The organism is Lactobacillus sp. UBA5813 (assembly GCF_002417895.1).
GTDB lineage: Bacteria > Bacillota > Bacilli > Lactobacillales > Lactobacillaceae > Lactobacillus > Lactobacillus amylolyticus.
The window spans coordinates 1-57,671 of the sequence record NZ_DICZ01000014.1 but is presented as its reverse complement, the minus strand read 5'-3'; the positions used below and the strand labels follow the sequence as shown (position 1 = coordinate 57,671).

52 protein-coding genes, 2 tRNA genes and 2 riboswitches (1 of these 56 running past the window's edge) are annotated in these 57,671 nt (G+C 38.7%); of the genes, 44 read left to right on the top strand and 10 right to left on the bottom strand.

Annotated elements, in window-relative coordinates:
* The 6 genes from B2008_RS02665 to tyrS all read left to right on the top strand — a co-directional run.
* Window positions 1-87: the end of an aldose epimerase gene (locus B2008_RS02665; RefSeq protein WP_281828915.1), read on the top strand. 474 nt of this gene lie to the left of the window's left edge; 87 of the gene's 561 nt are visible here — the last part of the coding sequence; the start codon falls outside the window, past its left edge; it ends in the stop codon at window positions 85-87.
* Window positions 88-188: 101 nt separating this feature from the next.
* On the top strand, window positions 189-1,328 hold the full coding sequence (locus tag B2008_RS02660; protein ID WP_281828917.1) for an LCP family protein: 1,140 nt from the start codon (window positions 189-191) through the stop codon (window positions 1,326-1,328).
* Window positions 1,328-1,942 (top strand): glycerol-3-phosphate acyltransferase, encoded by a 615-nt coding sequence (locus B2008_RS02655; RefSeq protein ID WP_281828918.1) that lies wholly within the window; start codon window positions 1,328-1,330, stop codon window positions 1,940-1,942. The genes B2008_RS02660 and B2008_RS02655 overlap by 1 nt, the downstream gene beginning before the upstream one ends.
* Before the next feature lie 36 nt (window positions 1,943-1,978).
* On the top strand, window positions 1,979-4,960 hold the full coding sequence (locus tag B2008_RS02650) for an LTA synthase family protein (RefSeq protein ID WP_281828919.1): 2,982 nt from the start codon (window positions 1,979-1,981) through the stop codon (window positions 4,958-4,960).
* A 71-nt stretch (window positions 4,961-5,031) separates the two neighbouring features.
* Complete coding sequence (locus tag B2008_RS02645) at window positions 5,032-5,385, top strand: acyltransferase family protein (protein ID WP_281828921.1); 354 nt, start codon at window positions 5,032-5,034, stop codon at window positions 5,383-5,385.
* A gap of 255 nt (window positions 5,386-5,640) precedes the next feature.
* A complete protein-coding gene (gene tyrS, locus B2008_RS02640) occupies window positions 5,641-6,903 on the top strand; it encodes a tyrosine--tRNA ligase (RefSeq protein WP_281828923.1) in 1,263 nt (420 codons plus the stop codon).
* A gap of 55 nt (window positions 6,904-6,958) precedes the next feature.
* Here the strand turns inward: tyrS and B2008_RS02635 are convergent, their stop codons facing one another.
* Window positions 6,959-7,447 carry a prenyltransferase gene (locus B2008_RS02635; protein WP_281828924.1) on the bottom strand — a complete coding sequence of 163 codons (489 nt, stop codon included), beginning with the start codon at window positions 7,445-7,447 and terminating at the stop codon, window positions 6,959-6,961.
* A 130-nt stretch (window positions 7,448-7,577) separates the two neighbouring features.
* On the opposite strand from B2008_RS02635, the gene B2008_RS02630 reads away from it, so the two are divergent.
* From B2008_RS02630 to B2008_RS02585, 10 genes are all read left to right on the top strand, one after another.
* Window positions 7,578-7,650, top strand: a tRNA-Thr gene (locus B2008_RS02630).
* Between the two features lie 79 nt (window positions 7,651-7,729).
* Window positions 7,730-9,043: a C1 family peptidase gene (locus tag B2008_RS02625; protein WP_281828925.1), complete on the top strand. Its 1,314-nt coding sequence runs from the start codon at window positions 7,730-7,732 to the stop codon at window positions 9,041-9,043.
* A gap of 72 nt (window positions 9,044-9,115) precedes the next feature.
* On the top strand, window positions 9,116-9,769 hold the full coding sequence (locus B2008_RS02620) for an HD domain-containing protein (protein ID WP_281828926.1): 654 nt from the start codon (window positions 9,116-9,118) through the stop codon (window positions 9,767-9,769).
* 170 nt (window positions 9,770-9,939) lie between these two features.
* Window positions 9,940-11,571 carry a peptide ABC transporter substrate-binding protein gene (locus tag B2008_RS02615; protein ID WP_281828927.1) on the top strand — a complete coding sequence of 544 codons (1,632 nt, stop codon included), beginning with the start codon at window positions 9,940-9,942 and terminating at the stop codon, window positions 11,569-11,571.
* 76 nt (window positions 11,572-11,647) lie between these two features.
* Window positions 11,648-13,285: a peptide ABC transporter substrate-binding protein gene (locus tag B2008_RS02610; RefSeq protein WP_281828929.1), complete on the top strand. Its 1,638-nt coding sequence runs from the start codon at window positions 11,648-11,650 to the stop codon at window positions 13,283-13,285.
* A gap of 177 nt (window positions 13,286-13,462) precedes the next feature.
* Window positions 13,463-14,605, top strand: coding sequence for an IMP dehydrogenase (gene guaB, locus B2008_RS02605; protein ID WP_281828931.1), 1,143 nt, complete (start codon window positions 13,463-13,465; stop codon window positions 14,603-14,605).
* A gap of 179 nt (window positions 14,606-14,784) precedes the next feature.
* Window positions 14,785-15,714 (top strand): oligopeptide ABC transporter permease, encoded by a 930-nt coding sequence (opp3b, locus tag B2008_RS02600; protein ID WP_281828932.1) that lies wholly within the window; start codon window positions 14,785-14,787, stop codon window positions 15,712-15,714.
* 6 nt (window positions 15,715-15,720) lie between these two features.
* Window positions 15,721-16,752, top strand: a complete 1,032-nt coding sequence (locus tag B2008_RS02595) for an ABC transporter permease (protein WP_281828933.1) — start codon at window positions 15,721-15,723, stop codon at window positions 16,750-16,752.
* Window positions 16,753-16,767: 15 nt separating this feature from the next.
* Window positions 16,768-17,820, top strand: coding sequence for an ABC transporter ATP-binding protein (locus B2008_RS02590; RefSeq protein WP_281828934.1), 1,053 nt, complete (start codon window positions 16,768-16,770; stop codon window positions 17,818-17,820).
* 22 nt (window positions 17,821-17,842) lie between these two features.
* Window positions 17,843-18,784 carry an ABC transporter ATP-binding protein gene (locus B2008_RS02585; RefSeq protein WP_281828936.1) on the top strand — a complete coding sequence of 314 codons (942 nt, stop codon included), beginning with the start codon at window positions 17,843-17,845 and terminating at the stop codon, window positions 18,782-18,784.
* Window positions 18,785-18,949: 165 nt separating this feature from the next.
* Here B2008_RS02585 and B2008_RS02580 read toward each other — a convergent pair whose 3' ends face one another.
* Window positions 18,950-20,266: a C1 family peptidase gene (locus B2008_RS02580; protein WP_281828937.1), complete on the bottom strand. Its 1,317-nt coding sequence runs from the start codon at window positions 20,264-20,266 to the stop codon at window positions 18,950-18,952.
* Between the two features lie 158 nt (window positions 20,267-20,424).
* Window positions 20,425-20,850 carry an Hsp20/alpha crystallin family protein gene (locus B2008_RS02575; protein WP_281828939.1) on the bottom strand — a complete coding sequence of 142 codons (426 nt, stop codon included), beginning with the start codon at window positions 20,848-20,850 and terminating at the stop codon, window positions 20,425-20,427.
* A gap of 183 nt (window positions 20,851-21,033) precedes the next feature.
* Here B2008_RS02575 and greA point away from each other — a divergent pair, with 183 nt between their 5' ends.
* The 4 genes from greA (at window position 21,034) to B2008_RS02555 (ending at window position 24,028) form a co-directional block, all read left to right on the top strand.
* Complete coding sequence (greA, locus tag B2008_RS02570; protein WP_281828941.1) at window positions 21,034-21,495, top strand: transcription elongation factor GreA; 462 nt, start codon at window positions 21,034-21,036, stop codon at window positions 21,493-21,495.
* 84 nt (window positions 21,496-21,579) lie between these two features.
* Window positions 21,580-22,908, top strand: coding sequence for a Y-family DNA polymerase (locus tag B2008_RS02565; protein ID WP_281828943.1), 1,329 nt, complete (start codon window positions 21,580-21,582; stop codon window positions 22,906-22,908).
* Window positions 22,901-23,260 carry a hypothetical protein gene (locus B2008_RS02560; RefSeq protein ID WP_080881089.1) on the top strand — a complete coding sequence of 120 codons (360 nt, stop codon included), beginning with the start codon at window positions 22,901-22,903 and terminating at the stop codon, window positions 23,258-23,260. Before B2008_RS02565 ends, B2008_RS02560 begins: the two co-directional genes overlap by 8 nt.
* 105 nt (window positions 23,261-23,365) lie before the next feature.
* Window positions 23,366-24,028 carry a CPBP family intramembrane glutamic endopeptidase gene (locus B2008_RS02555; protein ID WP_281828945.1) on the top strand — a complete coding sequence of 221 codons (663 nt, stop codon included), beginning with the start codon at window positions 23,366-23,368 and terminating at the stop codon, window positions 24,026-24,028.
* A 48-nt stretch (window positions 24,029-24,076) separates the two neighbouring features.
* Here the strand turns inward: B2008_RS02555 and B2008_RS02550 are convergent.
* Window positions 24,077-24,147: transfer RNA gene (locus tag B2008_RS02550), tRNA-Gly, on the bottom strand.
* 41 nt (window positions 24,148-24,188) lie between these two features.
* Window positions 24,189-24,785, bottom strand: coding sequence for an SOS response-associated peptidase family protein (locus B2008_RS02545; RefSeq protein ID WP_281828946.1), 597 nt, complete (start codon window positions 24,783-24,785; stop codon window positions 24,189-24,191).
* Window positions 24,786-24,911: 126 nt separating this feature from the next.
* Between B2008_RS02545 and trpS the strand changes: the two genes are divergently transcribed.
* The 17 genes from trpS to B2008_RS02460 all read left to right on the top strand — a co-directional run bounded on the left by trpS (window position 24,912) and on the right by B2008_RS02460 (window position 40,872).
* Entirely contained in the window at window positions 24,912-25,940 is a 1,029-nt protein-coding gene (gene trpS, locus B2008_RS02540; RefSeq protein WP_281828948.1) for a tryptophan--tRNA ligase, read from the top strand.
* Window positions 25,941-25,952: 12 nt separating this feature from the next.
* Window positions 25,953-26,435, top strand: a complete 483-nt coding sequence (locus B2008_RS02535) for a deoxycytidylate deaminase (RefSeq protein WP_281828949.1) — start codon at window positions 25,953-25,955, stop codon at window positions 26,433-26,435.
* The gene (locus B2008_RS02530; protein WP_281828951.1) at window positions 26,413-27,030 is read left to right on the top strand and encodes a TPM domain-containing protein; all 618 of its coding nucleotides are present in this window, start codon (window positions 26,413-26,415) and stop codon (window positions 27,028-27,030) included. Before B2008_RS02535 ends, B2008_RS02530 begins: the two co-directional genes overlap by 23 nt.
* Before the next feature lie 60 nt (window positions 27,031-27,090).
* A riboswitch (M-box (ykoK) riboswitch) is annotated at window positions 27,091-27,254 on the top strand.
* 87 nt (window positions 27,255-27,341) lie between these two features.
* Window positions 27,342-27,494 (top strand): hypothetical protein, encoded by a 153-nt coding sequence (locus tag B2008_RS02525; RefSeq protein ID WP_155860186.1) that lies wholly within the window; start codon window positions 27,342-27,344, stop codon window positions 27,492-27,494.
* A 42-nt stretch (window positions 27,495-27,536) separates the two neighbouring features.
* Window positions 27,537-28,367, top strand: coding sequence for a hypothetical protein (locus tag B2008_RS02520; protein WP_281828954.1), 831 nt, complete (start codon window positions 27,537-27,539; stop codon window positions 28,365-28,367).
* Window positions 28,368-28,460: 93 nt separating this feature from the next.
* Window positions 28,461-30,437 carry a methionine--tRNA ligase gene (gene metG, locus B2008_RS02515; protein ID WP_281828956.1) on the top strand — a complete coding sequence of 659 codons (1,977 nt, stop codon included), beginning with the start codon at window positions 28,461-28,463 and terminating at the stop codon, window positions 30,435-30,437.
* A complete protein-coding gene (locus B2008_RS02510; protein WP_281828957.1) occupies window positions 30,437-31,204 on the top strand; it encodes a TatD family hydrolase in 768 nt (255 codons plus the stop codon). Before metG ends, B2008_RS02510 begins: the two co-directional genes overlap by 1 nt.
* On the top strand, window positions 31,191-31,757 hold the full coding sequence (gene rnmV / locus B2008_RS02505; RefSeq protein ID WP_281828958.1) for a ribonuclease M5: 567 nt from the start codon (window positions 31,191-31,193) through the stop codon (window positions 31,755-31,757). Before B2008_RS02510 ends, rnmV begins: the two co-directional genes overlap by 14 nt.
* Complete coding sequence (gene rsmA / locus B2008_RS02500; RefSeq protein WP_281828960.1) at window positions 31,750-32,628, top strand: 16S rRNA (adenine(1518)-N(6)/adenine(1519)-N(6))-dimethyltransferase RsmA; 879 nt, start codon at window positions 31,750-31,752, stop codon at window positions 32,626-32,628. Before rnmV ends, rsmA begins: the two co-directional genes overlap by 8 nt.
* A 79-nt stretch (window positions 32,629-32,707) precedes the next feature.
* The gene (locus B2008_RS02495; protein WP_281828962.1) at window positions 32,708-32,965 is read left to right on the top strand and encodes a Veg family protein; all 258 of its coding nucleotides are present in this window, start codon (window positions 32,708-32,710) and stop codon (window positions 32,963-32,965) included.
* A gap of 112 nt (window positions 32,966-33,077) precedes the next feature.
* A complete protein-coding gene (purR, locus tag B2008_RS02490) occupies window positions 33,078-33,908 on the top strand; it encodes a pur operon repressor (protein WP_281828963.1) in 831 nt (276 codons plus the stop codon).
* 51 nt (window positions 33,909-33,959) lie between these two features.
* Window positions 33,960-35,345, top strand: a complete 1,386-nt coding sequence (glmU, locus tag B2008_RS02485; protein WP_281828964.1) for a bifunctional UDP-N-acetylglucosamine diphosphorylase/glucosamine-1-phosphate N-acetyltransferase GlmU — start codon at window positions 33,960-33,962, stop codon at window positions 35,343-35,345.
* Between the two features lie 97 nt (window positions 35,346-35,442).
* Window positions 35,443-36,042, top strand: coding sequence for an SLAP domain-containing protein (locus B2008_RS02480; RefSeq protein ID WP_281828966.1), 600 nt, complete (start codon window positions 35,443-35,445; stop codon window positions 36,040-36,042).
* Between the two features lie 94 nt (window positions 36,043-36,136).
* Window positions 36,137-36,835: an SLAP domain-containing protein gene (locus B2008_RS02475; RefSeq protein ID WP_281828968.1), complete on the top strand. Its 699-nt coding sequence runs from the start codon at window positions 36,137-36,139 to the stop codon at window positions 36,833-36,835.
* Between the two features lie 128 nt (window positions 36,836-36,963).
* The gene (locus B2008_RS02470) at window positions 36,964-38,487 is read left to right on the top strand and encodes an SLAP domain-containing protein (RefSeq protein WP_281828970.1); all 1,524 of its coding nucleotides are present in this window, start codon (window positions 36,964-36,966) and stop codon (window positions 38,485-38,487) included.
* A gap of 164 nt (window positions 38,488-38,651) precedes the next feature.
* Window positions 38,652-39,704: a MupG family TIM beta-alpha barrel fold protein gene (locus B2008_RS02465; protein ID WP_281828972.1), complete on the top strand. Its 1,053-nt coding sequence runs from the start codon at window positions 38,652-38,654 to the stop codon at window positions 39,702-39,704.
* Window positions 39,705-39,891: 187 nt separating this feature from the next.
* Window positions 39,892-40,872, top strand: a complete 981-nt coding sequence (locus tag B2008_RS02460) for a ribose-phosphate diphosphokinase (protein WP_281828973.1) — start codon at window positions 39,892-39,894, stop codon at window positions 40,870-40,872.
* A gap of 67 nt (window positions 40,873-40,939) precedes the next feature.
* Here the strand turns inward: B2008_RS02460 and B2008_RS02455 are convergent, their stop codons facing one another.
* Complete coding sequence (locus B2008_RS02455) at window positions 40,940-42,304, bottom strand: HD domain-containing protein (RefSeq protein WP_281828975.1); 1,365 nt, start codon at window positions 42,302-42,304, stop codon at window positions 40,940-40,942.
* Between the two features lie 94 nt (window positions 42,305-42,398).
* Here B2008_RS02455 and B2008_RS02450 point away from each other — a divergent pair, with 94 nt between their 5' ends.
* The 4 genes from B2008_RS02450 (at window position 42,399) to B2008_RS02435 (ending at window position 46,575) form a co-directional block, all read left to right on the top strand.
* A complete protein-coding gene (locus B2008_RS02450) occupies window positions 42,399-42,800 on the top strand; it encodes a DUF1934 domain-containing protein (RefSeq protein WP_281828977.1) in 402 nt (133 codons plus the stop codon).
* Window positions 42,801-42,846: 46 nt separating this feature from the next.
* A complete protein-coding gene (gene rpoE, locus B2008_RS02445) occupies window positions 42,847-43,404 on the top strand; it encodes a DNA-directed RNA polymerase subunit delta (RefSeq protein ID WP_281828979.1) in 558 nt (185 codons plus the stop codon).
* A 126-nt stretch (window positions 43,405-43,530) separates the two neighbouring features.
* Window positions 43,531-45,150 carry a CTP synthase gene (locus B2008_RS02440; protein ID WP_281828980.1) on the top strand — a complete coding sequence of 540 codons (1,620 nt, stop codon included), beginning with the start codon at window positions 43,531-43,533 and terminating at the stop codon, window positions 45,148-45,150.
* A 123-nt stretch (window positions 45,151-45,273) separates the two neighbouring features.
* Window positions 45,274-46,575, top strand: coding sequence for a UDP-N-acetylglucosamine 1-carboxyvinyltransferase (locus B2008_RS02435; protein ID WP_281828982.1), 1,302 nt, complete (start codon window positions 45,274-45,276; stop codon window positions 46,573-46,575).
* 71 nt (window positions 46,576-46,646) lie between these two features.
* Here B2008_RS02435 and B2008_RS02430 read toward each other — a convergent pair whose 3' ends face one another.
* The 3 genes from B2008_RS02430 to B2008_RS02420 all read right to left on the bottom strand — a co-directional run bounded on the left by B2008_RS02430 (window position 46,647) and on the right by B2008_RS02420 (window position 50,089).
* Window positions 46,647-48,071 (bottom strand): C69 family dipeptidase, encoded by a 1,425-nt coding sequence (locus tag B2008_RS02430; RefSeq protein WP_281828984.1) that lies wholly within the window; start codon window positions 48,069-48,071, stop codon window positions 46,647-46,649.
* Window positions 48,072-48,231: 160 nt separating this feature from the next.
* A complete protein-coding gene (locus B2008_RS02425) occupies window positions 48,232-49,509 on the bottom strand; it encodes a nucleobase:cation symporter-2 family protein (RefSeq protein ID WP_281828986.1) in 1,278 nt (425 codons plus the stop codon).
* Between the two features lies 1 nt (window position 49,510).
* Window positions 49,511-50,089 (bottom strand): xanthine phosphoribosyltransferase, encoded by a 579-nt coding sequence (locus tag B2008_RS02420; RefSeq protein ID WP_281828988.1) that lies wholly within the window; start codon window positions 50,087-50,089, stop codon window positions 49,511-49,513.
* 73 nt (window positions 50,090-50,162) lie between these two features.
* Window positions 50,163-50,260, bottom strand: a riboswitch (purine riboswitch).
* 157 nt (window positions 50,261-50,417) lie between these two features.
* On the opposite strand from B2008_RS02420, the gene guaA reads away from it, so the two are divergent.
* From guaA to B2008_RS02405, 3 genes are all read left to right on the top strand, one after another.
* Window positions 50,418-51,971, top strand: coding sequence for a glutamine-hydrolyzing GMP synthase (gene guaA, locus B2008_RS02415; protein WP_281828990.1), 1,554 nt, complete (start codon window positions 50,418-50,420; stop codon window positions 51,969-51,971).
* A gap of 210 nt (window positions 51,972-52,181) precedes the next feature.
* A complete protein-coding gene (locus tag B2008_RS02410) occupies window positions 52,182-53,159 on the top strand; it encodes a hypothetical protein (RefSeq protein WP_281828992.1) in 978 nt (325 codons plus the stop codon).
* 95 nt (window positions 53,160-53,254) lie between these two features.
* On the top strand, window positions 53,255-56,848 hold the full coding sequence (locus B2008_RS02405) for a DUF7149 domain-containing protein (protein ID WP_281828994.1): 3,594 nt from the start codon (window positions 53,255-53,257) through the stop codon (window positions 56,846-56,848).
* Window positions 56,849-56,896: 48 nt separating this feature from the next.
* Here the strand turns inward: B2008_RS02405 and B2008_RS02400 are convergent, their stop codons facing one another.
* Window positions 56,897-57,355 (bottom strand): hypothetical protein, encoded by a 459-nt coding sequence (locus B2008_RS02400; protein WP_281828995.1) that lies wholly within the window; start codon window positions 57,353-57,355, stop codon window positions 56,897-56,899.
* Window positions 57,356-57,671: the final 316 nt, after the last annotated feature.

The window sequence follows — 57,671 nt, the reverse complement described above, 5'->3', positions numbered from 1 at the left end:
AACGACGATATGATTAATTGCAGCGTTAATAATGTAGAATTAGATGGCGAAACCGAGCAAATTTTCAAATTAGCGCTTACACTTTAGCGAAAATATAACGATTTTAATAAGATAGAAAAGCAGGTCGGCAGTTGCTTGCTTTTTTTGCTATAATAACGTCATTGAAAATTAATGATTAGGTATTTGAGATGAAAAGTAACAAAAAACCTGGAAATACTCGAGTTCAGAAATACTCGAACGATTATCATAAAAGGAATCATATTTTAGCTTGGATAATCAGTATTGTGGCTGTATTAGCAGTTGGTGCACTTGCTTATTTTGGCTACGTTTATTTCAAAACCAAGAATGCATTTGATCAAACTTACGATTCTAAGACCAAAGTTTCAATTAAAAAGGGTGAATTTAATGGTAAAAAGAAGTTCGCCGTCCTTTTAATGGGAACGGATACTGGTGCGCTTAACCGAACTGAAAAGCGCGGCCGGACCGATACGATTATCCTGGCAATTGTTAATCCGCAGAAAAAGCGCTACAGCTTGATTTCAATTCCGCGTGATACAATGGCACAGATGGTTAATCCTAGTTCAAGCAGCTCTTCATCATCTGATAGCAGTTCTAATAAGCTGACGGTTGAGAAGATCAATGCTGCCTATTCAATTGGTGGTGCCAAGATGGCGATGGCCACTGTTTCTAAGTTAATCAATGTGCCAGTGAAATATTATGCCGTTATCAACATGGGCGGAATTATGAAAATGATTAACTACGTTGGCGGGATTAATATTAGACCAAAATTAAGCTTCGAATACAGCGGCTATGTTTTCAAAAAGAATCAATTGACGCACATGGGTGGTGCCGGCGCGCTAGCATATTCACGGATGCGTTATGATGATCCGCAAGGTGACTATGGCCGGCAAGCTCGTCAACGGCAGGTAATTGTTGCTTTAATTAAGAAGGCAATCTCTGTTGGTTCGCTAACAAATCTGGATTCGATTTTGACATCGTTTTCTGGAAATGTTAAGACCAATTTAACCTTCTCGGCATTGCAATCGATTGCGCTGAATTACCGTGCTTGTGCTAAAATCGTTAAGAGCGACTACCTGCATGGGGTCGGCGTTTATATTGATGGTGCTTCCTATCAGGTTCCGCCAACTTATGAACTGCAGCGAATTTCTGACTACTGCCGTTCAGAATTGGGCTTAGCCAAAGAAACCATCAGCAACAATGAAACTTATCAAAATAAGAAAAACATCAAGAATGGTTTCAAGTTCAACAGTACCAAGACTCAGGACTATACCATTTACGATGATTACACCGAAGAAGGTGATAATTAATGGCGCAACTGTGGTCAACGCTAATTGGCTATGTTTTTGGCAATTTCCTGTTTGCGATGATCATTGGTCGTATTTTTCTAAAAATCGATCCTGCTAAGTACGGTTCCGGTAATCCTGGAACTGCCAATATGGGCGCGGTTTTTGGTAAAAAATGGGGCATCATGACCTGCATCGGCGATTTGCTGAAAACAGGAATAGCATTGTTAATTGTCCACTTTCTTTTCCCGGATAAGATTAATCTGGCTTTTACCGGATTAGGTCTTATTCTGGGGCACTGCTTTCCCTTTTGGAATAAATTCCATGGCGGCAAGGGAGTAGCGGTTGCAGCTTTGCTTTCAGTTGCGTATGATTGGAAGGCTGGGTTAATCACTTTGCTGATTGCCTTGTTTTTAACAGCTGTCATGCAAAACTTAACAATTCCGCCATTAGTATTTATGCTGCTGTTTAGTATTTACCAACTGCTGCATAACTTAGAGGCGGGAATCGTCTTTTTGCTAATTACATTAATTATGGCGTTTAAGTTTAGGAAAGATATCGTTGATTTCTTTGCTGGTCGCGGCAAAAAAGTTGATATTTTGCGGACACTTAAGCGAAAATTAGGTATTAAGGCGTAGCAAGATTTTATATTAGTAAGGACTAGAACTAGAAAGATGAATGAAAGAAAAAAGAATTCGTTAACAGTTTGGCAAGCAATTTGTTTGCTTCTGGCAACTTTCTTTATGTTGGTGCAAATATTCGACTTTAGCAGTTCCTTAAGACGTTTCCCATTCGGCAGCGTGTTAAGCTTCGTACCAACAATGGCTACTAATGCCACGATGATACTTGTATCAATGGTCTTTGGTGCAGTTTACAGCAAACGAAAAGTGCATCCAACCGAAAGCTTTAGATTTTGGCTTTCAGCTGTTGTTACTTTGGTTTTACTGTATCTGGTATACTTCTTCAGACTGCCAGGCAATTTCAATATGTGGCTTCTGTGGGGTGTATTTTTCCCAGTTATCACTAGTACTTCTGTTTTACTTAGTGGCTTAATTTTCAGTATTTTGGTCCAGCCATTTTTATATGACTTCCAGAAAAAATTGACTCCTAAGCAAAACTTATTAGTACTTTGTTTATTGACGATCCTTGGCTTTGCTACAAGTGCAGGGACGATGATCTTTAAATACTCCATTTATGGGATCTATTTGATTTTGTATTTTGCTTGGGGGATGTTCCTGGCAAATGCCGAAATCAGTGGCAAAACCTTTAGATGGACAATCTTCGGCGGAATTGTTTCTTTCTTCGTCGTTTTAATTGGTGTACCTGGATTTGATGGTGTTTACTGGTACCAGCTTCTTTCAGGTCGTACAGGCAGCTTTAACGCCTGGAACAGATACTTCCTGGATAACCAAACCTCACCAGCGATGGCTTTGATGGTAATTGCTGTTTTCTTGGTATTCAGACGAGTAATTGTTAAGTTTACCAGCCGTGAAATGCATTACTTTATTCCAGTAATTGCCTTCATGGATGCTCCTGTTACCGCGGGACTTTTAAAATCATTTCATTTCACTAACAGTGCAGGTTTGAACAAGATCATCATGATTATTATCATGATGATCGTCTGTCTGCTTCTGGCAAAGGTTTACGATAAATACCTCTTCAGAATCAGACCATTTAGAAGAACTTTGCTCAAAATTAGCCGTCGTTCAAGCTTGATTGAAATTCTTCAAGACAGTTGGTCAGCTCTTGTTCGCTGGGCAACTGAACACCGAGTTCAGCTTTTGACCTGGAGCTGGTTCTACGTTTTGAGTTTTGCCTCTTTCTTAATTGAATCAGACAATTTAAGAATTCAAATTTCAACAGCTTCAGACGTTAATGCGGTTGTCTTCTTGCTTGGTACGAGATTCTTCGCCATCATCTTGACGACAATCTTCCTTGATGCCATGTTCTCAATCTTATACTTTGTTACTACCCGTTACTGGACCTCAACCATTCTGGTCAGTGTAGTTACAATCGGCTGGGCTGTTGCTAACAAAGTTAAGCTTAATCTTCGTGGTGAACCAATCTACCCAAGTGAATTAGCTGAAGCTTCTAACTTTAAGACTTTGATTCCAATGATCGGTAATACAATTCTGATCGTTGCCGGAATCGCAATTTTAATCGTTGTCTTGTTGACAGTCTTCTTGGAAATTAAATATCCAATCAAGAAGAAGGGTTCATGGAAGCACAGAGGAATTTGGGCATTGCTCAGTTTGCTTTTGCTCTTGACTCCACTTCGCTTTAACCATGACGGTGACATTATTTGCCACATCAACCGTGGCTTTGACAACAAGCAATCATTTAGAAACCCTGAACGTGATATTCAAATCAATGGTCCTGTTTTGAACTTCCTGAACTACATTGACTTGCAGATCATGAACGAGCCTTCAGATTACTCCAAGAGCACAATGACTAAATTGGCTAAGAAGTATGAAAAAATCGCTGCTCAAATTAATAAGACAAGAAAGAATAATATTAGCAGTCAAACAATTGTCTTTAACTTGAGTGAAAGTTTTGTTGACCCATACACATTCCCAACGATCAAGATTGATAAATCCGTACCAAATCCGGTTAAATTCATTCAATCAATGAAGAGCAGAGCTACTTACGGCAACATGCTTAGTGCTGGTTACGGTGGTGGTACTGCCAACATGGAATGGGAAACTTTGACCGGTCTTAACATGGGACTCTTCAGAACAACTTTGACCCCTTATGTTCAAGTTGTTCCAAGATACAAGTACTACCCAACAATCGGTATGAATTTTAGCTACAAGTCTGCTGTTCACCCATTCATCGGTACTTACTACTCAAGAATTGAAGACTACAAGCGGTTTAAGTTCAATAAGTTTGTTTACTTAGGTTCTAAGTACAAGATTATTGACCAAAAAAAGTTGGGCAAGAGTACATACAACTCTGACTACACTACTTATGCTAATGGTTTGAAACAAATTAATTCACGCTCAGGCGGTCAATTCATTAACTTGATTGCAATCCAAAACCACATGCCATACAACAACTGGTATCCAAAGAACGAATACATGGGCAAGATTTCAGGTGATTTGTTCAAGAGTGGTGCCGTTCAACAACAAATGGCAACTTACATTAAGGGTACGCAATACACTGATAAAGCAGTGAAGAAGTTTATTGCTCAAATCGATAAGATTAAGAAGCCAATTACAGTTGTCTTCTACGGTGACCACTACCCAAGTATTTTGTCACAAAGCTACACTTCAAAATATCCTGTTCAAATGCACTCAACTCGTTACTTCATCTACTCCAACAAGTATGCTCGTCAACACGGTGCTAAGAGCAAGTTGACCCAAAATACTGACTACGTAAGTACGAGTGACTTCATTGCAATGATGCTTGAACAGACTAATTCAAAGGTAACTCCTTACCAAGCACTTTTGACTGAAGTTCATAAGAAGCTTCCTGAAATCACCATCAACTACGAAGGTGACAAGGGCTTCGAATTGATTAACCAAAAGGGTAAGAAAGTCGATCCAAAGACTTTGACTTCAGAACAACAAGCCCTTCTTAAAGACTACGAATTAGTTCAATACGACATGACTGCTGGTAGCGCCTATGGTTTATCCATCAGTGGTTTTTACAAGTAAAAAATAATTTAAGAAATACCACTAGTCCGCAGACTAGTGGTATTTTTTCTGAAAAAGGAAAAATAAAAAAAGTGGAAAAAGCAAAGGGAAGGATTCATTATCTGGATTGGCTAAGAATCTTAGCGACGATTGCGGTAATCGTGATCCACGTTTCAAGTCAAAAAGCATATGGTCTGGCGCAAATCAGTTCAGCGCCTTGGCAGGGTTTCAATTTTTGGGGTTCGCTGTCACGCTGCAGTGTTCCGCTTTTTGCCATGATTTCTGGGGATCTGTTTTTAAATCCGAATTATCATTTTCAGCTTAAAAGTCTGTTCACTAATAGTTTCTTGCTTGTGTCGTGTCTGGCAACAATTATTTTTATTGTTTCTGGCTTGGTAATGGCCTTAGTGCAGCAGATTCCATGGTTTAATAAGCACATTATGTAAAAAGCGGTTGACTATTTGACCAAAACTAAGTAAGATCATTATTAACAAAGTAGCAAGATGGTTCAGCGTTCAGAGAACTAGCGGTTGGTGTGAGCTAGACAGGCCATTTTTGACGAAATACTAAATGGGGTAGTTCCCGTAAAGACTGTTAAGGCGCTGTTTAGCGCGAATGTGGGTGGTACCACGGCTAATGATGAAGTTTAGTCGTCCCTTGAAGAGAAATCTTCGAGGGGCGTTTTTTATTGGAGGAAAAACATGGCAAAATTCGATATTTTAGAGGATTTAAAATGGCGCGGTGCGATTAACCAACAAACTGATGAAAAAGGCTTGCGCAAGTACTTAGCTGAACATGATGACGTAGCTCTATACTGCGGAACTGACCCAACCGGTGATTCTCTTCACATTGGACACTTGATTCCATTTATGATTTTGAAGAGATTCCAAATGGCTGGCTACCACCCAGTAATTTTAATCGGTGGTGGTACTGGTGCAATCGGTGACCCATCTGGTCGTAAGACTGAACGTGTCCTTCAAACTGCCGCTCAAGTTGAACATAATGAAAAATGCTTGACTGACCAAATGAAGCGTTTATTTGGTACTGAAAACTTCGAAATCGTCAACAACAAGGCATGGTTAGGAAAGCTTAACTTAATCGACTTCTTGCGTGATTATGGTAAATACTTCCAAGTTAACAACATGCTTAACAAGGATGTTGTTGCCAGCCGTCTTGAAAACGGAATTTCCTTTACTGAATTTACCTACCAAATTTTGCAAGCCATCGACTTCTACCACTTAAACAAGGATAACGGCGTTCAACTCGAAATCGGTGGTAGTGACCAGTGGGGCAATATCACTGCCGGCATCGATTTGATTCACAAGCTTGAAGGTGCAGATCGTCCAGCCTTTGGTTTGACTATTCCATTGATGCTTAAGGCTGATGGTACCAAATTCGGCAAATCTGCTGGTGGTGCTGTTTGGCTTGATCCAGAAAAGACCAGTCCTTACGAATTCTACCAATTCTGGATTAACCAAGATGACCGTGATGTAGTTAAATACTTGAAATACTTCACTTTCTTGTCACGTGAAGAAATTGAAGATTTGGCTGAAAAGACCAAGAAAGAACCTTGGAAGCGGGCTGCTCAAAAGAAGTTGGCTGAAGAAGTTACTAAGTTTGTCCACGGTGAAGATGGCTTAAAAGAAGCACAAATGATTACTGATGCTTTGTTCTCAGGCAATATTAAAGATTTGTCAGTTAAGCAAATTGAACAAGGTTTGAAGTCAGCTCCTAGTGCTGAAACCGATGCTAAGGCAAAGAACATCGTTGACTTCTTAGTTGATACCAAGATTGAACCATCTAAGCGTCAAGCGCGTGAAGATGTCAAGAATGGTGCGATTTACGTTAACGGTGATCGTGAACAAGATTTGGAATTCGATGTTGATCCAGCTAGTGCTTTCGAGGGCAAATACGTCATCATCCGTAAAGGTAAGAGAAAGTACACTTTAGTTTACGTTAAATAAAAAGAGCATAAAAAATAAGCTATCGTAAGTGATAGCTTATTTTTTTGCCTAAAATTTAGAAGTGAAGCAAGAAGCCGATGAACATCGTAACGATTTCGGTAGCAACCACGATATGGAAGTTGAAAATCGAAGTCATAAAAGTCTTTTGCTTATCCGGGTTGGCGACGAATTTGTCAACATTCTTTTTAACCCAAGGGAAAGTTCCCAAAGTTAAAATTGTACAAATTGGGGCAAAGCGGAAAATCACACTTAAAATAATTGCGACGTACGGCATGTATTCCAAGAAGTAATAGAAGTTGACCGCTTTTTTAATTCCAAAGACAATCGGCATAGTTGCCCGACCATTGATCTTATCACGATCATGGTCAGCAATATTGTTGGCCAAAATCGCGCCTCCAATGAAGAACACCATCCAGTTTGTTCTAAAGCAAAGCCAAAGCCCACCAGCGCAGGCGATTGTCATTAAAACAACGATATAGGTCCATGCAACCCACAATGAAATGTGTTCAGCTTCAATCGGACTGTTGCGCTTGGTTTTTTTCATCTTTTGCCGTGATGTAATCCATAGTATGATTAATACCGGTGATCATATTGTTTAAAATTCATTTTTCTCTACCCTCCATTCATTTTATATTTTAAACTATAGATATAGTCTTTATCAAAAACGCTTTTATGCTGCTTTAGCTCAGGAGGTAGAGCACCGCCGTGGTAAGGAGGAGGTCCCCAGTTCAAATCTGGGAAGCAGCTTTTTATATTTGGCTTGAATGATAAAGAGATATAAAATTAAAAGCAAAAGATTAGAGATGCAATAAAGAAGGGATGCACAATGACTCATAAACTTACTTTTGACGAAATTGCTGATTTTCAAAAGAATTATCAAGCAGACGCCCGCAATCAAGTAGCTGAAATGGCAACAGTTACTAATGGTGTTCAACAAGCCAGCTTTAATACTGAAGCTGTGCGAGACATCAATCGGACTTTTTCAATTGAAATTCCAACTGATGCAGTAACCAACCAGAAGCAGTCAGGACGCTGCTGGCTGTTTGCAGCATTGAATGTGATGCGTCATCAATTCGCTAAGAAGTACCATGCTAAGAATTTTGTCTTTTCTCAAGCATACTTGTTCTTCTGGGACAGAATTGAACGCGCCAACATTTATTTTGATCATATTTTGGAAACTGCTGATAAGCCAGTAGATGATCGAACGGTTCATTTTTATTTGCAAGGACCAGACACCGATGGTGGTCAATGGCACATGGCTGTTTCTTTGATTAGAAAATATGGTTTGGTACCAGATTATGCTTATGGCGAAAGCTTTACGGCTAATAACACGGCTGCTTTCAATCAAGCTTTGAACATGAAGCTGCGCGAAGACGGTCTTGTTTTGCGTGAACTTGCCCAAAAGGGTGATCAAGATGAGATCGAAAAGAAGCGGAAAGAATTTTTGAACGAAGTTTACCGGATGACAGTGATTGCCTTTGGTGAGCCAACGCAAAAATTTGATTTGGAATATCGCGATGATGACAACAAATATCAATTAGATCAGAATTTGACGCCGCTCGATTTCTTCCACAAGTATTTTGAAGATGATCTTGATGAATATGTTGTATTGTTTAACGCACCAGATCATGAATTTGATAAGCTTTATGCCTTGCCATTTGAGGACAATGTGGAAGGCGGAACGCCAATTCAATTTTTGAATACGGAAATCGATAATTTAAAGCAAGCAGCAATCAAGCAGCTTGAAGCAGGCAAAACTATTTGGTTTGGCTGTGATGTCGGCAAGGAAAGCGACCGGCAAAAAGGATTGATGGTCAAAAACCTGCATCAAATTGATACGCTTTTTAATATTGAAACCAAGTTGGATAAGAAAGAACGCTTGTTGACTGGTGCCAGCGGCTCAACGCATGCAATGACTTTGGTGGGCGTTGACGTTGTTAATGGCAAGCCGCGCCAATGGAAGGTAGAAAATTCTTGGGGCGATAAGGTCGGCAAGAATGGCTACTTCGTGATGAGCGATGATTGGTTTGATGAATACTTGTTCAAAGTTGTCGTTAAGAAGAAGTATTTGCCAAAGAAGCTAGTGGAATTAGCTGAAGGCAAGGCAACGCCAGTTCCATGTTGGGACAGTATGGGATAAGTTGCACTTGCAGGCTTTGTTTGCTTAGTGCAACTATTCTTGATTACGTGAGTAATTGGAAAAAGTGAAGTTATGGATTTAAGCAAAATTATCGCTTTTACGCAGCAGCAACTGGCAGATGAGCGTACAGGACATGATTTTTATCATGGCAAACGAGTAGCAGATCTTGCTTCTAGAATGTATCTCAGCGATCATGCCTCAGCTCACGCTGACAGCCGAGTAGTAGCAATTATTCGCACGGGCGGCTACCTGCATGATACGATCGATGAAAAGATTTGCGTCGATCCGGTAGCGGTGATTGCCAAAATTAAAAAATTATTGCCGGAGGTTGGCTTTACTGAACTTGAAACAGAAGATATTTTGTTTTCAATCCAGCATTTGTCTTTTTCTCAAAATATCGGTCATCATTATCATTTGCCGCTAACAGGACAATATGTGCAAGATGCTGATCGTTTGGAAAGCCTGGGTGCAATTGGGATTGCACGGGCGTTTACTTATGGTGGAAAACATGGCAATTTAATCTATGATCCGAGGATCAAGCCGCAAAAGCTGGTTAGTCATGACCAGTACCGCCAACATGAGGAGACAACGATTAATCACTTTTATGAGAAACTTTTTCATTTAACTGACCTCATGAACACCGAAGGTGGCCGAAAAGAAGCCGAAAAACGGACGAATTTTATGCGTGAATTTGTCAAAGAATTCATGTTAGAGTGGAATGTTTAATTTAATTTAATCTTGATAAAGACCGGTATAGCAATGCTATCCGGCCTTTTTGCATATCATAATAAAAATAAAATTAAAAATACTTATTGCATTTTAATAAATAGCTGGGTATACTGATAATTAAGTTAATAAATTTTATTAAATTTATCATTTTGAGAGGAGTCGGTTATATGAAATTTACAAGAGTATTGGCAGCAGGAGCCACTGTTTTGGCCTCAGCTGTAGCACTTGCGGCCTGTGGTTCATCCTCAAGTAGCAACTCTTCATCTTCAGCTAAGCAAACCATTAACTGGGAAGAAAGTGCTGAAATCCCAACAATGGATTTGTCGAAGGCTACCGATGTAACCAGTTTTAACCAATTGAACAACGTTATGGAAGGTCTTTACCGTTTGGGCAAAGATTCCAAAGTTGAACCGGGTTTGGCAACTAAGACAACAGTTTCTAAAGATGGTAAGACTTGGACCTTTACTTTGCGGAAGGCCAAATGGTCAGACGGTTCAGCTGTAACCGCTAAGGATTTTGTTTATTCCTGGCGCAGAACAATTAATCCAAAGACTGCTTCTCAATACGCTTACTTGTTTGAAGGAATTCACAACGCTACCAAGATTAGTGCCGGCAAGGCCTCAGTGAATAGCTTGGGTATTAAGGCTGAAGGCAACTACAAGTTGGTCGTCACTTTGGACAAGCGAATTCCATACTTTAAGTTGTTGATGGGCTTCCCATTATTCTTCCCACAACAAGAAAAGGCAGTAGAAAAGTACGGTTCTAAATACGGTACAGCTTCTAAGTACATGGTTTACGATGGACCATTTAAGCAAACCGGTTGGACTGGCTCAAACCTTTCATGGAGCTTAAAGAAGAACCCAGATTACTGGGATAAGAAGCACGTTAAGTTGAACACCATTAACTACAGTGTTCAAAAGACGCCATCAACTGCTTACAACTTGTACCAAGCTGGCAAGATTGATGCCGTGGCATTGGATGCTTCAGAAACCAAGAACTTGAAGAACCAAAAAGGCTTTACCCTTCGTCCAGGTGCAAGTACTTTCTACTTACAATACAACGAAGCTAAGAATAAGAATTTAAAGAATGCAAACTTACGTCGTGCTATCTCTCTTGCAATTAACAGAAAAGCTTTAACTAGTGCCTTAGGTGGTGCTAACAAGCCAGCAAGTTCATTAACAGCTGCAGGTCTTACCAAAGTTGAAGGTCAAGACTTTGCTACTAAGGCTAAGGACACTCAATACAGTAAGTACGATCCAGCTGAAGCTAAGAAGCTTTACAAGAAAGCACTTAAAGAATTAGGTGTGAAGAGCGTATCCTTAACGATTTTGTCTGATGATACCGATGCTGGTGAAAAGACCACTGAAACTCTTCAAAGTGAAATTGAAGAAAACTTAAAAGGCATTAAGATCAGTGTTCAAAACCTTCCATTCAAGACTCGTTTGAGCCGTTCAACTTCCGGCAACTTCGATATCGTTGTTAGTGGTTGGGGTGCAGACTTCGCCGATCCAATTTCATTTGACGATTTGTTCACTACCAACAACCCAAACAACAACGGTAAGTGGAAGAACAGCGAATACGATAAGTTAATTGCCGCTTCTAAGACTACAAGCAACAGCGAAGAACGTTATAACGACCTTGTAAAGGCAGAAAAGATCTTGCTGAAGGATCAAGGTATTACTCCTTTGTACTACCAAACTACAGCTTGGTTGATTCGTCCAAACATCAAGGGCTTGATCTACAACGCCGCTGGTGCTAACTACAACTTCAAGGAAGCATATGTTTCAAGTAGCAAATAATATAGGAGCTGCTGAGTCAAAAAGAGATAGCTGCAGCAGTTGGCTATCTCTTTTTGATTAGAAAGTGTATTAAGTTATGAAATTAAATTGGAAACGATGGCTTGCAGCAGGTCTTGCTGTTGGAGCATGTGCGCTGGCACTGACAGCCTGTTCAAGTGGTTCAAGTTCATCTACTAGTGCTAAACAAACAATTTCTTGGATGGAAATATCTGAAATTGAAGGGATGGACCAATCAGTTGTTACCGACTCAACTAGTTTTAACCAATTGAACAACACGATGGAAGGTTTCTATCGTTTGGGTAAAAATTCAAAGATTGAACCCGGAATTGCCACTAAGACTACAGTCTCAAAGGATGGTAAAACATGGATTTTCACTTTGAGAAAGAATGCTAAGTGGTCCAATGGTGATCCTGTAACCGCCAAGGATTTCGTATATTCATGGCGCAGAACGGTTAACCCAAAGACCAATTCACAATATTCATACTTGTTCTCAGGCATTAAAAATGCTGACGCTATCATAGCTGGTAAGAAGTCAGCCAATACTTTAGGCATTCAAGCCGAAGGCAATTACAAAGTTAAGGTTACTTTGGATAGAAGAATTCCATACTTCAAGCTGCTGATGGGCTTCCCATTATTTGCACCTGAAAATGAAAAAGCGGTTAAGAAGTTTGGCAAGAAGTATGGTACAGCTTCTAAATACATGGTTTATGATGGTCCATTTGTTCAAAAGGGCTGGACTGGTACCAACTTAACCTGGAAATTGGTTAAGAACAAGAATTACTGGGACAAGAAGGCTGTTAAACTGCAAACGATTAACTACAGTGTTCAAAAGACTCCTTCAACCGACTACAACTTATACCAAGCTGGCAAGCTTGATGCCGCTATTCTTAGTGCCCAAGCAGCTAAGACTTTGAAAGGACAAAGCGGCTACACTGTTCGTCAAACTTCATCAACACAATACCTTGAAATCAATCAAGCCAAGAACAATGGCTTAAAGAATCTTAACTTACGTAAGGCAATTTCAATGGCAATTGACCGTAAAGGCTTAGCTAGCGCTGTTGGTGGCGCAAATAAGCCAGCCACTACTTTATCTGCACCTGGCATGACGATTGTTAATGGCAAGGACTACACTGATTTGGTTCAAAATTCTCAAACCAAGGCTCTTTGCACATACAATCCGACTAAAGCCAAGGCCTACTTCAAGAAGGCTTTGAAGGAATTAGGCAAGAGCAAGCTTTCATACACAATCCTTTGCTACGATGATGATGCTTCTAAGAAGGCAGCTGAATCAATTCAAAGCAACCTTGAAGAAAACTTAAAGGGCTTAACTATTAACATTTCAAGCATGCCTAAGAAATCTGCTTTGAGTCGTGGGGTTGCCGGCAACTTTGAGATCTTCTTAACGGGCTGGCAAGCTGACTTCAACGACCCAATTTCATTCCTTGACATGAACACTACCAACAACTCATACAACTGGCAAAAGTGGTCCAACAAGCAATACGACAAGTTGGTTGCTGCTTCTAAGACTACTTCAAGCTCAAGTCAACGTTGGAATGATTTAGCTAAAGCCGAACAAATTATCATTGAACAACAAGGTGTAACACCACTTTACCACGCAGCAAGCGCTTGGATGATTCGTCCATCTGTTAAGAACGTTGTCTTCAACGGTGCAGGTGCCAACTACGACTTCAAGACCGCTTATGTTACAAAATAAACAACAATTTTTAACCTACCAATTTATTAAACACATATCCTCTCTTTATATAAAATAAGAAGCTAGAAAAAATATTCTAGCTTCTTTTCTTTTGCACTTGACCAAAATATATTCAACTAGTAAAGTATAGCTAATTTAAGTTAATAATGAATTATTTAGAAAAGGAGAGCAGTTTCGATGTCAAATTGGGATACAAAGTTTGCCAAAAAAGGTTTAACTTTTGATGATGTTTTGCTTATTCCAGCAGAAAGTCATGTTTTGCCAAATGAAGTAGATTTAAGTACGAAGTTAGCTAATAATTTACAATTAAACATTCCACTGATCAGTGCCGGGATGGATACGGTCACTGAAGGTGCAATGGCGATCGCAATGGCTCTGCAAGGTGGCTTGGGCGTTGTTCACAAGAACATGTCAATTCAAGCACAAGCAGGAGAAGTTGCTAATGTTAAAAGCGTAGTTGTACCAAATGGCGCAACAAAGGCCGCAGTCGATGATCAAAATCGTTTGCTCTGTGCAGCTGCAGTTGGTGTAACCAGTGATACTTTTGAAAGAGCTGAAGCATTACTAGAAGCAGGTGCAGACGCAATTGTAATTGATACGGCTCATGGTCACTCAGCTGGCGTATTGCGCAAGATTAAAGAGTTCCGTGAACATTTTCCAAACCAAACTTTAATTGCTGGTAACGTTGCTACTGGCGATGCTACTCGCGCATTGTTTGATGCTGGTGTTGACGTAGTTAAAGTCGGAATTGGACCTGGCTCAATTTGTACCACTAGAATCGTCGCCGGTGTTGGTGTTCCGCAAATTACCGCGATTTATGATGCAGCTACGGCTGCTCGTGAATACCACAAGCCAATTATTGCCGATGGTGGTATTAAGTACTCTGGTGACGTTGTTAAGGCTTTAGCAGCAGGTGGTAATGCCGTAATGCTCGGAAGCATGCTTTCAGGTACTACCGAAGCTCCTGGCGATATTTTTGAAGATAACGGCAAGAAGTACAAGCGCTACCGTGGCATGGGTTCAGTTGGTGCTATGGCTCAAGCTCATGGTTCAAGCGACCGTTACTTCCAAGGCGGTGTTAACGAAGCCAACAAGCTTGTTCCTGAAGGTGTTGAAGCTCGTGTTGAATACAAGGGTGATGTCAGCGATGTTGTCTTCCAAATCGATGGTGGCCTTCGTTCAGGCATGGGCTACTGTGGTGCCGCAAACATTAACGAATTGATTGATAAGGCACAATTTGTTCAAATTACCAATGCTGGTTTGCGTGAATCACACCCACACGATGTGCAAATGACTAAGGCAGCTCCTAACTATAAGTAATTTAAATAAAATAGCTAATAGTAGATATAGCAAGCAATAAGAGAAAAGGATTTGATCCTTTTCTCTTATTTTTTTAATTAATATGTTATTTTCTTAGACAATTTCCATTTTTCTGCTATAATTAGACCAAACATTAAAAAATGATGTGAAGATTAAAACAAAAATAGGGAGCTGTTAATATGGCTAAATACTTATTAAAACGTATTTTATATATGTTCCTCACTTTGTTTATTGTAGCAACGGTAACTTTTTTCTTAATGAAATTAATGCCAGGTTCTCCATATGCTAATGAAGCAAAGATGACGCCAACACAGTTAAAAATTATGAATGAGCAATATGGTTTGAATAAACCTGTTTGGTTGCAATATCTCATTTATATCGGAGGAATGCTCCATGGTGATTTTGGAACATCCTTCCAATACAGCAACCAGCCAGTTTCATCATTAATTGCCTCTCGTCTAGGTGCATCTTGTCAATTAGGTTTGCAAGCCTTAATTCTTGGTGTTGTTTTGGGCGTTATCATCGGTGCAATTGCCGCAATGAGACAAGGCACATGGGTTGATTCTACAGCAACTGTTTTTGCAATTATTGGTAAATCGGTCCCTAACTTTGTTTTAGCAGTTCTTCTGCAGTACTACATCGGTTTGAAATTAGGTTGGTTCCCAATCGCTGGCTGGGGTCAATTCTCAGAAACGATTTTGCCAACCATCGCCTTGGCGGTAGGTCCATTAGCTGAAACCGCGCGGTTCATCAGAACGAGCATGGTTGATACTTTAAGCAGTGACTATATTGAATTAGGTAAGGCCAAAGGTTTGAGCAGAATTGAAGTTATCCGCAAGCACGCAATGCGTAACTCAGTTATTCCACTGGTTACTTTAATTGGACCATATGCGGTAGCTTTGATGACTGGTTCAATGGTTATTGAAAATATCTTCAATATTCCTGGAATCGGGGAACAATTTGTTAAGTCAATTTTGACGAATGATTACCCAACAATTATGGGAATTACGATGGTCTACTGTATCGGATTGGTCATCGTATTGCTGATCACGGATATTGTTTATGGCTTGATTGACCCAAGAATTAGATTAGCTGGAAACGAGAATTAATGATCTATGGATGAAAAAGATTTAAAACTTAGTCCAGATGCCTTTGAACCATTACCAAAGAGTCAGGCTCAAGATAATGAAAAAATTGCGGGTCCGGCACTTTCATTTGGTCAAAACGTTTGGATCAGATTCAAGCAAAGAAAAGCAGCGGTTTTGTCTGCAATTGTAATTATTTTGATGGTGGTTATAGCTTTTGGCTCAACGCCATTTATTAATAAGGCAACTTTGGTTAAATCCAATCCACAATATGCCAACTTGCCAGCTAAGGTTCCAGGCTGTAGTGCCATTAATGGCTTGAACGGCAAGATCAAACAAAATGGTCAATGGGTTGATGCTTATGCCCAAAACAATGTGCCGAAGAATAAATATTTCTTAGCCGGAACGGATTACTTAGGTCGTTCATTGGGCCAAAGAATTATTTACGGTACTAAGATTTCACTGATCGTTGCCCTGGTAGCTGCCTTCTTCGATCTGACGATCGGAGTCGCGTACGGAATAATTTCCGGATGGAAAGGCGGAGGAGTCGATAACGTCATGCAGCGGATTATTGAAATTATCTCCTCTGTTCCTAATTTGATTATCGTTGTTTTGATGCTGATTGTTTTAAAACCAGGTATTACTTCAATTATCTTGGCAATTGCCATTTCTAGTTGGACAACAATGGCCCGGCAGATCAGGGCGGAGACCTTGAGTTTAAAGAATGAAGAATATATTTTAGCAGCACGTTCATTAGGTGAATCAGGTTGGAAGATTGCGATTAAGCACTTAATTCCTAACCTTTCAAGTATCATCATTATTCAGACGATGTACACCATTCCAAGTGCCATCTTCTTCGAAGCATTCCTGAGCTTCATCGGAATTGGGATTACAGCTCCTCAAACTTCATTGGGTGTATTGCTTAACGAAGGTCAAAAGAACTTCCAATTCTTGTCATATCAAATGTGGTATCCAGCAATTGTCCTTTGTATTTTGATGATTGCTTTCAACTTATTAGGTGATGGCTTACGTGATGCGTTCGATCCTAAGGGACAAAGATAGGGAGGCAGAAGCTAAATGCCAAAGAGAATTTTAGATGTTAAAAATTTGAAAATCGACTTCCATACCTATGCTGGTGAAGTTAAGGCAATTCGCAATGTGTCTTTCCACTTAAACGAAGGTGAAACGTTAGCGATCGTAGGTGAATCAGGTTCAGGAAAATCAGTTACTACGCGTTCGATTATCGGATTGCTTGCCCGTAATGCGCAAATCATGGGTGGCGAAATTGATTTCCATGGAAAAAATTTGCTGGATATTTCGGAAAAAGAATGGCAAAAGATTCGTGGCAATGAAATTGCAATGATTTTCCAGGATCCGATGACTTCACTGGATCCAACGATGAAAATTGGACAACAAATTGCGGAACCTTTGATCAAACATAAGGGAGCTTCAAAGAAGGAAGCTTGGGCCAAAGCCTTGGAAATGATGAAGGCCGTAGGTATTCCAAATGCCGAAGAAAGAATCAATGAATATCCGCACCAATTTTCAGGTGGGATGCGGCAGAGAATCGTGATTGCGATTGCACTGATCTGTGAACCTGAGATTCTGCTGGCAGATGAACCAACAACTGCTTTGGACGTAACGGTACAGGCCGAAATTTTGGACTTGATGAATAGTCTGCAAAAGCGGGTTAAAACTTCTATTATTTTCATAACGCACGACTTGGGCGTAGTTGCCGGAATGGCCGATCGCGTTGCCGTTATGTATGCCGGTGAATTCATGGAGTATGGCACGGTTGATGAAATCTTTTATAACCCACAGCACCCATATACTTGGGGCCTGATTAACTCAATGCCTACTTTGGAAAGCAACACTTTGGAATCAATTCCAGGTACGCCACCAGATCTGCTTGATCCGCCAAAAGGCGATCCATTCGCTCCAAGAAACAAATATGCAATGAAGATTGACGTACAGCGTAAACCACCTTTCTTTAAGGTATCAGATACGCATTATGCTGCTACTTGGCTGCTTGCGCCAGGGGCACCGAAGGTAGAACCACCTCTGGAAATTCAAAGACGGTGGAAGAAATTTAAGCTAATGCAAGAACAAGATAAAGTAGAGCAAAACTAGTAACAGCTGAAAGGAGATATTTATGCCAGAAAAGAAAAAGCTTTTGCAAGTGAAGCATTTAAAGCAATACTTTAAAAATGGTCGCGTAATCACCAAGGCTGTTGACGATGTTAGTTTTGATATCTATGAAGGTGAAACTTTTGGCTTGGTAGGTGAATCAGGTTCAGGGAAAACAACGACCGGACGTTCAATTTTGCAGCTTTATAAACCAACGGCTGGTGAAGTGATTTTTGAAGGCAAGAATGTTGAGAATTTAAAGAGTCGTGAAGAAAAATTGGCCTTCCGGCGGGATGCCCAAATGATTTTTCAGGATCCATATGCATCACTTAACCCTAGAATGACGGTTGAAGATATTATCGCTGAAGGGCTGGATATTCACCATTTGGTGAAAAACAAGGAAGAACGTCGAGAAAAGGTTGAAGAACTGCTTGAAACTGTCGGTTTAAACCGTAGTCACGCCAGTCGTTTTCCACACGAATTCTCTGGTGGTCAGAGACAAAGAATTGGGATTGCTCGCGCTTTGGCAGTAGAACCAAAATTTATTGTTGCTGATGAACCAATTTCTGCTTTGGATGTATCGATTCAGGCCCAAGTTGTTAACTTGATGATCGATTTGCAGAAGAAGCATGGCTTGACCTATTTGTTTATTGCCCACGATTTATCAATGGTTAAGTTTATTTCTGATCGAATTGGGGTTATGCACTTCGGTAAATTGCTGGAAGTTGGTCCGGCAGATGCAGTTTATGACAAACCGCTTCATGACTACACTAAGAGTTTAATTTCTGCTGTGCCTGTACCTGATCCTGAGGTTGAAAGAAACCGGCACAGAATCGCTTATGATGCTCAAAAAGAAGAAATGGACGGCAAGCCGCGGTCAATGCACGAGATTCGCCCAGGTCACTTTGTAAGATGCAGTGACGATGAGGTAGAGCATTATCAAAAGGTAGCGGAGAGTTATGAATGATGTTCAACACAAAAACTTGTTTTTTGATGTTGAACACATCTTGATTGCGAAGCAAGCAAGCTAACCTTGGACACAAAAACTTGTTTTTTGATGTTGAACACATCTTGATACTAAAAAAGGCTTTGAGAATTTTCTCAAAGCCTTTTTTAGTATTTTAATTCTGATTTATGCTAATGAGTCCCAAAGTGGAAGGTCAGTAATTTCACCTTCAGCAAGCTTCTTTTGCTCAGCAGTCAAATACTTCTTATGAACAACAACTTCGTAAACATAGTCGTTGAACCAATCGTTGTTCATAACGTAGTAACCCTTGGCACCAGATTTATCACCCCAAGAATTTTCTACCTTCCATTGACGAATGTCGCCGTTGTCTTCATCGACACCAACTAAAGTCATAGCATGGCTAACCATGCCTACACCGGTTCTTAAACGATCAGCCTTGCTCATATCAAGGTTAACGCCAAACAAATCATTCAATTTGTAAAGGTTAGTATCAAGGTAACCGGTCTTACGGTCCATTTGACGAAGAACATCGTTACCAAACCAAACAGCTTCGCCATCTTTTAATTGAGCAATAGCTGCTTGTGACAAGTATTCCATTGGTACGTTTAAAAGCTTGATTCTGTATGAACCTTCGATGTTGTCTTCACCTGGAAGGCCGTAAAGCTTGTTGTATTCGTGGTCAGGAGCGTTTGTCAAAACAACATAGTCGTCAAAGTCCAAATCGCCTAAATACTTGTGCAAGAATTCAGTTGGAGTTAAGTTCTTTTCCAAATGATACTTCTTATCATCATCACGGTATTCAAGGTCAAACTTCTTAGGTGGTTCACCAACTGCGATTGCAGTCATGCGGTAAACTTCGCTCAAGAATTTCTTGCGGGTCTTTTCAATTTCTTTGTCTTTGCCTTCTTGTTTTAACTTACGCAAAACAAGAGTATCCTTCTTAAGCTTGTCACCCAAAGCAGTAGCAAAGCCGGTGGTGTCATTTGTATTGGCATTTTCTGGCATTGCGTATGAAGGAACGACACCGTACTTAGCGATCAAAGCTGCAGCCATATGGAATTGACCACCATCGCCGCCAGCAAAGTCTAAGTCAGCCCTAACTTCACGTGAGTCAAGGGGCTTGTCAGCATTCTTCAATACTTGATCGTAAAAAATATTGGCCCGCTCGATCTTGTCCCAGAAGAAGTTGTAAGCTTGTGAGAAAGTGAAGTTCTTAGCTTTGTACTTCTTGCCAAAGAAGTGACGAGTAATGTTTAATGCTGAAAAGAGCCAGCAACGACCAGAATGCTTTTGGTTGGTAACATTGTCAGTATCTAATTCAGTTGAAAATACGCGAGTTAATTCACCTTGAACGCGTTCATTATATGAAGCTTCAAGAACGCCGCTTCTTTGAGCAGCGCGGGCAATAACTTGATTTTGAGGATCTGCGTTGAATTCTTTTGAAAACTCATCGAGTTCTTGCAGAGTTAATTCATGAGCCATAAAAAATCTCCCTTTTAATCTTTTCTTAAATTAATTACTATTTTATGCCTAATTTTATTTAAAGTAAAAGAAAAGTGGACTAACTTTACTGAATCCACTTTCCTTAGAGAATTATGTAAATTGTTAATTTATAGGGACTTCTTGAAATATTCTATAAACTAATCAATTTTAATTGAACTGTCACTGCTATCAGCAGCTTGCTTCGGCAAAGTAACAGTCAATACACCATCATCATACTTTGCATGAATCTGATTTGCAACTACATTTGGCAATCTAAATGAACGAGAAACATGTCCTTCGGTTCTTTCTTTGTGGATAATATTGCGTTTCTTGTCACTTTCATCTTTGAATGATTTTCTTGAAGCATCAACGCTTAAGATCCCATCACGGTAGTTTAAATTGATGTCTGATTTATTCATTCCAGGCATGTCAATCTTTACAACGTAATCTTTGTCACTTTCAGCGACATCGGATTGCATTAAGTCGCTTATTTCTTTATCATCGAAAAGGTTCTTTGGAAAACCAAACCAATCATTCATTGCATCAAACATATCGTTGTGACGATTCATCAATTCGTTTGCCATATTCAAGACTTCCTTTCATTCCTTACACTGATTATTGTAGTAGCTTTTATTAATTATTCAACTATTTAGCACTCTGAAGTGTATAGTGCTAAAAATATTTAAAAAGTTGATTAAACAAGCTTTACACCTTGTGGATAATTTTTTAAAATCAAGCATAGACAACAGAAAAGAGCTAATTTAAAGATGGTTTATTATCAAAAAATGACTCCAGAAGGGTATAAAGAAATTGAAGATGAAATTGCACGTTTAAAAAAGGATCGTCCTCGCCGCATTAAAATTTTGCAACAGGCCAGATCGATGGGTGATTTATCTGAGAATACTGAATATACTGAAGCCAAGCGTGATTTAGGTCACTTGCAGAGTCGCTTGCGTTATTTAGGCAAGCAGCTTAAGTACGCTGAAGTAATTGAAGCTAAGAACGATGGTAAGGTCAACATGGGTTCAACCGTCGTTTTGAAATTCGACGATGATGAAGAAACAGAAGAATATCAAATTGTTGGTCGGATGGAGGCAGATTTAGCAAAAGGAAAGACTGCCTTTGATTCGCCATTAGGGCAGGCAATTATGAAGCAGCAGGCCGGCAGCAGTGTTACGGTTTCAGCGCCAGCTGGAGACTATTCTGTAACAATTGTGGAGGTAAAGTAGCCTCCTATTTTTTGTTGCTTTTTCAAACATCTGTTCGTATAATATAACTATCGAACAAGTGTTTGAAGAAAAGAGCTGAGATTGATGTATGACTATCGCTATGAGCCGCATCGTTTAATTTTTATGATTGATAACAAGTCCTTTTTTGCCAGCTGCGAAGCTTTGCGCATGGGGATTAATCCGATGAAAGCAGTGCTGGCGGTAATGTCACATCAGCCTCATTCTAGTTTTGGATCAGGACTAATTATGGCTGCCTCGCCGCTTGCTAAGAAAAAATATGGTCTTTCGAATGTTATGCGGGCGCGTGATATTCCCAAAGCAGCATTTAAAGCTGGAAAAGATAAATTAATGCTGGTTGAACCGCACATGAATTTATACATTAAACGCAGCATGCAAGTACTGGATATTTTTCGCAAATACGCCGCAGAAGACGATATCCATGTTTATTCAATCGACGAGAGCATGATTGATATGACGAAGTCTTGGCGTTTATTCGGGGATGATCCGTATTATGTGGGCCATAAAATTCAAAAAGATATTCATGATACGCTTGGTCTTTATACTACTTGCGGAATCGGAGAAAATCCGCTTTTGGCAAAACTAGCAATGGATATTTCAGCTAAGCATCGGACCTCAATGATTGATTATTGGCACTACATTGACGTTCCGGATACAATTTGGAAAATCCCTAACTTAGAAGATGTATGGGGCATCAACACCAGAACTGCTAACCATTTGCGCCGCATTGGCATCAATAATATGTATCAATTGGCGCACAGCGATCCGGAGATTTTGAAGCGTGAATTCGGTGTTATCGGTGAGCAATTATTTGCAATGAGCTGGGGCGTTGACCGCAGCATTATTAGTCAGAAGTATTTTCCGGTAAGTAAAAGCTATGGCAACTCCCAGGTGCTGACAAGAGATTATTTTGACCAACGTGAAATTGAAATTGTCATCAGAGAAATCGGCGAGCAGGTAGCTGCCAGGATTCGTGCACATGGACTAAAGGCCGGCCGGGTTGGCTTATTTGTAGGTTATTCTTTTGAAGAGCGCGAGCATGTCGATCATCGCGGCGGTTTTAATATTCAGCAAAAGATTACGCCAACGAGTGATAACAGTGAATTGGTACATGAATTGCTGGCGCTTTTTCGTAAAAAATGGCATGGTGAAGCAGTCCGCGTATTAGGCGTCGACTATAGTCATTTGGCTCCAGATACTGAACAGCAATTGAACTTTTTCATGACGCCGGCGCAGCAAATTAAAAGACGCAATTTTGATTTAACGATTGATCAGATTCGCAAGCGCTATGGTTTTGCCAGTTTGGTTAAAGCTTCCAGTTTATTGAAAGGTGCAACGGCAATTCAACGCAGTTCTTTAGTTGGCGGCCATAACGGTGGCAATGCCTATGAATGATTTTGATCGTAAAGTAGAGCAATTTTTTAAAAATTATCAGGATCGTGGCATGAAAAAATGGGCCGGCTTTTTTCTTAGCGACCACACTTTGAAAATCAATAAGGATAAGGCTAAGCGGGCAATTGTTTATCAAAAAAAGCCCAGCATGAATGAAGATGAAATTAGTCAGTTGCTTTTTAAGGCGTTCAGCGACCACTATTACGTGCAGGTTCAGTTAAAAGAACTCGATGATGATGGTAAATTGAAGGCCGATATTTGCGGCTTTGTAGAAGGATATCAGGAGCAATTAATTATTATTTCAGGTCAAAAAGTCGCAATTGATGATATTAATAATGTGACAATAAAATGTTAAATTTACGAAATTGTACTTTCTTTAATTTATAAAAGAAAGATTTTTTGCTATAATATCTGCTTTAGATACACATAAATACATTAGCAGAATATTGGAGTGAAAATTTTGAATACGCCTGAATCAAGAGAGGGTAACTTGATTCGCTATATCGTTTATACTGTTGGCTATTTGATGGTGGTCGGTGTAGTTAAACTAGTTACCAATAATTCACCGATTAGAATATGGGACCTAATCCTATTTGGCTTAATTACAGTGATGGTTGGCTTGTTTTACATTTATCGTTTTAACCGTGAACAGCGCTTTTTCAAGCGCCGGCATTCATTGTCATTTTTAGGCGATATAGGTCTTACAATTGGATTGACGCTGTTAGTAACAGCCTTGCGCATTATGGTGATGTATTTGCAGGCATACAACAAGATCAGCTGGTATGGTTTTCAAATTATCTATTTAAAGCATGAAAGCATACCAATGTTTTGGTTTTTGATAGTAGCCAATGGTTTAGTTTTGCCGATCTTGCAAGAATATTTGGCAACTGGCTTTTTATTTAATTATTTGTTTAGACAAAACACCAAATTAGCGGCAATTGCGGGAATCATTACTTCAGGTATAGTTTTCAGTATTCTTAACTTCCAATTGTCTTGGCCGCTCTTAGCAATTGATGTTATGTTCGGCACAATTTTTGCCTGGTCTTACTTATATACGCAAGCTTTATGGATGCCAATGTATTTGTCAATTTTAAGTGGTTTGCTCATTGTAGTTATGACTTAGAGCAACAAAAAAGTGTTTAGTAAAAATCCTAAACACTTTTTTCTTTTAAGCGGATAGCGTGAATCGAACCCGCATCTTCAGCTTGGGAAGCTGACGTTCTACCATTTAACTATACCCGCATTACTCCAATATTTTATCATGATTAGAGCGGGGAGCCAAATTAATTTTTATGAGGCAGTTGTTTAACCTGCAGTTTGAAATTTTGGCGATCGATTAAATCGGTAAAATTCTGAAATAGCCAATGGCGCAATTCTTCCGGCTTGATTACTAGTGGCATTCGATTATGAATTGGTGCCATTTCCTGATTAGGTTCAGTGGTGACCATTGCAAAATGATTTTGATCGTAGATTCCCGCGATAAGGGTTAGGGGATGCTCCCGATCTGAAAAACTAAAGGATTCGTGATATTTTTTATCACCGGCGGAATACGTTTTTTTACTGTATTCAAAAAATTCACTGGTGATGATAATGCAGCGCTGCCGGGCAAAAGATTTGTCCCACATGGAAGGCTTAGCTTCATAAAAGCGCTCGATTCGTGCGTTGAATAACGGTTTATTATCCTTGGGACTTGGATAGCCCCACGTTTTTTGCGCAAGCTGCAGCTGATTATTTTGATAAAGCAAAACAGGTGCGGTTTTTCCAGGGAAAATATCGCCAGCCTCACTGTTAAAAGTGGGCTTAACCAGTGGTAAGTTCAAATCATGCTTTAAGTACTGCGAAATCTCATATAAAGCGGGCAAGCGAAATTGATGACACATGTGCTCCACCTCCTCTAATATTGTAACTGATTTAAGGAGAGTTTAATCATAGCTTGATTTTTGCTAAAATTGAGCATAATAAGGATAAAAGATTAACGCAAATTAATAATAGAAAGAGAAAAAATTATGGCAAAAGAAATTTTTCTTACAGGTGATCGCCCAACAGGCAAACTTCACATCGGTCACTACATCGGTTCATTGAAAAACAGAGTTAAGCTTCAAAATGAAGGCAAATATGATCCTTACATTATGATTGCTGATACGCAAGCTTTGACTGACAATGCTCGTGATCCAGAAAAAATTCAAAATTCATTGATTCAAGTCGCTTTGGATTATTTAGCTGTTGGCCTTGATCCGGAAAAATCAACGATTTTTGTTCAATCACAAATCCCAGCTTTATTTGAATTAACGGCTTATTACATGGATTTGGTAACTGTATCGCGTTTGGAAAGAAACCCAACTGTTAAAACAGAAATTAAGCAAAAGGGCTTCAATGACTCAATTCCTGTTGGTTTCTTGAACTATCCAGTTTCACAAGCTGCCGATATCACTGCCTTTAAGGCTACTTTAGTTCCAGTAGGCGATGACCAGGAACCAATGATCGAGCAAGCTCGTGAAATTGTGCGGACTTTTAATCGTGTATACGACTGCGATGTATTGGTTGAACCTAAAGGCTTCTTCCCACCTAAAGGTTCAGGCCGTCTTCCAGGCCTTGATGGCAATGCAAAGATGTCTAAGTCGCTTGGCAACTGCATTTACTTGTCAGATGATGCTAAGACTGTCCAAAAGAAAGTAATGTCAATGTACACTGATCCTAACCACATTCACGTTGAAGATCCAGGAAAAGTTGAAGGCAATACTGTCTTTACTTATCTTGATGTTTTTGATCAAGACAAGGACAAAGTGGCAGAACTTAAGGAAGAGTATCAAAAGGGCGGCCTTGGTGACGTAAAGATTAAGCGTTATTTGAATAAGGTTTTGGAAAATGAACTAGAACCAATTCGTGAACGCAGAGCTAAATATGCCCAAGATACAGATGCTGTTTACGAAATGCTGGTTGAAGGCTCAAAGAAAGCAAACGTGAAAGCCAACCAAACTCTTCAAGAAGTTAGAGATGCTATTGGTTTGAATTATTTTGGTCACTTTGATAAGTAAGAAGGCTTAAAAATGCGCGATCGAATTCCTTGGAAACAATACTTTATGATGCAGGCATTAGTAATTGCCCAACGCTCTACCTGTAATCGGGCTTTGGTCGGCAGTGTTTTAGTAAGAAACAATCGGATTATCGGAACCGGCTACAATGGTTCAATATCCGGACAACCGCACTGCGATGATGTTGGGCACCAGATGGTTGATGGTCATTGCGTCAGAACGATTCACTCAGAGATGAATTCCCTGATTCAATGTGCCAAAAATGGCGTTTCAACTGATGGCACAGAGATCTATGTTACTCATTTTCCGTGCTATAATTGCACTAAGGCTCTAGTTCAAGCGGGTGTTAAACGGATAAACTATTATTTCAACTATCGTGATAATCCGCTGGCAATGAAGCTCTTACAAGATTGCGGGGTGCCACATGAGCAGATTAAAATTGATCGAAAATACGTTGAAAGCTTGGAGCATAAACTTGAAGAAGACGAAAATTACTAAATTATTTATGCTATTGCTGCTGGCAATCGGCTTTGTGACAACAACCGCTTTTGTCCAGCCGAATATCGATGATGCAGCACATGTAATTAACTCTAAGACGCAAAAGTTAATTGAGGCTAAGAACAACCGCTATTTGCAAACTAAAGAACAGCCACAAGTTGCTGTAGTAACGGTCAAACGTTTGAACAAGTTGACGCCAGCTCATTTGAGCGAAATGAAGCGGACGGCTTATATCGTAGTTGGCGTTAAGGGCAAGAAGAAAAATGTTCAGATTTATTCTTCTAAAGATTTGCATAGCGCATTTACTGCCGAAACACGACTGAATATTATTCGCGCAGCTGCCAAAGATTTGCGCAGCACCAATTCAGCCACTTTTAATAAAGGCTTGCGTTTTGTCTTCAGAGCCTGCACGACCAGAATTGATCATCAGTATCAATATTCGCTGGATAAATATGATTTATCGACTGCGGAACAGGATAAGATTGATCACCCTAATCGGGTAGCTTTGCCGATTGCTTTGGCTGTGGTCATTTTGATCGGGGTCTTGATGTATTTCTTTAGACAAATTCGTAGAAAAAATAGTCATAATAACTAATCAAGATTTGACGTTGGCTGCTTTTAAGTATTAAACTACTCAAGGAATGAAATAAGTTAGCAAATAAACTGTTAGGTGAGACTCCTACGTGAACACACGCTATCGCCCGGAAACATCTAGAGATGCCAACGGGTTAAATAGGTGTCGTCGACTTAAGGCGAGATCCAGATAGCTAGCATGTGCTTACGTCACGTAGTGTTAAAACTGAACGACGAGTACAAGAAGCCTTGTTTGGCATGAAGGTCACCTGCAGAAATTGCAGGTGACCTTTTTGGTTTGTTTGCATAAAACGAAGAAGCTGGGGAGGGCTTATGCTAAAGACAACGGATAAAAAGAAGCTAAATGACGTTGATTTACAGTGGGTTAAGCAAATAGCACAAGAAACTCGTGTCGGCACTTTGGCGAGGCTTCACGCAAGTGCAGAAGGCTTATCGACTAAACAAGCTTTAATCAACCGCAAATAATACGGTTCTAATGAATTAGAAAACAGGGCCAAGGAATCAAAAATGCATTTCTTGCTCGAAGCATTTATTACTCCTTTTACCATCGTTTTATTGCTTAAAAATATTTTCCCACTCGGTGGAAATAATAATTTGGGCACGATTATAGTAAATGCCGCGATGATTCTAATTGCTGGCGTTAGCAGTTTTGTTCAAAATATTAGAACTTCTGATACTGTCGATAATTTGCTCAAAATGGTGTCAGTTACTACCAATATCAAGCGTGATGGCGAAGACCAGGAATTGCCAACTGATCAGGTAGTCGTGGGCGACATTATTAATTTGTCAGCCGGCGATATGGTACCAGCTGATATGCGGCTTTTACGCAGCAAGGACCTGTTTTGTACAACAAGTTCGATTAATGGCGACTACAATCCAAAAGAAAAAATTGCCAATAAGCAGCCTCGTTTTGAAAAGGTTAATGACTATTTAGACTATCCGAATATTTTGTATGAAGGAACGACCATCGTTTCTGGCTCTGGCGTTGGGGTGTGTTTGCGACCGGCAACCATACTTTATTTGGCAGAATTGTCGAATCCGTCAATAAAAAGCAGCTGCGTAAAAATACTTTTAACCTTCCTTGATCCGCCAAAAGAAAGTGCCCGTGCTTCGCTTGCTAAACTTAAGCAGCATGCGACTAGCGCGGTTATCATGGTCAGCTTTGTTGCCGGCATTATTGGGATGGCAATACCATATACGGCTACTGGTCAAATATTGCAATTTACGGCTTTTCCAAGCGAATATCTCATTTTGGTTTTTGCCCTAATGATTTTTTATCTGCTATTGACCAGCTTGATCAAATTAATTTACTTAAAGCACAAGAAATTTTTAATTTAACACTAAAAAAAGGGGACTCCTAGTAAGGAATTCCTTTTTTGATGGTGTATTATTGTATGTAAGATTATTTTCATTTAAGGAGTATCAAAAAGTATGGCTGATAAAAAGACTTTTTATATTACAACCCCAATTTATTACCCATCTGGTAAGTTAACAATCGGTAATGCATATACGACAATTGCGGCTGATTCAATGGCCCGTTACAAGCGTGCTCAAGGTTATGATACCTTCTTCTTAACTGGAACTGACGAGCACGGTTTAAAGATTGAACAAAAAGCTGAAAAACAAGGCATTAAGCCTCAAGAATTTGTTGATAAAATGGCAGCTTCATACAAGAAGTTGTGGAAGATGCTGGATATTTCCTATGACAAATTTATCCGGACGACTGATCCACAACATGTTAAAGCTGTACAAAAGATTTTTGAAAAATTATTAAAGCAAGGCGATATCTACCTTGGCGAATACACTGGCTGGTACTCAGTTGAAGATGAAGAATACTTCACTGAATCGCAGCTTGCCGAAGTTTACAAAGATGATGACGGCAATGTTATCGGTGGTAAAGCACCATCAGGTCACGAAGTTCGATTGGTTAAGGAACCTTCATACTTCTTCAAGATGAGCAAGTATGCCGACAGATTGGTTCAATACTATAAGGACCATCCAGATTTCATTTTGCCTCACTCACGTGAAAAAGAAATGATCAACAACTTCATCAAGCCAGGTTTGGAAGACCTTTCTGTAACGCGGACGACTGTTGACTGGGGAATTCCAGTTCCAAGCGATCCAAAGCACGTTGTTTATGTTTGGATCGATGCTTTGTCCAACTATATTACAGCATTAGGTTATGGCTCAGATGATGATTCACTCTTTAAGAAATACTGGCCCGCAGATGTTCATTTGGTAGGTAAGGAAATTGTCCGTTTCCACACCATTTACTGGCCAATTATGCTGATGGCATTAGGCTTGCCGCTTCCTAAGCAAATTTTTGGCCACGGCTGGGTATTGATGAAAGACGGCAAGATGTCTAAGTCCAAGGGCAACGCCGTTTATCCAGAAATGATTGTTGAACGTTACGGCCTTGATGCTCTTCGCTACTACTTGATGCGTGAAATTCCATTTGGTTCAGATGGAATCTTTACTCCTGAAGACTTTGTTGAAAGAGTAAACTTTGACTTGGCTAATGACCTTGGCAACCTTTTGAACAGAACAGTTTCCATGATCAATCAATACCAAGATGGCGAAGTAGCACCTGTTGCTAGCGACCAAGATGAATTCGGTACAGATTTGATTAAAACTGCTAAAGAAACAATTGCCGAATACCAAAAGCAAATGGATGCTTTGCACTTCTCCCAAGCTTTGGATGCAATTTGGAAATTGATTTCTCGTGCCAACAAGTACATTGATGAAACCACTCCTTGGACTTTGAACAAAGAGGGCAAGAAGGAAGAATTGTCACGGGTAATTAGCAACTTAGCTGAAAGTTTGCGGATTGTGGCAATTTTGATTTCACCAATTATGACCGAAAGCCCACTTAAAATGTTTAAGCAGCTTGGTCTTGACTGGAATAATGCGGAAGAAAAGAAACTTGAATTTGCTGGCTTTGACTGGAATGTCAAGGTAACAGAAAAACCAACGCCAATCTTCCCAAGACTTAAGAATGATATTGAAGTGAAATACATCAAAGAACAAATGAAGAAGGCTAAGCCAAAGAAGCAAACCAGAAGCGAGCAAAAAGAAGGTAAGCAAATTACCATTGACGACTTTAACAAGGTTAAAATTCAAGTCGGCAAGATCTTGTCAGTTGAACCAGTTCAAGGCTCAAGCAAGCTCCTCTTGTTCAAGCTCGACTTTGGCGATGGCCAAGAAAGACAAATTTTGAGCGGCATTCGCAAATTCTATCCAGATGCAAGTGAACTTTTGGATAAGAAGGTTTTGGCCGTTACTAACTTGAAGCCACGCAAGATGCTTGGTCATGAAAGCCAAGGTATGCTTTTGTCTAGTGAAAAGAACGGCGAAATCAAGTTGGCCCTTGTTGGGGATGAACATGCTGTTGGAGCTGAATTAGGCTAATGGAACTTATTGACAACCACACGCATTTAAATGATGAACCTTTTCGCGGAAAAGAAGAATATTACCTTGAACGAGCAAAAGCTTTGGGCGTAACCAAAGTTATTTGTGCGGGACAGGATCCAGATTTCAATCAGCGAGCAATTGATTTAGCAGACCGTTTTGATGAAGTTTATGCAATGGTCGGCTATTGTCCCGATGTGGCGAAGGATTTTGATCAAAAAGCAGAAGATGAATTGATTGAGCAGTTGCAAATGCCTAAGGTTGTAGCTTTAGGCGAAGTAGGCCTTGACTATTATTGGGATGAATCGCCACGCGATGTGCAAAGGGAAGTTTTTGCACGTCAAATTGAAATTGCTCATGAATTAAAAATGCCGGTTAATATTCACACCAGAGATGCTTTTGAAGATTGCTATAACATTTTGAAAAACAGCAATCTTGAATATGGTGCAATATTGCACAGCTTTAATGGTGGCGTAGATTGGCTGAATCGATTTTTGAAATTGAACGTCTACTTCTCTTATTCAGGTGTTGTTTCATTTACTAAAGCAACAGAAGTTCACGAATCGGCCAAGGCTGTTCCAATGGATCGCTTTTTGATTGAAACAGATGCGCCATACTTAACGCCCAAGCCATATCGTGGCCATCAAAACGAAACGGGTTATGTGCGTTACGTGGCCGAAGCAATTGCCAAGTTAAAAGGAATTACTCTAGATGAAATAGCTAAAGCTACATATGCAAATACTGTGAGAGTTTATGATCTTAAATAAAAAGAAATTTAATGCGGTTGTTGTCGTTGAGGGAAAAGACGATACGATCCGCTTGAAACAATTTTTCCCGGGAATTGAAACAGTAGAAACGAACGGTTCGGCTGTCTCCGATGAAGTATTGGCCGAATTGAAAAAATTAAGTCAAAGTCGTGAGATCATCGTATTTACTGATCCAGACTTTAATGGCGAACGCATTCGGCGAATTGTAACCAAGGCAGTCCCAACTGCTAAGCAAGCTTTTATCACGCGTAAGGAAGGCGAGCCGCAAAAACGAGGCAACAGTCTTGGGGTTGAGCATGCTTCAAAAGAAGCATTAGAGCGTGCTTTAGGTGATTTGCACGAAGTCGAAGAAACTAAGAGTGACCTGACCTTTCCACGTTATCGTGAATTAGGCTTGGCTGCCGGAAGTGGCTCTAAGCAATTGCGCGAAAAAGTAGGCGCGGTTTTAAGCATCGGTTACGGCAATGCTAAGACTTTTTATCAGCGCTTGAATACTTTTGGCATTGGCTATGCGGAATTGAAGCATGCAGTTGAGGAGGCTAAGAATGACTAATCGAATTCCGATCGGGTCACCGGTTAGAACGCAGGCAATTATTAATCGCTACTTTGTTAAAGCAAAGAAGAATTTAGGACAAAATTTCTTAGTTGATCAAAATGCAATTTTAGGAATTGTCAATGCCGCTGATATTCAAGAAGGAGACCAAGTAATTGAAATTGGTCCCGGAATCGGTTCATTGACTGAGCAGCTTTTGCTTCATGGTGCCAAAGTATTCGCTTATGAAGTTGATGATAGTTTGCCTAAAATTTTGCAAAACGAATTGCCAGCCAAAATAGGAGATCAGCCACTTGACCAGCGTTTCCATTTGCTGCTTAAAGATGTTTTGCAGGCTGATTTTAAAAAGGATATTGGTGCTTTCTTTGATTTTAGTCAGCCGATTAAAGTAGTTGCCAATTTGCCTTATTACATTACAACGCCAATTATCTTTGCTTTGGCAGAATCTGATCTGCGTTTTGCCAGTTTAACCTTGATGATGCAAAAGGAAGTTGCTGAACGCTTAGAAGCAAAACCAGGCAGCAAAGCTTATGGCCCGCTTACTATTGCAACTCAAACGCAGATGCATGTTGAACTGGCCTTGCAAGTTGACCATACCTCATTTATGCCACGGCCTAAGGTGGATTCAAGCGTTGTAGTTTTAACGCCAATAGAGCATAAACCTGATGTTGGTCGGCGGGCACATTTTAACAAGGTAGTGAAAATGTGTTTTGCTCAAAGAAGAAAGACGCTCAACAATAATTTAAAGAATTTGATTCCGGATGCTGATAAAAGAGCAGAATTGATAGCTAGTCTTGGTGTTGACCCTAAGATCAGGCCGGAAGACTTAACGATTGCGCAATTTATTAAAATTGCCAATGCTATTGCCTAAGCAATAATTACGAGTTTGTGAACGATCTTGCTAATAAATTAAAATTATGATAAAATCGACACAAAGGAGTTGTTTCTTAATGCCAACATCAATTCACACGATTAAAGCAAAGTTAGATTCTCACTTAGGCGATCCTTTAACAGTAGTTGCCCACGTGGGACGTAAGAAGATTACAAAAAGACGGGGAGTTTTACGCGAAACTTTTCCGGAAGTGTTTGTAGTTGATTTAGACCAACATCAAAATAATTTTAAACATGTTTCTTATAGTTACACTGATTTATTAACTAAGAATATTGCATTAGAATTTGATGATGAATCTGAAGAAGCCGAAGCTTAAATAACTAGCAAATGAAATTTTGTCACTAACATTTTTGAAAATGTTAGTGCTTTTTTTTCTCTTTTAGAGTATATTGGAAAAGATAAATACAAACATTAAGAAAGGAAATTACATGAAACGTTCAGAAAGATTGGTGGACATGACTAAATATTTAATGGAGCGTCCGCATACTTTAATTTCTTTGCCCTTCTTTGCTAAGCGTTATGATGCCGCAAAATCATCCATTTCTGAAGACTTGGCTATTTTGAAGCACACACTTGCTGGCAATCAGGATGGCATTTTGGAAACTGCTGCAGGTGCTGCTGGTGGTGTACGCTATATTCCATATTTAGGTCAAAAGCATGCTGAAGACTACTTAGCAGATTTATCTTCACGAATTGAAGATTCAAGCAGAATTTTGCCAGGTGGTTTTGTTTACTTATCAGATATTTTAGGCAATTCACAAGACTTGCAAAAGATTGGCGAATTAATTGCAACTCATTTTGCTTATTCAAAAGTTGATGCAGTTATGACAGTTGAAACCAAAGGAATTCCGTTAGCTGAAGCGGTTGCTCGTTATTTGGACGTTCCTTTTGTCACTGCTCGCAAGCGCTCAAAAGTTACTGAAGGAGCTACTGTTTCTGTTAACTACATTTCTTCTTCACTTTCACGAGTAGCCAAGATGGAATTGCCAACTAGAGCATTGCAAAAAGGCGCCAATGTCTTAATCGTCGATGACTTTATGAAGGGCGGCGGTACCTTGACTGGAATGGAAGAATTAGTTAAGGAATTTGAAGGCAGTATTTCTGGCATTTGCGTTCTTTGTGAAGCAGACTTTGATAAAGAAAAATTAGTCGATAATTATCTTTCTTTGGTTAAGATCAGCAAGATCGATACGCAAAAACGAATCATTTTAGCTGAACCAGGCAACTTCTTGGGTCAAACGGACTTTAGTCGTTTTTAAAATAAAAATGGTATACTATTATCTAGTTTTGATAATTAAGAGGTTTAATCAATGAAAAAATATGTAGTTGTTCTTGCCGCAGGCAAGGGTACGCGAATGAAGTCTAAACTTTACAAAGTTTTACATAAGGTTTGTGGCAAAACGATGGTGGAACACGTTGTTGACGCTGCACGTGGCGTTGATCCAGAAGAAATCATCACTGTTGTTGGTACTGGTGCAGGCGAAGTAGAAAAGATTTTAACTGGCAAGTCTGATTTTGCCTTCCAAGAAAAACAATTGGGAACCGGGGATGCCGTATTAACAGCTAAAGAAAAATTGGCTGATAAAGATGGCGCTACCTTGGTAGTAACTGGTGATACCCCATTATTTACAACTAATACTTTTAAGAATTTGTTTGCTTATCATGCAGAAAAAGAAAATGCAGCTACTGTTTTGACTGCTGAAGCTCCAAATCCATTTGGCTATGGTCGAATTATTCGTGATGACCAAGGCAATGTTTTAAGAATCGTTGAACAAAAAGACGGTAAGCCAGAGGAATTGAAGGTTAAGGAAATTAACACTGGCGTCTTTTGCTTCGATAACAAGAAATTGTTTGAAGCTTTAAAGCATGTTGATAACAACAACGCTCAAGGTGAATACTACTTAACTGATGTTCTTGAAATTTTGCGTAATGAAGGCGAACGCGTTGGTGCATATAAGATGCCTGACTTCAGTGAAAGTCTTGGCGTAAATGATCGAATCGCTTTAGCCCAAGCAACTAAGATTATGCAAAAGAGAATCAATGAAGCTCACATGCGTAACGGTGTTTCCTTTATTGATCCTGCAACTGCTTATATCGATAGCGATGTTAAAATTGGCAATGATACTGTTATTGAAGGCAATGTTGTCATTAAAGGCAATACTGAAATTGGCAGCGATTGCTTGATTACCAACGGTTCAAGAATTGTTGACTCTAAGATTGGCAATGGCGTAACAATTACTTCTTCTACTTTGCAAGAAGCTGAAATGGATGACAATACTGATATTGGTCCTAACTCACACCTTCGTCCAAAGGCTGTTGTTCGTCAAGGCGCTCATATCGGCAACTTTGTTGAAGTCAAGAAGGCTGAAATTGGTGAAAATACCAAGGTAGGTCACTTAACTTATGTTGGCGATGCTACTTTAGGCAAAGACATTAATATCGGTTGTGGTACTATCTTCTCAAACTACGATGGTGTTAAGAAGTTCCATACTAATGTCGGTGATCACTCCTTTATCGGTGCAGGTTCAACCTTAATTGCACCAATCAATGTGGCTGACCATGCCTTTATTGCAGCTGATACCACTGTTACTAAGGATGTTGATAAGTACGACATGGCAATTGGTCGTGGCCGTCAAGTCAACAAGCCAGATTATTGGCATAAGCTTCCTCTTTCCAAAGGCAAGGATTGGGAATAAAAAATTATTGTTAAGAAGAAAGACTGGGAAAATTTCTCAGTCTTTTTGCTTTATAATAATCATTGAAAAATAAACATAAAGGGAGATTAGAGATCAAATGAAGCGAAAAATTTTAATGTTGATGGCGACATTATGCAGCTTATTAATTTTTTCGCAGCCTGCCTTAGCAAGCAGTACTAAAAAGACAACGACCACTATTCCTAGTACATGGATTAAGACGGTTTCTAAAAATAGCTACGTTGTTTTAAAGAAAAATACTTACTTTTTAACCAGCAAGAATAAAAAGACGAAAACACTGGCTAAAAAAGGCAAGGGGTATCGTATTTATTATCTGCGCTACGGCAAAAAAAATTACTATGCCACTAAAAATAAGCAATGGCTGCCAATTTCGGCTGTCTATGGCACGGTCTGGTATAAGGCTGCCGGCGGAAGCATGATGGTGCTGACGACAAAAAAAACCAAGAGCACGGTTACATATACAATTTATGATCCTGTAGCGACGACTTCATTAGTGTTGAAACGCAATTCGTATGTTTATAACAGTCGTGGCTATTTAAATAAAGGCACGGTTAAAGTCCTGAAAAAAGGCACGCGTTTGAAAGGCTATTCAATTCAAAAGGTCAATGGCACCAGCTTTTATGTCACTAACAAAGGCTGGATTAAAGCCAAAAACGTTTCAAAAACTAAGAAAGTCTAAATTTCTCTCCTAAAGTTGCGCCATTTTTTATTTTTGGCTTACAATAGTTAGTGAACTGTGAGGTTTAAAACTGTTTATAGTGAGGAAGAGAAATATGAAATTAAGTCACAAATTAGTTATGGTTTCTGTTGCTGCATTAATGGGTGTAAGTCCAGTTTTGGCTGCTGCCCCAAATGCAAACGTTGTTCAAGCTGCTACTAGCTCAACTCACACTGTTTATGGTGATAAAGTTACTGCTACTAAGACAATGTATTTTGTTAACAACAGTGGCAAGAAGACTAGCAAAAAAGCTTACAAGGGTTCAACTTATAAGATTTGGAGAGTCAAGGAAGTAAATGGTGAATACTACTATGCTATCCAAAGCAATTCTGAGTACTGGATCCCAGCTGCTTCAACCAAGGGTACTGTTAGCTACAAAGTAAGCGGCAAGACCATTACCCTTACTACTAATGGTAAAACTGTTACTGTTAAGTCTGCTGCAACTAAGAGCACTTCAACTAAGAAGACTACTAGCAAGACAACAACTACTAAGAAGAGCAGCTCCACTTCTTCTAGTTCAAAGAAGGCCACTACTAAGACTACTGTTACTAAGTTGGTAACTGTTCGCAAGGCTCAAGTTTATACTAACAAGGGCAAAAAGGCTACTACTTACATGGGCAGCAAGAAGTACACTGTTATTGGCAAGGGTGTTAAGATTAACGGCTTAGGCACTAAGACAATCAGCGGCGTTAAGTACTACGCTTTGCAACCAGGCAAGTATTACATTAAGGCCAGCGACGTAAAGACTAGATAAATATTACAAGTCTTTATCAACTAGATTAATTATCTATTATAAAGAGAACTTCTTAATGAAGTTCTCTTTTCTTTTGCGTTATAATACTAACGTATTTACTAGTGTTTATTTATAAGGTAGAGGTATATATGAAATTAAGTCATAAATTAGTTACAGTTTCTGCAGCTGCTTTGATCGGCATCAGTCCAGTTCTTGCTGCTGGCGTGCAAAATACTACAAGTACAACTGTTCAAGCAGCAACCACTAAGGCAGATACAATTGTTTTGTCACATTATTCATACGTTTACTCATCAACTGGCAAACGTATCACCAAGTACAAGTACAACGGCAAGACTTATTCAAAACTTGCTAAAGGTACTTCTCTTAAGGCATACGGAACCAAGAAGATTGATGGCAAAGTTTACTACTTCCTTGGCAACAATAGTTACGTTAAGGCTGTTAATGTTGGTACTGTTAATGGCAAGAAGGTAACTACTGGCAGTGCTAAGGCTTCTGCTGAAGCTTCTACTACTAAGAGAATTAAGTTGACTCACAATGCTTATGTTTATGATAAAAATGGCAAGAGAATCAGGTCAGCAGGTACTTTAAAGAAAAATGCGACTGTGGCTTACGTTGGCACCAAGACAATTGGCGGCAAGTCATACTATAACTTAGGAAAAGGTCAATACATTAAGAAGGCTAATGCTAAGGTAGTTAAAACTTCTACTAATGACATTGATACTGATGATGACGAAACTTACATTACTTTAGTTTCTAACTCTATTGTTTATGATAAAAACGGTAGTTATACTGAACCAGCCCAATACGGAATCAAGGGTTCACAATATGCCGTTCTTGGCGCTAAGAAGATTGGTGGAAAGTGGTACTATCAAATTGGTGAAAACCAATACATCAAGGCTGTTAATGCTTATGTTTCTCAAGGCAAGACCATTATTACAGACCCAACTTACGTTGAACCAACTCCAACTAACACTACAGCTGACACCATTGTTACGATGAAGACTGATGCACCAACTTACAACTCTAAAGGTGAGGCTGTAAGCAGCAATCCATTTAGTGCTGGCCAAAGCTTGCGTGTAAGCAGCATGTTATGGATTTGGGTAAAATCTGAAAACCAAGCAGTCGAATTCTACAAGATTGCTAGTGATTCATCATCATACGTTAAGGTAAGCGATGTTCAATTAGTAAGCGGCAGTCAATTAACACCAACTAACACTATGCAAGATGCTAAGGATGCTGTTACTGTTGCTACTAGCTCAGACAAGAGTCAATTAAACAGCTTGATCAGCAATGCTTCAACTGTAAAGCAAAGCGATGCTTACAAGTTATCGGCTAATACTTTGAGAAGCACTTACGACTCAGCTATAACTGCTGGTGAAAAGGTTAATAATTCAAGCACTGCAACTGTTGCTCAAGTTAAGCAAGCTGTTTCAGCCATCACTTCAGCTCAATCTGCTTTGAATGGTGCTCGCGTAAATGTTACTGACAGAAACGTCCTTACGCAAACTGAAATTGCTGCAATTATCAAGGTTGCAGCTGCAGCTAACGACGTTAACGAAAGCGATATTCAATACACTAATAACCAAACTTTGACAATCAATTCATCTAATGGTCAAAGCCGAACTTTGAATATTTCTGATTACATCAACTAATTTGATTAATCGAGCTTTTAAATAGAATCGATATCCAATTTGGGTGTCGATTCTATTTTTTTGGAGAAAAGTTACAGTTTGAATACAAGTAAAAAGTTTTAAAAAAAGTAGTTTAAAATAATAGCGTAAAAGTAAAGTTAGCAGCTTGGAGAAGTGGGATATTTATGCTAGGATTTTCAATTTATGTTGGCCGGATGCTAACGGCTGATGATTACAATTACTTAATTGAAATGAGAAATGCCGGCTTTGATACGGTATTTACTTCTTTACAGATTAATGAAAATGATCCTGAACAGACTAAGAGTTACCTAAAGGAATTGACCAAGTGGTGCTCAAATCTTGATCTGTCAATTATTGCTGATGTTTCGGCAGTTGGATTAGAAAAAATCGGTATCGATATTCATGATGTCGGACAAGTTCAGGCTCTTGATTTAACTGGCTTGAGAATCGATGCAGGCATCGGCATGGATGTAGTTGCCAAATTATCTAAGTCAATGCCAATTGCCCTAAATGCAAGTACGATTACAGAAAAAGACTTGCTCGATTTAAAGAAGTACAACGCTGCTTTTGATCATTTGGTCGCTTGGCATAATTATTATCCACGTCCTGAGACTGGCTTGGGAGCAGAATGGTTAGATAAAAAGAATAAATGGCTCAAGGAGCATGATTTGCAGACACTGGCCTTTATTCCAGGTGACGGAGAATTACGTAGCCCAATTTTTGCAGGCTTGCCAACGCTTGAATGTCAACGGCATGAGAATCCGTTGGCAGCGATGATTGAATTGAAAAAATTGCATGTAGATCATGTTTTTGTTGGGGATGTTTCCCTTAAGCAAAGTACGATCAACAGTTTTATCAATTATTTAAAGCAGGATGCGATCACACTGCATATTGATCGGGATTTGCCAGAATTAACTGAAAACACATGGCATAACCGGACTGACGTCGCAGAACAGGTTGTTCGACTGCAGGAAGGCAGAGAAAGACAATTGTTTAATACTGGCCTGCAGGAGACTAAACCACGTCCACAGGGCAGTATAACCTGCGATAACGACAAGTATTTGCACTACAAGGGTGAATTGCAGATAACCAAGATCGATTTGCCAGCTGATGAGCGGGTGAATGTTATTGGGCATGTTGTGTCAAACGATCTAGATTTATTGAAAGTTATTGGAGCTGGCACCAAAATTATTTTTAAAAAAAGTGACTTGCAATAAATAACGGCTGTTATATAATAATCTTAGACGCAAGACAGAACAGAGAAAAAACAGTTTAACAGAGAAAAGCAGTCAATCAATTGAATTGGCTGCTTTTTGTTTTTGGCAAAATTAAGCTATATTAGATTTATTTTTATTGAATCTCTGCTAAAATAAAGGTTGTTAGCATATTTTTATGGAGGAAATTATGTCTTATAAAGACGATTTAATGATTTTTGCCCTTAATTCAAATGTACCTTTGGCACAAAAGATCGCTGATCGAGTTGGCGTTCCACTTTCAAAATCAAGTGTTGAACGTTTTAGTGACGGCGAGATTCAAATCAATATTGATGAATCTGTTCGTGGTAAAGATGTATATTTGATTCAATCCACCAGTGATCCAGTTAATGATAACTTGATGGAACTGTTGATCATGATTGATGCCGTTCGTCGTGCAAGTGCACGCAGCATCAACATTGTCATGCCTTACTATGGTTATGCTCGTCAAGACCGTCTGACTCGTGCTCGTGAACCAATCACTGCTAAGCTCGTAGCTGATATGTTGCAAACTGCTGGTGCTGATCGAGTATTGTCACTTGACTTGCACGCTCCTCAAATTCAAGGTTTCTTCGATATTCCTGTTGATAATTTGATGGGTGCTCCACTTTTGGCTGACTACTTCTTACGCAACAAGCTGCAAGAAAATGCCGTTGTTGTTTCTCCAGACCACGGTGGTGTTACTCGTGCAAGAAAGCTTGCTGAATTCTTGGGTACAGGAATCGCAATTGTTGATAAACGTCGCCCAAGAGCCAATGTTGCCGAAATTATGAACATTATCGGTGACGTTAAAGGTAAACGTGCCATCATTATCGATGATATGATCGATACTGCCGGTACCATTACTTTAGCAGCTAAGGCCTTGATGGATGCAGGCGCAACTGAAGTTTATGCTTCAGCTACTCACGCTGTTTTGTCTGGTCCAGCTATCAAGAGATTAAATGACTCACCAATTAAGAATTTAGTCTTAACAGATTCAATTAATCAACCAGCTGAAAAGAAGCTCGACAAGATGCTTTTGGTATCCGTTGGACCATTAATGGGTGATGCAATTAAACTTATTCAAACTCGCCGAGCATTAAGTCCATTGTTCAACCAAAGATACGAAGCCAGTCACGAAGTTGAAGAATAAAATTTAATAGCGATTATCAAAAAGGGATGAATCATTCTAATGTGATTCATCCCTTTTTTGTATAAAATCATTTCTTCTTGTTAGGTCTTCTTAAATATCGTAATTCGCCATTTCTTACGTATTTTTGAAATTCTTGATAAAGAGGATCGAAAATTTGCGGTTCATCATCGTTTGACAGCATTGTTCTGGGGAAGAAGAAGCGTTCATCCCCTTGGAAAGTACCATTCAGCGCGCGAACCAGCGGACTTAATTCTGACAATTCAATCAGACCGCCATCATCCTGCATGATTTCGATTTGGCTGTTGGCGTTTTTACCGGTCGGTTTATACGCATCATATGGTTCATCAAAGGCCGAATTGATATCAGTATAATAGTCAGGATCAAAACCTGCTTGCTTGATTAAATCTTTTAGCTTAGGAAGCAGATTTTTGGTCTCTTCATTGATTTTGACACTGGCCAATGGCTTTCTATACAAGTAGCGTTTGCAAAGATCTGACAAAATTGGATCGTTTGCTTCAGTCCACATTGAAAAGTTGGTTTCCATCACGCCATCATCTAATTTAAGGTAATCTTCCAAAGTCCAATTGCCGTCCAAAAACTTTGCCAAACGGGGCGTTACCGGCAATGTTCCTTGTTCATAAACATCCTTTGCCCGTTGCAATAGATGGTGAAGAATTACTTCCATTGATCGGCCTACTGGGTGGAAGTAGACTTGCTGGTACATTTGATAGCGGGAGACGATATAGTCTTCTACGGCATGCATGCCGTTATTGGTAAAGCAAATGCCATCACTGTAAGGACGAATAACACGCAGGATTCTCGACAAGTCGAATTGACCATAAGTTACGCCAGTGAAGTAGGCATCTCTTTGCAAATAGTCCATCCGATCGGCATCAGCCTGACTGGAGATCATCTTAACAACTTGCGCGTTAGGATAAGTCTTCGCAATTACGCTTGCGACTGCTTCAGGAAAGTTAGGTGCAACTTGTCTTAGGGCCTGGTTGATCTCGGTATGCGGATCAGTAATAATTTTTTGCCCTAATTTTTCATGATTGGTCCCAAATAAATGCTCAAATGTATGCGAATAAGGACCGTGACCGATGTCGTGCAGCAAGCCGGCACATTCTACCAGCAAGCGATTGTCATCATCCCAGAGCCCATCTCCTGGACAAAGGGAGGGATATTTTTTGGCAAAAATGTCACAAATTCTTCGCGTTAACTCATAAACACCCAAATTATGTTCAAAGCGCGTATGAGTAGCTCCATCAAAAACGAAGCTGATAGGTCCTAATTGTTTGATTCTGCGCATGCGTTGAAATTCTTTTGATTGCAGAATATCAAGAACGACTTGGTCTTCAATATGAATATAGCCGTGAACCGGGTCACGCAGAACAACCTCGGTCGGTAATTTTTTACTTTGAAATCTTGGCATAAAAATTCCTCGAGCTGAATCTTTAATTTTTTAGCAAATATAGCTTAAAATATATAATAACTAACTAAATTATAACAAATAGATGAGTGGCACGATGAAGATAAACATTGATTTAACAAGCACAATTACGCAAGAAAAAGACAGTGAGACTTTTCATAAAAACATCGACGGCGAAATCAAAAAAGATGATAAGACAATTCGGGTGTCTTACTTGGAAGATGGAACAATCCCTGTTAAAATGCTGCTGAAGGACAATGAATTGATTTTGCGACGTGGCGTAGATCATCAGAATTATTCGTTGATGCGTTTTGTTCCCGGTGAAAAACAAGCTTGTCGCTATGTGGTGAGTGATCGCCAGATGGATTTGACCAGCGTAACCAATTTACTGGAATATGAACCACAAAATGATGGATCTGAAAAACTTCATATTGAATATGACCTCTTTAGTGGGCTATACTTAATAGGTAACTATACAGTCACGTTGATTTTTACTTAAACGCTTAGTAAAATAGTAAAGATTGTAAAAGAGAGGACGTACAACTGTGGGATTAGACAAGTTTAAAGACAAAAACCGCGATGAATTGTCAATGATCGAAGTTGCTCGCGCAATTTTGGAAGATAATGGCAAGAGAATGGCATTTGCTGATATCGTTAACGCTGTTCAAAAATACTTAAACAAGAGCGATGAAGAAATTCGTGAACGTTTGCCACAATTTTATACAGATATGAACACTGATGGTGAATTTATCTCCATGGGTGAAAATGTATGGGCACTTCGTTCATGGTTCCCATACGAATCAGTTGACGAAGAAGTTAACCACCCAGAAGATGAAGACGAAGAATCAACTAGAAAGCACCACAAGAAGGTTAATGCTTTCTTGGCTTCAGCTACTGGCAGCGACGATATCATCGACTATGACAATGATGATCCAGAAGATGATGATTTGGATGCAACTGACGATGACGAAAATGACGACGACTACGATGACACCGATTCAGATTATGATGAAGACAAAGATGACACCGATGATAGCTTGCCAGACGGCATCGAAGGTCAATTGTCACAATTAAATGATGATGATGACGAAGATGATGATTAATTTGCTTGACTTACAGTCAAAAAGCAGATAATATTTTTCTTGGGCACCATATGTGCGTTTAGCTCCCTCTAGTTAGGGAGCTTTTTTTGTTTATTAATTCAGTTAAAAAGAAGGAGAAGCAGGTAAATGACTAAATACATCTTCGTTACTGGCGGTGTCGTATCTTCATTGGGTAAGGGAATCACTGCATCCAGCTTAGGTCGTCTTCTTAAGAACCGCGGTCTTAAAGTAACTATGCAAAAATTTGACCCATATATCAACATCGACCCGGGCACAATGAACCCATACCAACACGGCGAAGTTTATGTTACTGATGATGGTACTGAAGCTGACCTTGACTTAGGCCACTATGAAAGAATCGTTGATGTAAGAACCAGTAAGTACTCTAACGTAACCACTGGTAAGATCTATCAAGAAGTTTTGGAAAAAGAACGTCGTGGTGACTACCATGGTGCTACTGTTCAAGTAATTCCACACATCACTGATATGATCAAAAAGAAGATCATGCGTGCTGCTCTTACAACTGATTCAGACGTAATTATTTCTGAAATCGGCGGAACAGTTGGTGATATTGAATCAACTCCATTCATGGAAGCAATTCGTCAAATGCGTCGTGAAGTTGGTGCTGAAAACGTAATGTACATTCACTGTACTTTGGTTCCATATCTTCACGCAGCAAAGGAAATGAAGACTAAGCCAACGCAGCATTCAGTTGCTGAACTTCGCAGCATCGGTATCCAACCAAACATGTTGGTTTTGCGTGCTGAAAAGCCAGTCGATCAAGAACACAAAGATAAGATTTCTACTTTCACTGATGTTCCAGTTGAAAGAATCATTGAATCAATTGACGCACCATCATTGTTCGATGTGCCTTTAGCATTCCAAAAACAAGGCATGGATCAAAAAGTTTGCGACTTCTTAGGAATTAAGAGTCCACTTCCAAAGGCTGATATGACAGCTTGGACTAGGCTTGATGAACGTGCTAAGAACTTGAAGCACCACACTAAAATTACTTTGGTTGGTAAGTACGTTGACCTTGAAGATGCATATATTTCAGTTACTGACGCTTTGCAACACGCAGGTTATCTTTACAATACCAAGATTGATATTGACAAGGTTCAAGCTGAGAATATTACCGAAGACAACATTGCTGACATTATGAAGGGCTCAGATGGTTTAATCGTTCCTGGTGGTTTTGGTACTCGTGGTCTTGAAGGCATGATTACTGCAATTAAGTATGCTCGTGAAAATGACATTCCATTCTTGGGCATCTGCTTGGGGATGCAAATGGCTAGTGTTGAATTTGCTCGTGACGTGCTTAATCTTGAAGATGCAAACAGTACTGAAGCAGAACCAAACTGCAAGAACAATATTATCGACATCATGGCCGATAAGCGTGATGAAGAAAACATTGGTGGTACTTTGCGTTTAGGTCTTTACCCAGCAACTTTGAAGAAGGGTACTAAGACTAGAGCTGCTTACGATGATCAAGATGTCATTCAAGAACGTCACCGTCACCGTTTCGAATTCAACAACAAGTATCGTGAAGCCTTTGAAAATGCAGGAATGGTCTTCAGTGGCGTTTCACCAGATAACCGTTTGGTAGAAATTATTGAATTGCCAAAGAAGAAATTCTTCATTGCTGCTCAATACCACCCAGAATTTTTGAGCCGTCCACAACGTCCAGAAGGCTTGTTTAAGTCATTTATCGGCGCAGCTAGTGGTTTGCCTGCAGAAGAATTCTAATAACTTGAATAATACAAAAGCTTAAAAAACAAGAGATGAGCAAGCCTCATCTCTTGTTTTTTTGCTTAATATCCTTTAACATTATTATGATTATTGAAAGTAGAAAAGGATTTGTTTTCGCCAATGAAGCAGATGATAATTCATGGTGGGAAACCCCTGCAAGGCGATGTTTGGATCGGTGGCGCAAAGAATTCCACAGTTGCGCTAATTCCAGCTTCAATTTTATCAAGAACGCCAGTAACGCTTGAGGGTGTGCCTCGGATTGCTGATGTAGATAATTTGATGGATTTGTTAGCAGAAATGGATGTACGGTGTGATTTTCGTGAGACGACTTTGCGCATTGATCCAGAAAATATCAAAATGAGCCCATTGCCAGCCGGTAAGATCAAAAGCTTACGTGCATCTTATTACTTTATGGGTGCACTTCTCGGCCGTTTTGGCAAAGCAATTGTAGGTTTTCCAGGTGGTGACGATATTGGCCCACGTCCCATTGACCAGCATATTAAGGGCTTTGAAGCATTAGGCGCATCAGTAAAGAATGAAAATGATCAAATAATAATTACGGCTCCAGGTGAGGGACTTAAGGGTGCGAAGATTCATTTGAAGATGCCATCCGTTGGAGCAACAATGAATATTATTATGGCTAGCGTAACTGCCCAAGGCCAAACAATCATTGAAAATGCTGCTAAGGAACCGGAAATTATTGATTTAGCTACCTTTTTAAACAATATGGGCGCAACTATTCGTGGTGCTGGAACAGATTCAATCAGAATTGAAGGGGTAGATCAGTTAAAGGCACAAATACCGCATACAATTATTCCAGATCGAATTGAGGCAGGCACCTATGTTTCACTCGCTGCCTGCATTGGGAATGGAATTCGCATTCACAACATTATTGAAGAGCACCTTGACTCATATTTGGCTAAGGTTGAAGAAATGGGCGTCGTCATTGATGCTGATGAAGACTCTTTATATGTTTACCCTGCCGGTGATTTGAAGATGGTACAAATTAAGACAGACGTTTATCCAGGCTTTGCAACAGATCTGCAGCAGCCAATTACGCCGCTTCTTCTGACAGCCAAAACAGGCGAAGGTGTTGTCATCGATAATATTTATCCAAAACGAATTGGTCACATTGCTCAGTTGCAAAAGATGGGTGCTGATATTAAGGCCGAAGATAATATTATTCTGGTTCATCCAACAGCTCAGCTTCATGGAGCTGAGGTTACTGCTGGCGAAATTAGAGCTGGCGCTTGTTTAATGATTGCGGGCCTTATGGCTGATGGTACGACGACGATTGATAAGGCTGGCAATATTTTGCGGGGCTATGATCGCGTACAAGAAAAGTTAGAACAATTAGGTGCTGACGCTAAGATTGTGGATGATCCGGATGTGCCTGGTGTGATGGATCCTGTGGAAAATTAATAAATAAGCATAAGAAAAAGATGCCTTAAATAAGGCATCTTTTTTTAGTATCTAAAAATATATTTGATTGTTTAATCTAACAAATCGTATTTCAAAGTCATCAAGCCGTGGCCTTCATCGACCATTTGTCCAAGAAGCTCAACTGTATTGTTGTAAACAGTGTTTGCCATCTTCTTGTTAGCTTCTTCAAGCTTGTCTTGTAATTCCTTGCCCGAGAGGCCCTTTACGGCTTTGTCTGTGTCGTGTTGAATCTTATGACATTCAGACAGACTCTTTTGTTCAAAAACATCCTCAAGCTCGCCATATACCCGATAATTGGTATCACCTAATTGGGCGGTTAACTTGTTAAGCCAGAAAATCTTGTTCAAGTTGAACTTAGGGGTTGTTTGGAAGCATTCAGGCGTATCAGTAACGTTAGTGTAGAATGGGACGAAACTGTTGAACGTATTTGGACCAAATGCTAACCATTGAACACCGGCGATTTCTGCAGGAACATCATTTCTGATTTGCAAAACGTGAGTTTCAAAGTTTCTGTTAATACCGATTGGACGGAAAGTCTTCTTTTGCTCAGGAGTACCTTCATCGCCGTAAGCATCATATGGTGTGTCTTGGTAGTGAGAGCTTTCGGCCCATTTAATGTCTTCGATACTGATCTTGCGGTTAGCGCGGCAAATGAATGGTTGGTCTTGATCGCTTGGTTGACCACCAAAATCAGGATTGAAGAAGTTGTGAATATACCAAGCACGTGGATTGTTGTAGTGAGCATCCTTGATAGTAGAAGAACCAAAGATGTGACGCAAATTGTATCCTTCACGATCTGGGTTTAAATGATATTCCTCAATCAAATCCTTCAGATCAGCTGAGCAGGCAAAGTCAGGATCATCAAATTTGAATTCATCGATATTTAGACGGTTAGGAGCAATTACATATGCATCATCAGGGATGCGACGAGCTGCCCAGTGGTGACCGCCGATTGTTTCAAGGTACCAGATTTCATCTTTATCGGAAAAGGCCATTCCGTTCATTTCATAAGTACCGTATTTTTCAAGCAAATGACCAATTCTCTTCAAACCATCTTTTGCTGAATGAAGGTATGGCAAAGTCAAAGTAATGAAATCTTCTTCACCAAGACCACCATCTTCTGGGTCAAGTAAGGGGTCAACGCCTTGAATACGTGAATTAGTAGTAATTGTTTCAGTAGCAGTCATTGCAACATTTGCTGCATTGATGCCGGCAGCACCCCAAATTCCGTTTTTGCCGGAAACATCAGGAACACTAGTATAACGAAGCGGGGTTTGAGCTAAATCTTCGTCATCGATCTTTTGGTGGCTAATAACGCTTTCGTAGTGCTTAGGTTGATCTTCAGGATTAACTGCTTTAAAACCTTCAGGAATAATAGTTCGACCACCATCTTCACTTCTGGCAATCATAGTGGAACCGTTGATGGTTGCGTCTTTACCGACAAGAATAGTTGTACATTCAGTTTGTTTTCTCATAGGGTAAATTTTCCTTTCTGTGTCTTTATATATTTATATTGTAAGGAAAATAAAAGAAATATGAAAGAAAAAGCTTGAGCAAATGTTCAAGCTTCGTATGGGGTTAAATTGTGTATTGATAGAGATAGTGTAACAACGAATATTTTAAGAGAAAAAGTGGTTACTTTAAACCACCTCTTCCCTTGAGAATTAAGTTAAGAAGCGTAGCACTGACACTGGCGATTACAATGCCGTTGGCTAAGAATAATTGGACGGTTTGTGGCATAGATTGGAAAATTTGTGGGTAACAAGTAACGCCCAAACCTAAACCAATTGAAAGAGCCACGATTAAGATGTTGCGGTTATCGCTCAAATCTACTTTCAGCAGCATCTTGATCCCTTGAACAGCAATCATGGTAAACATTATCAGCATGGCTCCGCCTAAAACTGGTGTTGGAATAATTGTAACAACTGCACCAATTTTTGGCAAAAGTCCCATTGCCATTAAGAGACCAGCGGCCCAGTAGATTGGACGCTTGGTTTTAATTCCTGAAAGTTGCAATAAGCCAACGTTTTGTGAGAAGGTAGTGTAAGGAAAAGTATTGAACAGACCGCCGAAAATTTGAGCTAAGCCTTCAGCACGGTAACCCCGCTTTAAGTCGTCAGCTTTAATATCTTTATGAAGTAAATCGCCCGTGGCAAAGAAGACACCAGTTGATTCGACCATTGACACCAAGGCGATGATAATCATTGTTAAACAAGATGACCATTCGAATTCAGGTTTGCCGAAGTAGAAGAATTGTGGCAAGTGGAACCAGGATGCTTCTAGTACGGGTTTAATTGAAACCATGCCCATCAAGCCGGCAAGAACTGAACCACCAATCAGACCGATCAAAACTGAAATGGATTTAACAAAACCTTTTGCCAAAACTTCAACTAAGACGATGATCAGGATAGTAGCAAAGGCAATAATCAAGTTTTTGCTATCGCCAAAATCCTTTGCTGTTGAAGTTCCGCCACCCATATTTTGAAAGGCAACTGGAATCAAAGTTAAACCGATGACTGTAATCAATGTTCCGGTTACGACAGGTGGGAAGAGCTTTTTAACTTTTGAAAACCAATTTGAAATGAGAATAACGAAAATCCCGGCAACGATGATGGCACCATACATGGTATTAATTGAAAACTTTTGTCCAATCAACTCCAAAGGTGCAACGGCCTGGATGGCACAACCCAAGACAACTGGAAGTCCGATTCCGAAATAGCGATTGCGGAGTAATTGTAAAAGGGTAGCTAGCCCACACATGAAAATATCGATTGAAACCAAGTAGGTCATTTGAACGGCATTGAATTTAAGCGCTGTTCCAATTAACAGTGGAACGGCAACCGCTCCGGAATACATTGCAAGCAAGTGCTGCAGACCTAAGACAGCGGCTTTTTTGTGGCTAACTTCGTGCATTTTATTCTTCTCCTAAAAAGTGAACTTGACCGTCTTTGAAACTGTCAATATTAGCTAAAGCTTCAAAGCGGTAGCCGTGTTCCTTGATCCAGTCACTGCCGCCTTGGAAAGTTTTTGCAACTACTGCACCGATGCCGGCAATCTTGCAGCCCGCTTGATTTGCAATATTGACCATTCCTTTAACGGCTTCACCATGAGCGATAAAGTCATCCAAGATTAAAAGAGTGTCATCTTTAGATAAGAATTTTTCTTCAACACAAATTTTGTTGGTAACTTTCTTAGTGTAAGAGAAGACGTCAGCCCAATAGACTGCATCATTAAGAGTTGATGGCTTTTTCTTTCTGGCAAAAACCATTGGCACTTTCAATTCATAAGCAGCCATGATGCTAGGTGCAATTCCTGAAGCCTCACAGGTTAAAATCTTGGTGATGCCTGCATCTTTAAAGAGACGAGCGAATTCTTTGCCCACAGCCATCATTAATTCTGGATCAACTTGGTGATTCAAAAATGAATTGATTTTAAGTACATCACTTGGCAATACTTGGCCATCTTGTTTAATTCTGTCTTCTAATAACTTCACGTTTTCCTCCCAAAGCACGCAAAAAGGACCTCTTCATACCGCAACTACGGTAAAAGAGATCCTTTGTTTTCTTTTTAATGACTCGATTACCTATAGTCCAGAATTTACGGTTCCGGGTAGAAACTGTTGCCCTTATTGCAACGATATATAGATATTATTATTTTGTTGTTTGTATTTTAACAAAGAAGGATACCGAACGCAAGATCTAATTTTACAAAAATTGTTCGATTTTAATTCAGCGGCTGCTTTTTAATTTTTATGATTGACCTTTTCAATTTTTCCTAGTAGAGTTAGAGAAAAAGTGTCCGAAAAGAGGGAGCAAAGAACAGTGTCAAAAAAGAATCTTAACGGCTTTGACAAAATCATCGTGCTTGACTTTGGTAGTCAATACAACCAATTGATTACTCGTCGTATTCGTGATTTTGGTATTTATTCCGAACTTTTAGCCCATGATATCAGCATTGATAAAATTAAAGAGTTGGCACCAAAGGGAATTATCTTCTCTGGTGGTCCGAACAGTGTTTATGATGATGGCGCTCTTAAGGTTAATCCAGAAATCTTCAAGTTGGGGATTCCAATTTTAGGGATTTGCTACGGGATGCAATTAATGTCATATGATCTGGGCGGCAAGGTTGAAAAGGCTGATAATTCTGAATATGGTCGTGCAGATATTGAAGTTACTGATCCAAATGCAGTTTTATTTAGTGACTTGCCAGAAAAACAATATGTTTGGATGAGTCATGGCGACTTGGTAACTAAGGCTCCAGAAGGCTTCAAAGTTACTGCCAAGAGCAAGAACTGCCCAATTTCTGCCATTGCTAATGATGAAAAGAAGTTTTATGGTATTCAGTTCCACGCTGAAGTTAGAAACTCTGAATATGGCTTGGATATTTTGAAGAACTTTGCCTTTAAAGTTTGTGGTGCTAAAGCAAACTGGACGATGGATGATTTCATTGAAATGAAAATTGATGACATCCGTAAAGAGGTCGGTGACAAGAAGGTTATTTTAGGTCTTTCCGGCGGAGTTGACTCAAGCGTAACTGCTACTCTTTTGCATAAGGCAATTGGCCAGCAATTAACTTGTATTTTTGTTGACCACGGAATGCTTCGTAAAGACGAAGGCGACCAAGTTATGAAGGCCTTAAATAAGGACTTGGGCGTTAACATTATCCGTGTGAATGCGGCAGATCGCTTTTTGGGTAAGTTAAAGGGCGTTACTGATCCTGAAAAGAAGCGGAAGATTATTGGTAAGGAATTTATCGAAGTCTTCAATGAAGAAGCTAAGAAGCTAAATGATGTTGATTTTTTAGCTCAAGGTACTTTGTACACTGATGTAATTGAATCAGGTACTAATACGGCGCAAACAATTAAATCGCACCACAATGTTGGTGGACTTCCTAAGGACATGCACTTCAAGCTGATTGAACCTTTGCGTAAATTGTTCAAGGATGAAGTTCGTGAATTAGGTGAAAAATTGGGCATCCCACATGATCTTGTATGGCGTCAACCATTCCCAGGCCCAGGTTTGGGTATTCGTGTATTAGGTGAAGTTACGCCTGATAAGTTGAAGATCGTGCGTGAATCTGATGCGATTTTGCGTGAAGAAATTAAGAAGGCAGGATTGCAAGAAAAGATTTGGCAATACTTCACGGTTTTGCCAGGCATTCGCTCAGTTGGCGTGATGGGCGATGGCCGGACATACGATTACACGATTGGTATTCGTGCCGTAACTTCAATTGATGGGATGACTGCTGATTTTGCACAGATTCCATGGGATGTGTTAGGTCACATTTCTGATCGAATCGTAAACGAAGTAGATAACGTTAATCGCGTAGTTTACGATGTCACGAGTAAGCCGCCTTCCACGATTGAATGGGAATAAGATACTTATATTACTTAAAGTTGGAAGGGCTATATTAAAGCATTTGTAGGAACTGAAATAAATAAAAAACTACGTTTAACAATATGGTTGTTTGCCAATTGTTTGCCAGAGACTCTTAGTTATTGCTAGGAGTCTTTTTTTGGTAAGTAGGTATGGAGTAAAATTAATAATAAAGATTTAGTGTGATGGATAGAGAAGGATTTGTATTATATGGATGGTAACGAAGAAAATAAAAATCAAAGCTTTATAGATAAATTACATAAAGAGTATTTAAAAAGAGTAGATTATTTTAATGTCCCTGAAGATGAATTAACTAGGTATTCATGGGTAGGAAATAAGAAAATCAAAATTTATGCTATAAAGGTATTTTATGATGAACCTGGATATGATTGTTACACGTTGTTTTTTGCAACTAAGAATAATAAAAATAATAGCGATGAGTTTATTAAATTTGACTTTTCAAAGGAAACAGAAAATCCAGAGTTTAGCCATAAAATTAGAGGTGGAACAAAATATAAATTATCGTGGTTAAAAAACAAAGGCTTATTGGATGAAGAAATTGAAAATGATGTTATTCCTGGATCTATAATTTTCTGGCCTGATGAAAATTGGGATGTTGATATATTTCGTGAGCGTTGGAGTAAAGATTGGGTAGATTATGAATATGACATTACACAAAAAGCAGAAGAAATTCCTACACCTATTCAACCTTTTCCGCAGACACGTCAAAGGTTTTTTGTAGATAGATATCATTTTAATGATATGTTAGAAGATATAGATGATAGTCAATTTACCGATGAGTTTAATCAATGTCTTTTTGCATATGAAAATGAAAAGTGGTTTTTGTGTGCGGTTGGATTAGGAAGCTGTCTAGAGCATCTGATGTATATTATTCTAAAAAATTATGATGAGAAGGGTTATAGAGATAAACAAAATAATGGAATTTTTAAAGGATTTCCCAAAGCACCAACTAGTAGAGATTACGTTCTTGCATTTAGGAAGAATCCTATAAATATTTCTATGAGACAAGAAAGTTTCATAAATTCATTGTTTATGATACGAAACTCTGTAGATCATCATAATACAGGTAAAACACAAAAAAATGCTTGTGATTTACTATTAGATGGTATTTCTGACTTTTATAATGACTATTATGAAAAAAGTGTTCTGTATAAACCTGACAAGTAATAGCAAAGCTGTTGGTAAAATTATTACTGATAGCTTTTTTTGTTTTGCTTTGATAGGTAAAATAATATAAGAATTAAAAGAATAATGGAGACACTATGGCAATTATACAGAATCTAAAACAAAGCATTAATCGTAATGTTGAAGCGATTATGCCTCAAGATGACCAAAAAGAAGAATTTACAAAGGCGCTTGAAGAATATTATAAAAAAATAGCAGAAAACCAAAAACAAACAGAAGAATTTCAAAAAGGAATATTCCGTGATTTTTTAGAAAAGGTTATTCCTAACAAATTTATTAATACTAGTGAAAGAATTGATTTAGCTATTTATAATGGTGAAACCAGCAAAAGTAAGGTTGGCGTCATCGTTGAATATAAAAGACTTTTAGGTAATGAGTCTGAAATGATGAGCAAAGATCATCTAAATGTTAAAGCTTTTAGAGAACTAGTTGCTTATTATCTAAGAGAAAGAATTGTTAATGGAAATTTAGAAGTTAAGAAAGGAATTGTAACTAATGGTTATGATTTCTTTGTTATTGATTCTAATGAGCTTGAAAAGTATTTTTATAAAAATAAAAAGTTAGTTGATCTGTTTAATAAGTTTGAAGCAAGACAACTATCTAGTACCAAAACTGACTTCTTATTTGATGAAGTTATTGCTCCAGCAATTGATAAGGCTTTAACTAAGCCAATTAAAATTGGTTATTTTGATTTAAGAGACTCTCTGAAAGCTAATTCTAATGAGTTTAAAAAGCAAGACATAACCCGTCTTTATAGATTTTTTAGTACTGAAAACCTTTTAAATGAAATGGTTTTTGCAGACTCAAATAGCTTGAATAAGAATTTTTACAATGAGCTTTTATACATTATGGGGCTTCACGAAGAGAAGAAGAGCGGAAATAAGGTTATTAGTAGGTTTAAAGAGGGTAAAAGACAAGATGCTTCTTTAATTGAAAATACTATTGAGCAATTAGATATAAATGATGTTCCAGAAAGAAAACAATTTGATATTGCTATGCAATTGAATGTTGTGTGGATCAATAGAATTTTATTCTTGAAACTCTTGGAATCTTCTTTAGTTAGTTTCAATCATAGTGATGAGTATAAATTCTTGAACTCTAAAAAAATTACTTCTTTTGATGACCTTAATGAGCTTTTCTTCTTGGTAATGGCTAAGAAAGTCGAAGAAAGAAGAGACAGAATAAAAGAAAAGTTCCCATATGTTCCGTATATGAATAGCTCTCTATTTGAAAGAACAGAACTTGAATCTTCAAAAGAAGGTATAAATATTAATGGATTACGTGAAGGTGAAATAGAGGTCTATTCTAAAACAAAATTAAGGGATGCTAATGGTAAGAAGTTAACAGGTAAGGTTCAAATTTTAGATTATCTTTTCAAATTTTTAAATTCATATGATTTTACATCTGCAGTAGATGCTAAGAACAAGAAGAGTCAAGACCAATTAATTAATGCGTCTGTATTGGGGTTAATCTTTGAAAAGATTAATGGTTATAAAGATGGTTCGTTCTTTACGCCAGGGAAAATAACCATGTATATGGCTAAAAGAGCAGTTAGACAAGCTGTTCTCACTAAGGTTAATGAAACTTTAAAAACTGATGCTAAGAGTATAACTGAACTAGGATACATTACCAGAGACTATCATTTCTCTGTTGAAAATCGTAAGAAGATCAGTGATGCAATTGATGAATTAAAAGTCTTGGATCCTGCAGTTGGTTCAGGGCATTTTCTTGTTTCTGTGCTTAATGAATTAATTGCTATTAAAGCATCCCTTAGGGTGTTATTTGATGCTGACGGTAATTTATTAAATGATATTAGTTGTACTGTAGCCAATGATGAATTAATTATTCAAGATGAGTATGGTAATAACTATTCTTATGATGCTAATAAGCCTAATTCATTAAGAGTGCAAAAAGCACTGTTCCAACAAAAAAAGACAATTATTGAAAACTGTCTCTATGGTGTGGATTTAAATCCAAACTCTGTAAATATTTGTCGTTTAAGATTATGGATTGAACTTTTAAAGAACGCATATTATTCAGAAGATGATAATGGGCATAGATATTTAACAACTCTTCCTAATATTGATATTAATATCAAAGTTGGGGATAGTTTGATTCATCGTTATGATCTTACTGATAAATTTGATCTTCGTAAAAAAGACTTTAAGCAATATGTTGAGTTAGTCAAACAATATAAAGATACTAGTGATAAAGGTATTAAATCTGAAATTAATGGCCAGATTAATAGTATTAAAAGTACTTTTGTGAACAGCTGGAGATCTCCTGAAGCTGAAACATATGATAAAGCACTTGCAGAATTAGCAGGAACTACTAACCTTTTTGATCAAAAAGTTGATAATAAAAAAATTGCTGAATTGAGACAAAAAGTTAAAGAAGCAAAAGAAAGCTTTGAAAATAGAAAGGGAGATCCACTTTATAACGCTGCTCTTGAATGGCGTTTAGAATTTCCAGAAGTGTTAGATCAAGATGGTAACTTTGTCGGCTTTGATATTGTTATTGCAAATCCACCATATATTTTTGCTAGAAATCAGTCATTTGATGATAAAACGAAGCAATATTATCTTTCACATTATGAAGTGGATGAATACCAAGCTAATACTTATACGCTGTTTATGGAATTGGGTTATAACTTATTAAAGAAAAATGGTACTTTTGCTTATATCGTGCCTAATAATATGCTGACTATCAATACAGATTCTAAAATGCGAAAGTTTTTGATTAATAAGATGGGTGGATTAATTATTATTAATTCTTTAGATAAAATTTTTGCTGATGCTAGTGTTGATAATTGCTTAATATTTGGTACTAAGACAAAACCATCTCAAATAACAGTAGGTGAATTAATACAAGATGATTACCAAACTTTAGGTACAGTTAATTACAAATTTTTTAAGGATGAGTCTGTAATTAGTATTTCAAAAGTAAAGTATAGGAAATACACTGATGCTTTTAATAAAATAAACTCTTTTAATTCTATATCTAAAGAAAATTTGGCAGTAGTTAAAGCAGGTGTAAACGTCTATGAAGTTGGTAAAGGCATCCCAGCGATGACCAAGAATGATATTAAAGAACATATCTATGAGGCCGATTTTCAAAAAGATGAAACGTATAAACCGTATTTCATGGGACGAACAATTGATAGGTATCAACTTAATTGGGATCATAAATATTTGAAATATGGACCAAATTTAGCAGCAATGAGAGATCCAAAGATTTTTCAAGGAGAAAGAATCTTAATCAGGCAAATACCTACAATGAGTGAGCAGGCAATACTTGCTACTTTTACTGATAAGAATTTTATTAGTGATAGAACATCGATTATACTCACAGATATTAATAAAATTAACATATATTACTTGCTAGGTGTGATTAATTCAAAATGCTTAACGTTATGGTTAATAATGAAGTTTGATAAATTTCAACGGAAAACATTTCCAAGACTAGTAAACACAGATGTTAAACAATTCCCTATACCAATAGCACCACAAGTTCTACAAAAGCAAATTGCAGATGTAGTCTCAGTGATTATGAGTAAAGCAGAATCTAAGCAAGATTACTCTAAAGAAAATGATGAAATTGATGAATTGGTAATGGATGCATATGGATTAACTGACGAAGAGAAGCAAGAAGTTCGAGATTTTACTTTTTAATAATGCTGTTAAATCAGAGTGAGATAACTTTGATTTAACAGTATTTTTTTATTGAATTATAAAACGATCATAGTATTTAGGCTTGAACTGAAATAAGTAATTATCAATCATTTTATTTAATATAGTAATAGTATTTGTAAAGATAAATTCACTCTCATTAAATTGTGGAAATTCATTTTCTTTGTCTAGGCGTGTCATATATTCTGAATAATATGAAGCATTTAAACTGGAAGAAAATTCTTCTATTGTTTTATTTGATCTTTCTAAATAACCAATGAAGTGATCAATTTCGTGATAATTTTCTTTCCATTCATTATTGATTTTAAAATTAGGAAAAGTTGTAGCCTCAAGAAGTTTTATATCATTTATACCAATAGCATTAAGCATTTGGATCTTATTGTTCGTAATGGGATTAAGGTCAAAATCTAATCCATTGATTTGAAAAGGGATTCCATTAATTTTTGAATGATTATCAAATAGTTTGTAATTGTTAATTTGAGTTTCCATTTGTAATAAGTGCTTAACTAACTGTATTTTCTGATTTGCAACTGATTTAATTTTAGAATCTGCTGTAATCCATTTTTCTAAATTAATCCATGAGTTAATTTGTGTATCACTTCGAGTTATAATTTGTAAATTTTTGAGTAATTAAGGAGATGCTAGTAAATGAATTATTAATAATATCATTTAAATAATTGAAAGCTTCTTTTTTATTTAAAAAGAGTGTGTCGAAATATTTAACTTCCTTATCTAGTGGATTGTTAGGGTCATCATTTGAAACTGTCAAATCTTTTGTGTAAATAGATCTTTCTCATAGATTGAT

Bases quoted from the DNA above. Each gene is read 5' to 3' on its own strand.
- B2008_RS02660 (WP_281828917.1), top strand. From the start codon at position 189: ATGAAAAGTAACAAAAAACCTGGAAATACTCGAGTTCAGAAATACTCG.
- B2008_RS02655 (WP_281828918.1), top strand. From the start codon at position 1,328: ATGGCGCAACTGTGGTCAACGCTAATTGGCTATGTTTTTGGCAATTTC.
- B2008_RS02650 (WP_281828919.1), top strand. From the start codon at position 1,979: ATGAATGAAAGAAAAAAGAATTCGTTAACAGTTTGGCAAGCAATTTGT.
- tyrS (WP_281828923.1), top strand. From the start codon at position 5,641: ATGGCAAAATTCGATATTTTAGAGGATTTAAAATGGCGCGGTGCGATT.
- B2008_RS02635 (WP_281828924.1), bottom strand. From the start codon at position 7,447: ATGAAAAAAACCAAGCGCAACAGTCCGATTGAAGCTGAACACATTTCA.
- B2008_RS02625 (WP_281828925.1), top strand. From the start codon at position 7,730: ATGACTCATAAACTTACTTTTGACGAAATTGCTGATTTTCAAAAGAAT.
- B2008_RS02620 (WP_281828926.1), top strand. From the start codon at position 9,116: ATGGATTTAAGCAAAATTATCGCTTTTACGCAGCAGCAACTGGCAGAT.
- B2008_RS02615 (WP_281828927.1), top strand. From the start codon at position 9,940: ATGAAATTTACAAGAGTATTGGCAGCAGGAGCCACTGTTTTGGCCTCA.
- B2008_RS02610 (WP_281828929.1), top strand. From the start codon at position 11,648: ATGAAATTAAATTGGAAACGATGGCTTGCAGCAGGTCTTGCTGTTGGA.
- guaB (WP_281828931.1), top strand. From the start codon at position 13,463: ATGTCAAATTGGGATACAAAGTTTGCCAAAAAAGGTTTAACTTTTGAT.
- opp3b (WP_281828932.1), top strand. From the start codon at position 14,785: ATGGCTAAATACTTATTAAAACGTATTTTATATATGTTCCTCACTTTG.
- B2008_RS02595 (WP_281828933.1), top strand. From the start codon at position 15,721: ATGGATGAAAAAGATTTAAAACTTAGTCCAGATGCCTTTGAACCATTA.
- B2008_RS02590 (WP_281828934.1), top strand. From the start codon at position 16,768: ATGCCAAAGAGAATTTTAGATGTTAAAAATTTGAAAATCGACTTCCAT.
- B2008_RS02585 (WP_281828936.1), top strand. From the start codon at position 17,843: ATGCCAGAAAAGAAAAAGCTTTTGCAAGTGAAGCATTTAAAGCAATAC.
- B2008_RS02580 (WP_281828937.1), bottom strand. From the start codon at position 20,266: ATGGCTCATGAATTAACTCTGCAAGAACTCGATGAGTTTTCAAAAGAA.
- B2008_RS02575 (WP_281828939.1), bottom strand. From the start codon at position 20,850: ATGGCAAACGAATTGATGAATCGTCACAACGATATGTTTGATGCAATG.
- greA (WP_281828941.1), top strand. From the start codon at position 21,034: ATGGTTTATTATCAAAAAATGACTCCAGAAGGGTATAAAGAAATTGAA.
- B2008_RS02565 (WP_281828943.1), top strand. From the start codon at position 21,580: ATGTATGACTATCGCTATGAGCCGCATCGTTTAATTTTTATGATTGAT.
- B2008_RS02560 (WP_080881089.1), top strand. From the start codon at position 22,901: ATGAATGATTTTGATCGTAAAGTAGAGCAATTTTTTAAAAATTATCAG.
- B2008_RS02545 (WP_281828946.1), bottom strand. From the start codon at position 24,785: ATGTGTCATCAATTTCGCTTGCCCGCTTTATATGAGATTTCGCAGTAC.
- trpS (WP_281828948.1), top strand. From the start codon at position 24,912: ATGGCAAAAGAAATTTTTCTTACAGGTGATCGCCCAACAGGCAAACTT.
- B2008_RS02535 (WP_281828949.1), top strand. From the start codon at position 25,953: ATGCGCGATCGAATTCCTTGGAAACAATACTTTATGATGCAGGCATTA.
- B2008_RS02525 (WP_155860186.1), top strand. From the start codon at position 27,342: ATGCTAAAGACAACGGATAAAAAGAAGCTAAATGACGTTGATTTACAG.
- B2008_RS02520 (WP_281828954.1), top strand. From the start codon at position 27,537: ATGCATTTCTTGCTCGAAGCATTTATTACTCCTTTTACCATCGTTTTA.
- metG (WP_281828956.1), top strand. From the start codon at position 28,461: ATGGCTGATAAAAAGACTTTTTATATTACAACCCCAATTTATTACCCA.
- B2008_RS02510 (WP_281828957.1), top strand. From the start codon at position 30,437: ATGGAACTTATTGACAACCACACGCATTTAAATGATGAACCTTTTCGC.
- rnmV (WP_281828958.1), top strand. From the start codon at position 31,191: ATGATCTTAAATAAAAAGAAATTTAATGCGGTTGTTGTCGTTGAGGGA.
- rsmA (WP_281828960.1), top strand. From the start codon at position 31,750: ATGACTAATCGAATTCCGATCGGGTCACCGGTTAGAACGCAGGCAATT.
- B2008_RS02495 (WP_281828962.1), top strand. From the start codon at position 32,708: ATGCCAACATCAATTCACACGATTAAAGCAAAGTTAGATTCTCACTTA.
- purR (WP_281828963.1), top strand. From the start codon at position 33,078: ATGAAACGTTCAGAAAGATTGGTGGACATGACTAAATATTTAATGGAG.
- glmU (WP_281828964.1), top strand. From the start codon at position 33,960: ATGAAAAAATATGTAGTTGTTCTTGCCGCAGGCAAGGGTACGCGAATG.
- B2008_RS02480 (WP_281828966.1), top strand. From the start codon at position 35,443: ATGAAGCGAAAAATTTTAATGTTGATGGCGACATTATGCAGCTTATTA.
- B2008_RS02475 (WP_281828968.1), top strand. From the start codon at position 36,137: ATGAAATTAAGTCACAAATTAGTTATGGTTTCTGTTGCTGCATTAATG.
- B2008_RS02470 (WP_281828970.1), top strand. From the start codon at position 36,964: ATGAAATTAAGTCATAAATTAGTTACAGTTTCTGCAGCTGCTTTGATC.
- B2008_RS02465 (WP_281828972.1), top strand. From the start codon at position 38,652: ATGCTAGGATTTTCAATTTATGTTGGCCGGATGCTAACGGCTGATGAT.
- B2008_RS02460 (WP_281828973.1), top strand. From the start codon at position 39,892: ATGTCTTATAAAGACGATTTAATGATTTTTGCCCTTAATTCAAATGTA.
- B2008_RS02455 (WP_281828975.1), bottom strand. From the start codon at position 42,304: ATGCCAAGATTTCAAAGTAAAAAATTACCGACCGAGGTTGTTCTGCGT.
- B2008_RS02450 (WP_281828977.1), top strand. From the start codon at position 42,399: ATGAAGATAAACATTGATTTAACAAGCACAATTACGCAAGAAAAAGAC.
- B2008_RS02440 (WP_281828980.1), top strand. From the start codon at position 43,531: ATGACTAAATACATCTTCGTTACTGGCGGTGTCGTATCTTCATTGGGT.
- B2008_RS02435 (WP_281828982.1), top strand. From the start codon at position 45,274: ATGAAGCAGATGATAATTCATGGTGGGAAACCCCTGCAAGGCGATGTT.
- B2008_RS02430 (WP_281828984.1), bottom strand. From the start codon at position 48,071: ATGAGAAAACAAACTGAATGTACAACTATTCTTGTCGGTAAAGACGCA.
- B2008_RS02425 (WP_281828986.1), bottom strand. From the start codon at position 49,509: ATGCACGAAGTTAGCCACAAAAAAGCCGCTGTCTTAGGTCTGCAGCAC.
- B2008_RS02410 (WP_281828992.1), top strand. From the start codon at position 52,182: ATGGATGGTAACGAAGAAAATAAAAATCAAAGCTTTATAGATAAATTA.
- B2008_RS02405 (WP_281828994.1), top strand. From the start codon at position 53,255: ATGGCAATTATACAGAATCTAAAACAAAGCATTAATCGTAATGTTGAA.
- B2008_RS02400 (WP_281828995.1), bottom strand. From the start codon at position 57,355: ATGGAAACTCAAATTAACAATTACAAACTATTTGATAATCATTCAAAA.